Below are 57,159 nucleotides of genomic sequence, written 5' to 3' on the forward strand. Positions count from 1 at the left end.
AGGCCAGGTTCTGCATGACGTCCGCGACCAGGGTGTCGGCATCGTGCACGGCCTCGCGGGGATCGTCCACGAATCTGTTCTGGATCGTCTGCCAGCGGTCGCGGTAGGCCCGCTCGTCGTCGTCCGCCAGCAACTGCGGAACCTCGTCGCCCGGCGGGCCCGGGGCACCCTTGGCCGCCTCGGCCTCGGTGGCCGCCCCGGCATCGGCTCCGTCGCCTGCGGACGCGCCGCGCCCGCTCTGCGTCCCGGTGCTCTCACCTGGGTAGACGGGGGCTCCCGTGGAGACTTCGTCCGGCTCGGGGCCGGTGGCCGTCGGCTGGGCGAGGTCCTCGGTGGACAGACCGCCGGTGGTGCGGTCGGTGTCCTCGTTTCTCTGCATGGCGTTCCTCCATGCCGGGTCGTGGTCGGATCAGAACCGGGCGTGCTGCGCCCGGCCGCCGCCGTCGGAGAGCAACTCGTCGAACAGGGCGCGGTAGTGCACCATGGCTCCCCGCAACTGTTCGGTGGTCGCCTGCGTGCGGGTGGAGAGGGTCTCCACCTCGTGCGCGGCCCGGTAGTGCTCCAACGTGGCGCCGTGTTCCACCGAAAGGTCCTTCGTCTGCTGTTCGAACCCCTCGGTCGGATATCCGCGTTCGTGCATCAGGGAGGTCACCAGCTGGTCCGCGTCGTGCACCGCATCCTGTGGCCGGTCGACGAACTCCTCCTGGACACTGCTCCACTCCCGCGTGTAGCGGTCCCGCGAGTCGGGGGGCAGCGGTTTGATGTCCAGCGAGTCGTGTCGCCTCTCGCGCTCCCTGAGCTCACGCTCGGCGGCGAGCCGGCTGTCGGATCCTTCGACCGTTCGTTCGTATTCCGGGCCGAAGCGCTCACGGAGGTGACGGCGTCGTATCAGCAGTGAGACCGCCACGGCGGCCAGAGCGACCACCACCACGATCGGAATGATGATCGCCAGAAGCGTTCCCGTGGACATGACGCACACGCTCCTCAGGGAGTAGTGATGTGCGGTCTCCGAGTTCCCATAAGCCCCATACGTATGCTTTTTGGCTGTTGATCGTCAGGCGGCGACCAGAGCCTCGTGCGTCCAGGCGGGCTCCGAGGTGAGCGGCTGGGCCGCCTGGGCCAGGGCGCGGCGGTCCGGATGGGCGCCCGGCCGGATCACCGGTCGTATCTCCACCTCCGCGACCAGGTCCCGGCTACGGGCCACCCGCCACAGGGACGCGAGCAGGGTGTCCTCGCCGACGAAGGCCGCCGCCGTGCTCGGCCCGCCGCCGGCCTGCCGGTAGCGCAGGCCGACCGGCTGCACGGGCACGCCGGCGTCGAGCGCGGCCTGGAAGACGGCCCGGTGGAAACGGCCGTGGGCGCGTCCGCACCAGGTACTGCCCTCGGGGAACGCGGCGACGGCCGCGCCCGCCCGCAGGGCCTCGGCGATCCGGGCGACCGTCTCGGGCAGGGCGCGCAGCCGGTCCCGTTCGATGAACAGGGCCCCGCCGCGCGCGGCCAGCGCGCCCGCCACCGGCCACTGCCGGATCTCGGTCTTGGCGAGCATCCGGGCGGGACGTACGGCGGTGAGCAGCGGGATGTCCAGCCACGAGACGTGGTTGGCGACCAGGAGCATGCCGCCGGCCGGTGCGGCGGTGCCGGTGAGGCGGACCCGGACCCCGATGGCCCGTACGATCGCCCGGCACCACCGCCTGACCCACTCGGCGGGGATCCTCCCGCCGAGCGGGGACAGCGCGATCCCGGCCAGCACCAGGACCACGACTGCGGTCAGCCGCAGCACGGCCCGGGGTACGGCCGCCGCGGCCCGGACCGGCTCCACACAGGCGCCCGGGGTGCAGGGCGCGCTGGGCAGCCAGACGCTCATCAGGCCGGCACGAGGGAGAGGAAGTGCCGCAGATAGCGCGGGTTGACCCGGCGCATCGACAGCAGCACGTACATGTCGGCGACCCCGAAGTCCGGGTCGTGCGCGGGCTCCCCGCACACCCAGGCACCGAGGCGCAGGTAGCCGCGCAGCAGGGCGGGCAGCTCGGGGCGGGCGGGGCGCGGCACCGGGGCCTGCCCGGCCGGGGCCTCGGCGTTCGGGATCCAGGGCAGCAGCGGCCGTACCCGGAACTCCTCGGGTGCCAGGTGCTTGTCGCGCACCCGCTCCCAGGCGGCCGTCGCGAGGACCCCGCCGTCGGCGAGCGGCACCGAGCAGCAGCCCGCCAGCCACTCGTGCCCGCGGTCGACCATGTAGCGGGCTATCCCGGCCCAGATCAGGCTGATGACGGCGCCGTCACGGTGGTCGGGGTGCACGCAGGAGCGGCCGACCTCGACCAGTCCGGGGCGGATCGCATCGAGCGCGGCGATGTCGAACTCGCCCTCCGAGTAGAGCCGGCCGGCGACTGCGGCCCGCTCCGGCAAAAGCAGCCGGTAGGTTCCGACGACCTGCCCGGTCACGGTGTCGCGCACGAGCAGGTGATCGCAGTAGGCGTCGAAGGCGTCTACGTCGTGTCCCGGCTGCGGCGTGGCCAGCAGGGCCCCCATCTCACCGGCGAAGACGTCGTGCCGCAGCCGCTGTGCGGCCCGCACGTCGTCCTCGTCACGGGCGAGTCCGACGGTGTAGCGGGTCGGCGCGGCGGGCTGTGGGGGGCGATCGAGGGTGGAAACGCCGGTCATGGCTCTCTCCTGGTCACGGGCCGGTTCGGCGACGGCGGCGGGCTCGGTGCGTAACGGCCCGTCGCTCCTGTTTTTCCGACGCCGGTTGGCGTGCGCGTGACCTGTGCCAGGAGCGGGGATGTGAGGATGTTGAACGCCGGGGGCGCGGTCGCCCGGTCTTCGTCACGGGACCGCTGGGAGCTCGGACAGTTCGTCGCTGGCGCCGGGGGCGGGCGGGGCGGACGAGCGCGGGGCGGCCGGCCAGCGGTCCGCAGACTGTCTCGGGCAGCACGCTTCGGCGAGCCGGCAGCCATGCGGGTCGCCCGCCGGCTCGTGATGTACCTCGAACTCCCCGGCGGCCAGAGTCAGTTCACCGTGCCCAACGAAGCCGGCGCCACCTCCCGCCGCATGGACGACCTGCGTGTGTACATCGCCCGGAACATCGCGGGATCGCTCTCCGTCGCCGATCTCGCCGCCCACGCCGGCATCGGCGAACGACAGCTCGACCGGCTGTTCCGCGACGAACTCGGCACCACACCGGGTGCCTGCGTGGAATCCGCCCGCCTGGAAGCGGCGCGGAGCCGGCTGGAGACGACGGAGGACACCCTCGACCGCGTGGCGGCCCTCTGCGGCTTCCACACGATCGACACCCTCATACGCGCCTTACGCCGCCGCCTGGACAGCACCCCGGCCGAGTACCGCAACCGGTTCCGCCATTCGGAGACCGCCCGCTGAGCGAGAAGGGGACCAGCTGGGGGAAAATCAGACGGGGCCGGGAGAGCACCGTCCCGACCCCGCCCGCCCGCCGCTTCGGCGAACGTCCGTCCCCCCGGCCGTCTACCTCTTCCCCGCCTTACGAGCGGCCCTCAGCCACTCCTTGTTCATGCTCGTGATCGACATGAGCGGGATGCCCTTCGGGCAGGCGGTGGCGCACTCACCCGCCAGCGTGCACCCGCCGAAGCCCTCAGCGTCCATCTGCGCCACCATGTCCAGCACCCGTGTCTCCCGCTCGGGCGCGCCCTGGGGCAGGACATTGAGGTGGTTGACCTTGGCGGAGGTGAACAGCATCGCCGCACCGTTGGGACAGGCGGCCACGCACGCCCCGCAGCCGATGCACTCCGCGTGCTCGAACGCGAAGTCGGCGTCGGCCTTCGGCACCGGCGTGGCATGCGCCTCCGGGGCGGACCCGGTCGGCGCGGTGACGTAGCCGCCGGCCTGGATGATCCGGTCGAAGGCCGAGCGGTCCACGACCAGGTCCTTGATCACCGGGAAGGCCGCCGCCCGCCACGGCTCGATGTCGATCGTGTCGCCGTCCTCGAAGGACCGCATGTGCAACTGGCAGGTGGTGGTGCGCTCCGGCCCGTGCGCGTCGCCGTTGATCACGAGCGAGCACGCGCCGCAGATGCCCTCACGGCAGTCGTGGTCGAAGGCGACGGGGTCCTCGCCGGCGAGGATGAGCTGTTCGTTGAGGACGTCCAGCATCTCCAGGAAGGACATGTCGGACGAGATGCCGTCCACCTCGTACGTGGACATCGCTCCTTCGGCGTCGGCGTTCTTCTGCCGCCAGACGCGCAGGGTGAGCTTCATGCGTAGCTCCGCTGGGTGGGGTGGACGTACTCGAAGACCAGGTCTTCCTTGTGCAGGACGGGAGCCGCACCGGTGCCGGTGAACTCCCAGGCGGCCGCGTACGCGAACTCGTCGTCCCTGCGGGCGGCCTCGCCGTCGGGGGTCTGGGACTCCTCGCGGAAGTGACCGCCGCAGGACTCGCCGCGGTGCAGCGCGTCGAGGCACATCAGTTCGGCGAGCTCCAGGTAGTCGACGATCCGGTTGGCCTTCTCCAGCGACTGGTTGAACTCCTCGCCGGTGCCGGGCACCTTGATGCGCCGCCAGAACTCCTCGCGGATCTGCGGGATCCGCTCCAGGGCCTTGCGCAGCCCGGCGTCCGTGCGGGCCATGCCGCAGAACTCCCACATCAGCTCGCCGAGTTCGCGGTGGAAGGAGTCGGGGGTGCGGTCGCCGTCGACGGCGAGGAGCAGGGCGAGCCGGTCCTCGGTCTCGGCCAGCACCTCCTGCACGGCCGGGTGTTCCCCGGTGATCACGCCCTGGTGGGGGTTGCGTGCCAGGTAGTCGTTGATGGTGGCCGGCAGCACGAAGTAGCCGTCGGCCAGGCCCTGCATCAGCGCCGAGGCGCCGAGCCGGTTGGCGCCGTGGTCGGAGAAGTTGGCCTCGCCGATCGCGAACAGGCCGGGGACGGTGGTCTGCAGGTCGTAGTCGACCCACAGACCGCCCATCGTGTAGTGCACGGCCGGGTAGATCCGCATCGGGACCTCGTAGGGATCCTCGTCGGTGATCCGCTGGTACATGTCGAAGAGGTTGCCGTACTTGGCCTCGACGGCCTTGCGGCCCATCCGTTCGATGGCGTCGGCGAAGTCCAGGTAGACGCCCTGGCCACCGGGGCCGACGCCCCTGCCCTCGTCGCAGACGTTCTTCGCGGCGCGGGAGGCGATGTCACGCGGGACGAGATTGCCGAAGGAGGGGTAGATGCGCTCCAGGTAGTAGTCGCGCTCGTCCTCGGGGATCCGGTTCGGCGGGCGGGTGTCGCCCTGGGCCTTGGGCACCCAGATCCGGCCGTCGTTGCGCAGCGACTCGCTCATCAGCGTCAGCTTGGACTGGTGGTCGCCGGTGCGCGGGATGCAGGTGGGGTGGATCTGGGTGAAGCAGGGGTTGGCGAACAGGGCGCCGCGCCGGTGGGCCCGCCAGACGGCGGTCGCGTTGGAGTTCATGGCGTTGGTCGACAGGTAGAAGACGTTGCCGTAACCGCCGGACGCCAGGACGACGGCGTCGGCGAAGTACGTGTCGATCTTCCCGGTGATCAGGTCGCGGGCGACGATGCCACGGGCCCGGCCGTCCACGACGATCAGGTCCAGCATCTCCGTGCGCGGGTGCATCTCCACGTTGCCCGCGGCGATCTGCCTGCTGAGGGCCTGGTAGGCGCCCAGCAGCAGCTGCTGGCCCGTCTGGCCGCGGGCGTAGAAGGTGCGGGAGACCTGGACGCCGCCGAAGGAGCGGGTGTCGAGCAGGCCCCCGTACTCGCGGGCGAAGGGCACGCCCTGGGCCACGCACTGGTCGATGATCTCGACGGAGATCTGGGCGAGCCGGTGGACGTTGGACTCGCGGGCGCGGAAGTCGCCGCCCTTGACCGTGTCGTAGAACAGCCGGTGGATCGAGTCGCCGTCGTTGCGGTAGTTCTTCGCCGCGTTGATGCCGCCTTGCGCGGCGATCGAGTGGGCGCGGCGCGGGGAGTCCTGGTAGCAGAACTGGACGACGTGGTAGCCCTGTTCGGCCAGGGTGGCGCCCGCGGAGCCGCCGGCCAGGCCGGTGCCGACGACGATGATCGTGTGCTTGCGCCGGTTGGCGGGGTTGACCAGCTTGGCCTCGAAGCGGCGCTTGTCCCAGCGCTCGTGGATCGGGCCGGACGGGGCCTTGCCGTCGACGACCGGCTCGCCCGTCCCGTAGTTCACGTATTCGGTCATGTCAGCTCACCACTCCGGTCATGACGCCCACGGGTACGGCGATGAAACCGGCCGTGAGCAGCAGCGCGAGGACGTCGGCGACGGTCTTCAGAGCGCGGTCACGGGCGCGGCTGCCGACGCCGAGGGTCTGGGCGGCGCTCCAGAAGCCGTGCCGGATGTGCAGGCCGAGCGCGAGCATCGCGACGATGTAGACGACGTTGCTGTACCAGTGGGAGAAGTCGGCGACGACGTTCTGGTACGGGTGGCCCTGCTGGAAGTGGCCCGGGTGCACGGTGCCGGTGGTCAGGTCCAGGAGGTGCCAGACGATGAACAGGCCGAGGATGATCCCGCCCCAGCGCATGGTGCGGGTGGCGTAACTCGCCCGGGGCTTGCTGTGCACGTACTTGCTGGGCCGTGCCTTGATGTCGCGGCGGCTGAGCTGGTACGCGGAGGTGGCGTGGGCGACCACGGCGACGACGAGCACGATCCGGATCAGCCAGAGCGTCCACTCGTAGTGCATGAACGGTTCGCCGACGGTGCGGAGCCAGTGCGCGTAGTGGTTGAACTCGCCCGCCCCGAAGTAGATCTTCAGGTTGCCGATCATGTGGGCGACCAGGTACAGCAGCATGATCAGGCCGCTGACGGCCATCACCGTCTTCTTGCCGACGGAGGAGTCCCACATCGTGCGTGCCATGGACGGCCGTCGGTCCGTCCGCGTTGCCAGAGCCATGGAACAGTACGCTAGGCGCGGACGGACCGATCAGTCCAAGACATGGTCCGGCTCGTTTCCATAGGAAAAGGCTATCCTGGCAGGATGCAGTTGCAGCAGCTCCAGTACTTCGTCGCCGTGGCCGAGACGCGGCACTTCACCCGCGCCGCCGAACAGGTGCACGTCGCCCAGCCGTCGCTGTCGCAGCAGATCAAGGCGCTGGAGCGGGAGCTGGGCGCGGATCTGTTCCTGCGCGCGCGGGGCAACATCACGCTCACCGACGCCGGGGAGGCCCTGCTGCCGCTGGCCCGGCGGATCCTGGCCGACGCGGACACCGCCCGCCATGAGGTGCTGGAACTGGTGCAGCTGCGGCGGGGCCGCGTGCGGCTGGGAGCGACGCCGAGCCTGTGCACGGGCCTGCTGCCGGACGTACTGCGCGCCTTCCACGACCGCTATCCCGGCATCCAGCTGCTGATCGAGGAGAGCGGCTCGCACGACCTGGTGCGGGAGCTGGCCCGCGGCGCCCTCGATCTGGCTCTGGTCGTGCTGCCGCTGCCGACCCCGTCGCCCGCGCTGACCACGGTGGAGCTGTTGCACGAGGACCTGGTGGTCGTCTCCTCGCCGGACGCTCCTCGGCCGGGCGGTGGCCGGCGCACGGTCCGCATCGCGGATCTGGAGGGTGAACGGCTGGTGATGTTCCGCCACGGATACGACCTCAGGGAGCTCACCGTGGCCGCGTGTCACGCCGAGGGCTTCGAGCCCGAATTCGCGGTGGAGGGCGGCGAGATGGACGCGGTGCTGGGCTTCGTCCGGGCCGGGCTGGGCGTCGCCGTCGTCCCGCGCATGGTCGCCACCCGTTCCGGGCGCGGGCTGCGAGTCACCCCGCTCACCCGCCCCGGCCTCCACCGCACCATCGCCCTCGCCCACCGCAGCGACGTCGCCCCGCCCCGCGCGGCCCGAGAACTGCAACGCATGCTGCTCGAACGGTGAAACACCCCGGTCAGCCGAGCACAGCCGGCCTCAGCACCTCCTCACACCACTGACGGAAACCCGTGGGCGCGGTGCCCGGAGTGCTCGGCGCGGCAGCGCCGTAGAAGCCCTGGGCGCCGAGTGCGCGCACCATGTCGGTCAGGCCCTGTGCCGCCGCCTCGGAGGCGCCGTGACGCAGCAGCGCCGCCTTGTGGTCCTCGGGGCCGGTCTCCTGGAAGAGGACCGGACGCTCCAGCACCTCGGACACGATTCGTGCCATGCCCTGGGGCGTCAGCTCGTCGGGGCCGACCACCGGCACATCCGCCTGGCCGGTCCAGGAGTCGTCCAGCAGCAGCCGCGCCGCGGTGTCACCGATGTCCCGGGTGGTGCAGGTGCGCAGCACCCGGTCGCCGCGCGTCGCCATGGTGATCACGCCGCCGTCGCGGATCGAGGGGACCTGACGAAGCAGGTTCTCCATGAGGTACGGCGGGCACAGCGCCCGGTGGTGGACGCCGGTGGCCCGGATCACGTCGTCCATGGCCAGCGTCACGGAGATGTGCCCGGCGTTCTCGGCGACGCCGCGGCCGAGGGTGGAGACGCCGACGACCCGCTCGACGCCCTGGGACTCGATCGCGTCGACGAGGGGCCGGGTGAAGTCCTCGAAGTGGCCTTCGAGGCTGTCGACCACTTGCGTCGGAGGCACCAGCCAGAACACCCGGTCCACGCCCGCGCACGCCTTGGCCGCGACATCGGGGTCGGCGTGCGAACCGGGGACGGCCTCGACCCGTGCGCGCACCCGCGGGGAGAGGCGGGCGGGGTCCCGTGCGATCACGCGGACCGGGCCCGCCGCGTCCCCCGAGTCGAGGAGGGAGTCGAGGACGCGGCTGCCGATCTGGCCGGTCGGAGTGGTGAGGAGGATCATGGAATCTCCGCGGGAGAGCAGGTGAGCAGGACGTGATCGAGACTGCCTTCGGGCGCCCGGGAACTGAAGTACCGGCCGGCTCACGGTTGTTACCCTGAAGGCAATACCGAGCGAGCGGAAGGGGATGCCGTGGAGTCCCGCCCGTTGCGCTACTTCGTGGCCGTCGCCGAGGAACTCAATTTCGCGCGCGCCGCCGAGCGACTGGGCATCTCTCCGCCGCCGCTGTCCCGCGCCGTCCGCCGCCTGGAGACGGATCTCGGCGTCGTGCTCCTCGAGCGCACCACGCACAGCGTCGGCCTGACGCCGGCGGGCGAGGTGCTCCTGGAGGAGGCGAGACTCGCGCTGGACGCCCTGGAGGCCGCCGGGCGCAGGACTCAGCGCGCGGCGGGCCCCCACAGAGAACTGGTCCTCGCGATCAAGGCCGACGGCGACGCGGGACTCCTGGAGCCGATCCTGGAGCGGTACGCCTCTCAGCCCGCCGCCGTCCCGGTGACGGTCCGCCTGTGCGGGTGGCAGGAACAACCGCGGCTGCTGCGGCGCGGGGAGGCAGACGCCGCGCTCATCCACGAACCGTTCGACCGCACAGGGCTGGACAGCGAGACGCTGACGACCGAGCCGCGTGTCGCCGCCCTCGGCGCCGCCCACCCGCTCGCGGCCCGCGACCACGTCCTGCTCGCCGACCTCGGCCTGCGCCCCGGGGACCTGCACCGGTTCCTCGACGAGGTCCGGAGCGAGGGCCGTGACCTAGCCCAACTCCTCACGATCGTCGCGCTCGGCGGCCTGGTCGCCGTGTTGCCGGCCTCCGTCGCCGAACGCTATCCGCGCCCGGGCGTCGTCTACCGCGCCGTCCCCGACGCGCCGCCCGCGGTGCTCGCGATCGCCTGGCCGCAGCAGTCCCGCTCCACGGCCACCGCCGCACTCGTCCGGACGGCCGCCGCCGTGGCCACGCCCACGCGGGCGAACGACCAGGACACGGCGGCCGCACCGCTCGGCACCTCTCAGCCCGTGGCATCCACCAGGGCCAGCTCATGCAACCGCTCCGGCGGACCCGGACGGGCGTAGTACCAGCCCTGGGCAGTGTCGCAGCCCAGTATCCGCAACTGTTCCGCCTGGGCGCCGGTTTCGACGCCCTCGACGGTGACAGCGAGGTCGAGGCTGTGGGCGAGGGTGACGATCCCCTCGACGATCTTCAGGTCCACGGGGTCGGCGGGGAACTGCTGCATGCCCCGGGTGAAGGAGCGGTCCAGTTTGAGGATCCGCACGGGCAGGCGGCGCAGGTTGGCGAGGTTGGAGTAGCCGGTGCCGAAGTCGTCCAGAGCGATGTCGACGCCCATCTCGGCCAGCCGGTGGAGGGGTTTGAGCAGATCGTCGTCGGCACCGATGAGCGCGGACTCGGTGACCTCCAGGCACAGGGCGTCCGGGGCGACGCCCGCGCGCTCCAGGATCTCGACGGTGTCCTGGACCAGACCGGGGTGGCTGAGCTGGCACGGCGACAGGTTGACGTTGATGCGCAGGGGCCCGGCGCCCGTCTCCTCGCCCCTCTCGCCGTGGCGTTCTCGCCAGGCGCGCGCCTGGCGGATGGACTCCTCCAGGACCCAGCGGCCGAGCGGGACGATCAGGCCGGTGTGCTCGGCGAGCGGGATGAAGCGGTCGGGACCGAGCACGCCGTGCTGCGGGTGCAGCCAGCGGACCAGGGCCTCGGCGCCGCGCACACTGCCGTCGCCGAGATGGACGAGCGGCTGGTACTCGATGAAGAACTCGCCGCGTTCCAGGGCGGTCGGGAGGGCCGTGGTCAGGCCGTGCCGGGTGATGGCGCGGGCGTCGGCCTCGGGGTCGGCGAGTTCGGAGCGGTTGCCGCCGGCCGACTTCGCCCGGTACATGGTGATGTCGGCGCTGCGGAGCACCTCGGCGGCGGTGCGTTCCCCGGCCGGTCCCTCGACGATGCCCAGGCTGCCGCGCACCATGAGGTCACGGCCGTCGATGCTGATCGGGGTGACCAGGGCGTTCATGATGCGCTCGGCGAGTTCGTCGACCTTGCGCTCGGTGCCGCGGCCGGTGGTCAGGGCCACGAACTCGTCGCCGCCGAGCCGGGCCACCATCTCGCCGGGCGCGGTCGCGCAGGACTGCAGCCGGTCGGCGACCTCCACCAGCAGCCGGTCGCCGGCCGCGTGCCCGAGGCTGTCGTTGATGGTCTTGAAGCCGTCCAGGTCGAGGTAGCACAGTCCGAACCGCTGGCCCTCGCCCGCGCCCAAAGCCTTCTCGAGGCGCTCGAAGAACAGGGAGCGGTTGGGCAGGCCGGTGAGCGCGTCGTGCGTGGCCTCGTAGCGCAGCCGGAGGTGGAGCAGCCGGCGCTCGGTGGTGTCCTCCATGAGGGCGAGCTGGTACTGCGGATCGCCGTCGGCGTCACGCAGCAGCGAGACGGTCAGGTTCGTCCACAGGACCGTGCCGTCGGGGCGGTTGAAGGCCTTTTCGAGGTGGTAGTGCTCGCGCTCGCCGCGGACGAGCTCGTCGTAGAGCTTCCAGGTCTGCGGCGCGTCCTCGGGATGCACCCAGTCCTGGACGCGGCGGCCGCGCAGGCTGGTGTCGGAGAGCCCGAACATGCGCAGCAACGCCCCGTTGGCCTGCAGGATGTTGCCGTCGAGGTCGGCGATGCCGATTCCTACGGCCGCACCCTCGAAGACCGCGCGGAACCGGGCCTCGCTGGTGTGCAGCGCCTGCGCCACCACGCCCTGGGCCTGCAACGCCGCCTGGGCGATGGACTCCTGCTCGGCGAGCGTGCGCTCGCGCAGCGCCTCGGCGTATCCGGCCGCCATCGCGTGCTGCAGCCGGGAGGAACGCAGGCGCGGTTCGTCCTGGGGGCCGTCCTCGGCGCAGTACAGCACCAGATAGGCCTCGACGCAGTCCAGAGTCCGGCTGAGCGCCTCGGGGTCGGTGCAGTGCGCGCCGACCAGGGCGGCGCCGACCGCCTTCGCGCCGTCCGCGTCGAAGCCATGGGCCCGCAGGAGCCCACTCAACCGGCGTGCGAGCGGAAGGAGTTGTTCCTCGAACTCCGCACGGGTCAGCGACGTCGAGGTCACCGGGTAGACCGCCCGGCTCCAGATCGTCGTGAACCGGCGCAGTCTGTCCTCCGGCCCGTCCGGCTCCGCGCTCACGCCGTACGCCCCACGCCGGCGAATCCGGAGAAGGCGAACGGATCCTCCTCCTCCGGTGCCGAATCCGGCCGCCAGTCCGGCATCGGCACCAGTCCGGGTTCCACCATGTCGTACCCCTCGAAGAACCGCGCGATCTGGTCGCGCGAGCGCATGATCAGCGGGTTGCGAATGTCCTTGTATACGTCCACCGCGCCCTCGGCCCGCTCGGCAGGCACCGGGATTCCCTCGTACGAGGCATGGGTGAGGATCATCAGGCTGCCGGGCGCGAGCGTGTCGCGCAGCTCGGCCACCGCACTGTAGGGGTCGTCCGCGTCTTCCACGAAGTGCAGTATGGCAACGAGGAGGAGGGCGATCGGGCGGTTCGGGTCGATCAGCCGCTCCACCTGGGGACTGGAAAGGATTTCCTGCGGCTTGCGGAGGTCCGCCGCGACCACGTCCGCGTCGTCGTTGCCCGCCAGCACCGCCTGGCTGTGCGCGACGGCGACCGGGTCGTGGTCGACGTAGACCACGCGTGCGCCGGGTACGGCCGCCTGGGCCACCTCGTGGACGTTGCCGAAGGTGGGGATGCCGGAACCGATGTCCAGGAACTGGGTGATGCCCTCTGCGGCCGCGAACCGCACGGCGCGGCGCATGAACGCCCGGTTGGCCTGCATGATCTTCGGCAGGCCCGGCATGAACTCCATCGCCCTTCGGGCCGCCTCCCGGTCCACCTCGAAGTTGTGCGATCCGCCCAGGTAGTAGTCGTAGATCCGCGAGACGCTCGGCACCGAGATGTCGATGCTGCGTGGGGCCCAGGCGGGGCGCTCCATGTATCTCTCCCAAGGCAGGCGACAGGGACAGGCGATCCGGTGTTCGAGCTGAGGCTACTGATCGCCCGGTAAAGGAGCGACCCGAAACGGAAATTGACCGTCCGTTCCCCGCCACTGCCTGCGCAAGCGCTGTCGCCTCTGCCGGGTTTGACCGCCTTGGGGGTGAAGGCTGCGGGTGGCCGGCCGGGTGGCTCTCCGCGCAACGCCACACGGTCTCCCGCGCAAAGTCGGGCTGTTTCCCCACGCAAAGAAGTCCGCCCCCTCCGTGCGGTGCGGAGGGGGCGGACCTTCGGTGGCGCTCCGGGTCGGGCGGGGCGATCGACCCTGGGGAGGTGATCTAGTTGCCCGGCGCGCCGACCGGCTTGCCGTCGGGCGAGACGGCGTACCAGGTGCCGCCCACGCCCTGACCGTTGGTGTCCCCGGGTGCCTTGTCCCCGGAGAACGTGTAGATCGGCCAGCAGTTGACCGTCATCTGCTGCACGCCGTCGGGCCGGGTGAAGCCCATCAGGCCCTTCTTCTTGACCCCCTTGGTGTCCTCGGGCTTGACGATGCCGACGGCCGGCCACTTCTTCAGGCAGGCCCCGGTGCAGTTCGAGACGGACTTCGGCCAGGCCTTGTCCTTCAGGAAGCGGTAGACCGTCATGCCGTTCTTGTCGACGACGATGTCACCCAGCTTGGGGTCCTTGCGGACGGACAGACCGGGCAGGGAGGCCAGGGAAGCCTTCTTGCCGTTCGGGGCCAGAGCGAACCAGTTGCCGCCCACGCCCTGGCCGTTGACGTCCCCGGCCTTGGCATCCTTGGCGTAGCGGTAGGCGGGCCAGCCGCCGATGGTGAGCTGCTTGCTGCCGTCGGCCCGGGTGACCTCGCCGAGCAGCGCCTTGTCGATGCCGGCGCCGGCCGTGGCGTCGTTCGCGGGCACCGGCGGCCAGGTGGTGGCGCAGTCGCCGTCGCAGTTCGTCTTGGGCGGATTGGCGGTGTCCTTGTCGAACCGGTACAGGGTGAGGCCGGAGCCGTCGGTCAGCACATTGCCCAGGTCGGCGTTCTTGGCGACGGTCAGCTTGCCGGCGGGGGCGGCCGGGGACGGGGAGCTGGAGCTCTGGTTGCCGTCGGCACCGTAACCGTTCCCCGTTCCGGTGCCGACACCGGCGCCGCCGGTCGGGCTTCCCGCGGGGGCCGTGGCCCCGACGTTCTGGGCCGCCGATGCCGGGGTGGTGCCGTTGTCCTGACCGCACGCCGTCGTCAGCGCCAGCACCGAAGCGGCTGTGGCCACCAGTGAGGCGGTCCGCCAGGAGGTCTTCATTTCCAACTCCCCATATTCGCCTGGATGTTGCAGCGCCCTGCCGTGCCGCCGCACGGCCATGGGTACGCACCGAGGGGGCCGGAGCGTTCAACGGGGAGGGGAAGTTCTTCGGGAAAATCTTTCCGGAGCCTGTGACGGGACGGCTGACGCGCGCCGCGTACGGGTCCGTCCGGGGCCCGTCCGGGGGTACGCATCACGCCAATGGGGCTCTTCATCCCGTCAAACCATTGATCACGGCATGTCCTTCCTTCGGAGCAATCCGGGGGCACTACGGCGTACGACCGGTTTCCGCAACCCATGATCTTCGCGTGCATGGACCCGAAGTGACCCGATGCGCGCCCGCCGCACGGATGTTGGCCCTGGTGACGCTGACCTGGACGCTGGTGGGCTGTCCGGCCGGCGGCGCGTCGGCCGACGCCTGTGCGTACGCCTCCGCGGGACCGGACGGCACGGTGGCGGTGGCCTACGCCGGCGACCACCACTGGCCGCTCCCACCGCCCTGTTCGACGCCCACACCACCCACGCCGACGCCCGTTCCTTCGCCGACGCCCACCCCGGCGCCGCCCCCGCCACCGAAGCCGGCGCCGACTCCGCGCCCGGCGCCGAAGCCCATCCCGAGACCGAAGCCGGCGCCCCCGCCCGCCCCCGCTCCCCCGGCACCGCGACCGGTGCCCACGCCCACCCCGCCGCCCGTGCCGCCGCGGAGACCGGCACCCCCGCCGAAGCCGAAGTCCGCCCCGCGGCCCTCGGTGACGCCGGTGAGCTACCCGGCGTACCACCCGCACCCCGCCGCGCACCTCGCGCCCGACCGCACCACGCCCGTCACCTACGTCCTGCTCATCACGGTTCCGGCGATCGTCGCCGTCGCGGCCCTGCGACCGCGGTGACGCGCCCGCCCGCTCGATCTTCTGGAGGTATCCGTTGCCGGATTGGCTTGTTCTCGTCCTCGCGATGCTTGCGGCCTGTGCCGTGGTGGTGCTCGTCACCGTCCTGCGGCACAAGCGTGCTCCCGAGGACGAGGATCCCAACGAGACCCCGGACGTCATCGAGTACATGACGATGTGGATCGGCGTCGTGTACGCGATCGTCCTCGGTCTGGCCATCGCGGGCGTGTGGGAGGCCCGCAGCTCCGCCCAGGACTACGTGCAGTCCGAGGCACAGGCGCTGCACGAGATCTCGGAACGGGTACGGGTCTACCCGCCGGACGTCCGCGACCGGATCCGCGCCGATGTCAACGCCTATGTCACCTACGTCGTCGACCACGAGTGGAAGACGATGTCCCACGACGAGCGGGTGACGGACCGCGGTGCGCACCTGCTGCAGAAGGTCCGTCAGGACGTCACCGACTACAAGCCGAAGAACGACTTCGAGGCACAGGCCTACCAGCCGCTGCTGGACCAGATGACCGCGGCCGACCAGGCGCGCAACGCCCGTGCCGACTCCACCGGGGCCACCATGCCGCCGGTGGTGTGGTGGGGGCTGCTGACGGGGGCGCTGATCACCATCGGCATGGTGTTCGCGCTGCAGATCCGGCGCACCAAACGGGAACTGGTCCTGGCGGGGCTGTTCTCCGCGACCATCGCGTTCATGCTGTTCCTCATCTGGGACTTCGACGCCCCCTTCAGCCGGGGCATCGCGGTGACCGCGGAACCGTTCGTGAATCTGTTCCCGGGCGTCACCGGCTGACCGCCGGCCGCCTGAGCATCGCCTCGCCCCGGCCCCCATGGGGAGGACCGGGGCGAGGCACCTCCTGCCGGCGTGTGCCGTGCGCGGAGGGACGAGCCCGAAGAGCCGGATGACGTCGGGTGACGGTGCGTCAGGAGCGTTTCTCGTTCCGGCGGCGGAGCCAGAACGCACCGCCGCCGACGACCGCCGAGGCCACGAGCCCGGCACCGATGGCCATGTCGGCCGGCGTGGCACCGCTGGTGCGGCTGCCGCCGACCCCGCCCTGGACGCCGCCGAGCACGGTGAACGCGGCCGGACGGGTCAGGGTCCTGCCGTCACAGTGGATCGTGACGTCGTACCGGCCGGGACGGGCGTCGTGGTCGATCCTGGTGCTGCCGCGCGAGAGGTCGTGACGGAACGGGTCGATCCGGGTGGTGGAGAAGGCGCCGGAGGACATCGTGCCGCCGCGGCAGCCGTCCACGCTGACGCTGAGCCGGCCGCCGGCCGGGAGCACCCCGGGCGTGGTTACGATGTTCCGCAGCCCGCTGCCGCCCTGCCTGCCGTCGCCCTGCCCGCCGGAGTCGTCGTCCTGGCCACCGGAGTCGTCACCCGGGCTGTCGGATTCGTCGGAACGCCTGGCCGAGTCGTCGCCACGGGTATCGGAGTCATCGGAACGCCTGGCCGAGTCGTCGCCACGGGTATCGGAGTCATCGGAACGCCTGGCCGAGTCGTCGCCACGGGTGCCGGAGTCGTCGGAACGCCTGGCCGAGTCGTCGCCACGGGCGCCGGAGTCGCCGCTACGGCTGCCGGAATCGTCGGAGCGGGTGCCGGAGTCGCCGCTGCGGCTGCCGGAGTCGTCATCCCCGATGCCGTTCCAGTTGTCGTCGCCCTGGCCGGAGTCGTCCCCTCCGCTCTGGTCGCGGTCGCTGTTGTCGCGGCCTCGGTTCCGGTTGCCGTCGAAGTGCCCGTGGGGATCGACGTTGCCGCTGTTGCCATTGCCCGGGACGATGCCGGCGCTGCTTTCGGACGTACTGCCGCCGTTGCCCACGGCGTCCGCGACGTCCACAGGGGCGGCGAACCCCAGCACGGCGGCCGCGGCGAACGCGGCAGCCAGGGCGCGTTGGTTCTGCATGTGATCCTCCGCGGGAGGCGCCCGGGGACCCGTCCCCGGTCGATCGGCGAGAAAACACCTCCCGGAGCGACCCTCGGACGCGCGGAACACGCCCGCATGTCGAGAATGGTCCGTCCCGGTGAGGCAACACGCCGTGCGAAAAGCACACAATCGGAAATTGCCGCAGCTCACGGACCGTCAGAAAATTTCTGGCGACGGCAACTCGGATGGCGCACCCGCAGGGCCGTGGGCCACCCGTTCGCCACTCACGCCGTCGCCCCGCCGCTCGCGGGGGACTTAGCGTTTTCCCATGCGCGATGGAGGTGGTGACGGCCGCGTCGAGAGGGGATGGCCATGCCTGCGTTCGAGCTGTCCGAGCTTGCCGAGGAGGAGGAGCGGCGGAGGAAGCGCGCCCCGTGGGGCATGATCGCGCTGGTTCTGCTGACCGGCCTGGCGCTCATCCGGAACGGTTCCGGGGAGTTCGACGTCGGTCCGCCCCAGCCCGCCTCGGCGGTCGCCCCGGACAGTCACGCGGCCGCGGGCACCTTCTCCCCGGCTCCGGGGTCGCTCGGATTCTCCGCCGTCGACCGGGTCCGGATCCCGGCGATCCAGGTCAACGCCCCGGTGATGCCTGTCGGTCTGGAGGCGACCGGCTGGATCGTCGCGCCGCCGCCGGACGACCCCAACCTGGCGGGCTGGTTCACCGGCGCGGTCTCCCCCGGTGAGAGGGGGACCGCCGTCATCGTCGGGCACGTCGACAACAAACAGGGCCCCGCCGTGTTCTACGGGCTCGGTGCCCTGAGGAAGGGAAACCGCATCGAGGTCCTGCGCAAGGACGGAAAGACCGCCGTGTTCGAGACCTATGGCGTGGAGGTCTTCTCGAAGAGCGGTTTCCCCGGCGACAGGGTGTACAGCTCGAAGGGAACTCCGGAACTGCGGGTCATCACCTGCGGTGGCGGATTTTCCAAGCAGAACGGTTACGACGGCAATGTCGTCGTCTTCGCCCGCCTGGTCGCGGTGATCTGAAACACCCCGACCAGGCCGGCGAAAGTCCGGCAGACGGTCACACGCGCCGGCTCGGCACGGTCAGGTGATATCCGGAGTCGATGAGATGCGGCAGCCATTCGCGGATCGCGTGGACGGTCTGCGAACGGTCGCCGCCCGCGTCGTGGGAGAGCACCACCACACCGGGGGCTGCGCCCTTCTCGACCCGGTCGACGATGGTGCCGGTGCCGGGCGTCATCCAGTCGGTGGTGTCGACCGTCCAGGCCATCGGCTCCATGCCGAGCTCGGCTTCCAGCTGGAAGGTGGCCCGGTTCCAGGCGCCGTAGGGCGCGCGGAACCACTGCGGGCGCTCGCCGTAGGTGTCCTCGATGATGTCGCTCGTGCGCACCATCTCGGAGCGGATCTGCTTCCGGCTGAGGGTGGTCAGCAGCGGATGCGTCCAGGTGTGGTTGCCGACGACATGGCCTTCCTCGGCCATCCGGGCCACCAGTTCCCTGTTGTCCACGACGCACTCGCCGCACAGGAAGAACATCGCCCGGACGCCGTACTTGGCGAGGGTGTCCAGGATGTGCGGGGTGTAGTCCGGGTTGGGCCCGTCGTCGAAGGTCAGCATCATGTGCCGGCCGCGTCCGGAGATCTGCAGGATCGGCTCCCTACGGACCTTCAGCTTGTGCGGCGCCGCGCGCGGTGGCCCGTCACCGGTCAGTGGCTGGAGCCGGAAGGCGGAGGACTTGAGCGCCTGACGGGCCTGCGGGCCGGGGGCGGGAGCGGCCGCGGTCTGAGCGGATTCCTCGGTGCAGGCCGCCAGGAGGGATCCGGCGGAACCGGCGGTCCCCAGCGCGGCGGCCCCGGCGAAGAGCATACGGCGCCGTGTGAACAACTGATCCTTCTGCATGACTCATCAGTCGCCCCATGAGGCTCCGGCGCACCACAACGACACCGGTGCGGCGGCGGGAATGCACTCGGTCGGCCCAACACGGGGACCCGATACGGAACCTGTCACCGGCCTCTGACGGCTCCTCAGTCCGCGACGGAGCCTGGCAACGGGTGTGGGAACGAACCGAGTTGGTGGAGGAGGGATAGCGGGCTGCGGCCTGGCGCGCTCGCGGTGGCGGTGCCGGCCGTCGCGCGGTTCGTGGTCGTCTTCGGCACGGTCGCCTTCGCGGTGGAGTTGCCGCTGATCGCGCGCTGGGGGTGGCGACCTCCGGACCGACCCGGCTGCTGTCCGCGTACAGCGTGTGATTCGCCGCGCTGCCGGTGCTCACCGGCGCCCGCGGGAGGACCTTCGGTCGGCGGCCGGGTGCTGACGGGCGGGCTCGCGCTGTCGTACCTCGCGGTCGTCGCCCGTGCCACCCCGGCGGTGCTGTTGCCGTGCACCCGCTGCCGGACGCCTCCGAGACGGAGCAGACCGCCCCGGAGGCGGAGCAGACCGTCTTCTGGGTGCAGGCGGCCGCCGGGGTGCTGCTCCTGCTGCTCGTCCCACCGGCGCCGGCGCGCACGCGGACCCCCGCTCCCGGCGTCAGCGGCGGCGCACCAGGGGGAACGGCAGGGTCTCCCGGATCGTCAGACCGGTGAGGAACATCACGAGCCGGTCGACGCCGAGGCCGAGGCCGCCGGTCGGAGGCATCGCGTATTCGAGGGCCTGCAGGAAGTCCTCGTCCAGCTCCATGGCCTCCGGATCGCCGCCGGCGGCCCGCAGCGACTGCTCGGTGAGCCGTCGGCGCTGTTCGACCGGGTCGGTCAACTCCGAGTAGGCGGTCCCCAGTTCGGTTCCGAAGGCGACGAGGTCCCAGCGCTCGGCGAGCCGCGGGTCGGTGCGGTGCTGTCGGGTCAGCGGGGAGATTTCGGTCGGGAAGTCCTTGTAGAAGGTGGGGAGTTGGGTGCGTTCCTCGACGAGCCGCTCGTACATCTCCAGGACGATGTCACCGGGCCCGTCGTCGGCGGTGTACGGCACCCCGGCCCGGTCGCACAGCCGGTGCAGCCGCAGCAGTTCGGTGCCGGGACCGATCTCCTCCCCCAGCACCTCGGAGATCGCCGAGTGCACCGTCCGGACCGGCCACTGCCCGGAGATGTCGTACTCCTGCCCGTCCTTGCGGGCCACCGGGGAGCCGAAGGCGGCGGTCGCGGCGCCCTGGATCAGCTCGCGGGTGAGGTCGAGCATGACGTCGTAGTCGGCGTGGGACTGGTAGGCCTCCAGCATCGTGAACTCGGGGTTGTGCTTGTAGGAGACGCCCTCGTTGCGGAAGGTGCGGCCCAGTTCGAAGACCTTCTCCAGGCCGCCCACGCACAGCCGCTTCAGGTACAGCTCGGGGGCGATGCGCAGGTAGAGGTCCAGGTCGTAGGCGTTGATGTGGGTGGTGAAGGGGCGGGCGTTGGCGCCGCCGTGGATCTGCTGGAGCATCGGGGTCTCGACCTCCACGTACCCGCGGTCCAGCAGGCCCTGGCGCAGGGCCTGTACGGCGGCGGAACGGGCCCGGATCACGGCGCGGGCGCCGGGGTTGGTCGCGAGGTCGAGGTAGCGGCGGCGGACGCGGGCCTCGGGGTCGGTCAGGCCGCGGCGTTTGTCGGGCAGCGGGCGCAGGCATTTGCCGGTGAGCTGCCAGGAGGTGACGAAGACGGTGGGCTCGCCCTTGTCGCTGAGGCCGCTGTGGCCGGTGACCGTGATGTGGTCACCGATGTCGGTGCCGGCGGTGAAGCGGTCGAGGGCGGCGCCGGAGCCGGCGCGGGTCAGGGCGATCTGGTGGTCGCCGGACCAGTCGCGCAGCACGGCGAAGACGATGCCGCCGAAGTCGCGGACCAGCATGAGCCGGCCGGCCGCGGTGACGTCCGCGTCAGGGGGGACGTCGGCGAGGGCGTGGGTGGGGGCGGGGACGCCGACCGGGTAGGGGTCGGTGCCACCGGCGCGCAACCGTTCGAGCTTGTGGTGCCGGACGCGGACCTGGTCGGGCAGGCCCGCGTCCGGTGCGGCGGGCCCGGTCTGGTCCCCTCCGTCGAGGCCGAGCGCCGCCAGGGGCGGCAGCCCGTGCGTGGTGGCGGGGCGCTGCCCGGTCTTCGGGTGCCCTTTCCCCCAGAGTTTGCGCAACGAAGGTACGGAGACGAATCCTTCGGCGATTCCGGAGGCGAGTCCGATGCGGGCGAGGGAGGCGGTGTCGCAGTAGCAGATGAACCGCGGGTACCACTCCGGGTGGTACTTGGCGTTGGAGCGGTACAGGGCCTCCAGTTGCCACCAGCGGGAGAAGAACAGCAGCAGGCGGCGCCAGAGCCTGAGGACCGGTCCGGCGCCGATGCGGGCGCCCTCCTCGAAGACCGACCGGAAGACGGCGAAGTTCAGCGAGATCCTGCGGACGCCGAGCTTGGGGGCGGCGGCGCACAGTTCGGCGACCATGAACTCCATGACCCCGTTCGGCGCCATGCGGTCACGGCGCATCAGGTCCAGGGAGATGCCGTCGCGTCCCCAGGGCACGAAGGAGAGCAGGGCGAGCAGCCGGCCGTCCTCGCCGAGGGCCTCCACGAGCAGGCAGTCGCCGTCGGTGGGGTCGCCGAGCCGGTCCAGGGCCATGGAGAAGCCGCGTTCGGTCTCGGTGTCCCGCCAGGCGTCGGCCTTGTCGACGATCTCCTCCATCTCGTGTTCGCTGAGGGTGGCGTGGCGGCGGATGCGGCAGGTGGCACCGGTGCGGCGGACGCGGTGCACGGCCTGGCGGGTCACGCGCATGTCGCGGCCGTTCAGGTCGAAGGAGGCCACGTGCACGATCGCCTCGTCGCCGAGCTCGAGGGCGCCGAGTCCGGCGCGGGCGTAGGCGCGGGCGCCGTCCTCGGAGGCGCCCATCACGGCGGGTGCCCAGGCGTAGCGGCGGGCCACGTCCAGCCAGGCGGCGATGGCGTGCGGCCAGGCCTCGGGGTCCCCGACGGGGTCGCCGCTGGCCAGGCACACGCCGGCCTCGACCCGGTAGGTGACGGCGGCCTTGCCGCTGGGCGAGAAGACGACGGCCTTGTCCCGGCGGGTGGCGAAGTACCCGAGGGAGTCCCGGTCGCCGTAGGCCGTGACGAGGGCGCGGATGCGGGCCTCCTCGTCGCCGTGGAGGGCGGCTTCCAGGCGCTGGGAACGGAACAGGGCGGCGGCCGCGTTGAGCAGGGCGAGGGCGCCGAGCAGGCCGAGCACAAAGGTGACCTTGCGGGGCGGGTGTCCGGAGAAGGAGCTGTTGGAGACCAGTCCGCCGCACACCCGGTCGGCGGCCCAGGCCAGGTGTTCCTCAGCCGGGAGCGTGCCCGGGAACACCATCACCAGCGCCCAGCCCAGCAGGATCGCGAGGGCGAGACCGCCGGCCAGGACGGCCAGCGCTCGCCACACGGCTCCGCGCCGGGAGGCGGCGTAGAACTCCCTGCGGGCCACGATCAGCAGGATCAGCAGCAGGCCGCACAGCACCAGCGACGGCAGCGACTCGGCGTACAGGCCGAGGGCCACGCCGAGCACGTCGGTGAGGACGAGCAGGCCGAGATAGACGACGACCAGCCACCAGGCGACCTTCTTGCGGGCGGCGGTGGCGCCGGCCAGCAGGAACAGGAAGACGGCGTAGGCCAGGTTCGCGCTGATGGGCACCAGGAGCAGGTCGAGGGCGCGGGCGACCGGGCGGAGCAGGCGGCGCAGCGGCTCGATGAGCGCGAGCAGGGCGCACAGCAGGCCGAGCACGGCGAAAAGGGTCCCGAAGGCGTCGGGCACCCAGCCGAGCCGCCCGCCGGCGGGTGGGCGTATCGGGGCCGTGGGGTCCCTGCGTGCGGCGGGCTCCGCGCATGCGGTCATGGTTTCGACTGTAGGAAGGGGGCGCCGGGCTCGCCCGTCGAAGGGACTCCGGTGCGCGGTGCCGCGTCTAGCAGGAACCGGCGATTCCGATAGCCTCACTGGCGTGACGGAACAGCACTCGCACTCGGATGCCCACCAGTTCGAGCGGGGTACGGACGGGCCGAAGGTCATCGTGGTCGGCGTGGACGGCTCCGAGTCGTCGCTGCGTGCCGCGGCGTACGCGGGCGGGCTCGCCCGGCGGCAGCACGCGCTGCTTGCCGTGGTGTACGTGCAGCCGGTGCTGGCGGCCGGGGCGGCGTTCGGGGCTCCGGTGGCGGAGACGACGGACGAGATCGCCGAGGACCTGATCACGCAGATCCGGGAGGCGGCCGAGAGGGTCAAGGGGATATTCGAGGTGCGCTGGGAGTTCCACACCTTCCGCGGCGACCCGTACAACGGGCTGGTGAAGGCTGCCGACGAGCTCAAGGCTGACGCGGTGGTCGTGGGCGCCTCGGAGCAGGCCGGCCACCGGATCATCGGCTCGGTGGCGGTCCGGCTGGTGAAGGCGGGGCGCTGGCCGGTGACGGTCGTACCGTAGGGCGCCACAGCGGCAGCGGGGTGGCGACCGGCAGCACACCGGCCGCGGCATGCGCGGCGAGCGGCGGCGCGGGACCCGGCGGCGGCCGTCGGCCCACCCGGGCGTCACGACGGCGCCCTTGCCGGTCACGGAGCGGGCGGCGAGGCTGCGGACCACCCGGCCGGCGGCGACCGGCGGGAGCAGGCCGGCGCAGACGCCATCGGGACGGACGACGGCCCGACAGGCCCGCAGTCGCACACGACGCTCGCACCCGGGAGCACCGGGCGGCGACCCTACCCGGCGGCCGCCAGACGGCCCGGCCGGAGGGTCACGGGAGCGGGGCGACCCCCACGGGACTCGGCGGAAGGCAGGCCCGTACCGCCGCCCCGGGCTCAACACCATGCGGGCCGGGCGGGAGGACCGACAGCGCCAGTGAGCCGGCCATGATCAGGGCGGCGACCATGAACGCGTTCAAGGGCAGCGGAGCGGTACGGCGGCTGCCGTGCCGACCGTCGATACGGCCGCGGGGAGCGCCAAAGGAACGCTGCACGCGATCGCCGGCTCGCTTTCGGCGATCTCGGCGTCGGTGCGCCCGCACTTCCTGGCGCGGGACGCCGTCGGCAGGCGCCCGGGGCCCGTGGTGCTGCGCATGTCGACGGCCCGCCTCCCGCCCGGGCACCGGGCCGGGCCGGACCGTGCGTGGCGTCTTCCCTGTGGCGCGGGCCTGAGTCATCATGATCCGCCGTCAGCCGTTGCCGTCGGTGAAGAGGTGAGGCACATGGCCAGGCTCCGGGCCGGTGAGGGGATTCTCCGCCGCAAACCCATCGAGCACATCGAGGAGACGGAGGTCGGCGAGGGCCCACGGCTGGAGCGGTCACTGGGGATGTGGCAGCTCACCGCGATCGGGGTGGGCGGCATCATCGGCGCCGGTATCTTCACGCTGGCCGGCACGGTCGCCCACGGCACGGCCGGACCCGCGGTGCTGGTGTCGTTCCTGATCGCCGGTGTGGCGAGCGCCTGCGCGGCGCTGTCGTACGCCGAGTTCGCCGGGCTGATCCCGAAGGCCGGGTCGGCGTACACCTACGGTTACGCGGTGCTCGGCGAGTTCGCGGGCTGGTTCATCGGCTGGGACCTGCTGCTGGAGTACACCGCGATCGTGGCGGTGGTGGCGATCGGCATCTCGGGCTACTTCAGCTTCCTGGTCGAGGAGATGGGCGCGAACCTGCCGCACTGGATGCTGGGCGCGCCCGGCACGGGGCACGGTCACCGGATCGACCTGTTCGCGGCGATCCTGTGCCTGCTGATCGCCTGGCTGCTCAACATGGGCATGCGCAGCGCGGCCCGCTTCGAGACCTTCGTCGTGGTGCTGAAAGTGCTGGTGGTGCTGCTGGTGATCGGGGTGGGCGTGTTCCACATCGACACGGCCAACTACCATCCGTTCTTCCCCTACGGCATCAGCGGCGCGTTCACCGGCGCGGCGACCGTGTTCTTCGCGGTGTTCGGGTACGACGCGATGTCCACGGCGGCGGAGGAGTCGAAGGACGCCGAGCGGCACATGCCGAAGGCGATCATCTATTCACTGGTGATCTCGATGGTGCTGTACGTGGCGGCCTGCCTGGTGCTGACCGGCATGCAGAACTACAAGGACATCGACCCGGAGAGCGGTTTCTCCTCGGCGTTCAAGTCGGTGGGCCTGAGCGGGCTCGCGGACGTGATCGCGGTGGGCGCCATCATCGGCATCCTGACGGTGATGTTCACGTTCATGCTGGGCGTGACCCGGGTGTGGTTCTCCATGTCCCGGGACGGCCTGCTGCCGGCGTGGTTCGCCAAGACGCACCCGACGCGTCACGTGCCGACCCGGGTGACGTGGATCGTCGGTGCGGGCTCGGCGGCCATCGCCGGGTTCGTCCCGATCGGCTCGGCGGCCGAGCTGACCAACATCGGGATCCTGCTGGCGTTCGTGGTGGTGTGCACGGCGGTGATCGTGCTGCGCTACCGCCGTCCCGAGCTGCGGCGCACCTTCCGCACGCCGGGCATGCCGGTGGTGCCCGCACTGGGCGTGGTCTTCTCGATCTGGCTGATCACCTTCCTGCAGTGGCAGACCTGGGTGCGGTTCGCGGTGTGGTTCCTGATCGGCTGCGTGATCTACTTCGGCTACTCCTACAGGCGCTCGGCGCTCGCCGAGCGGCGGCCCGCCGAGTGACCGGGCGGTATCGGCGGCCGGTCACTCCCCCATGACCAGGCCGTCCTTGGCGGCTCCGCGGCTGAGCACCACGTCCCGGATCCGGTCGCGCAGCTCGCCGAGGTCGGCGCCCCCGTCGATGGCCCGGTTGAGGTTCACGATCCGGCCGGCGTCGACGTCGTACCACTGCGGGATGAACTCGGCCTTGGTGACCCGCCAGCGGCCGCCCGGGTGCGTGGGCGGGGCGAAGGTGAAGCGGCCGATCGTGGACTCGTTGCCGCGGTCGTCCCGGGCGCCCTGGTCGTTGTACATCTCGCCGGCGATCTGGTCGCCCATGCCGTAGAGCACCCAGGTGCCGTTGACCTTCTCGTAGGCCTGCGGGACGTGGGCGTGGGTACCGAGGACCAGGTCGACGGCGGGACGGCCGCCGGTGGTCGCGGCGGTGAGCCGCCGGGCCAGGGTGAGCTGCTGCTGGTCCGGTGCGTCCTGCCATTCGGTGCCCCAGTGCACCGACACCACGACCACGTCGGCGCCGGCCCGCCGGGCGGCGCGGGCGTCGGCGATCATCCGGTCCGGGTCGATCAGGTTGACGGCCCAGGGCTCGCCGGAGGGCAGCGCGATGCCGTTGGTGCCGAGGGTGTAGGCGAGGTGCGCGACCTTGGCGGCGCCGGCCTTCATGATCGTCACCGAGCGGGCCTCGGCCGGGGTGCGGGCGGTGCCGGCGTGCCTCAGCCCGGCCTCGTCCATGGCGGCCAGAGTGCGGTGGATCCCGTCCGCGCCGTCGTCGAGGGAGTGGTTGGAGGCGGTGGAGCAGCCGTCGTAGCCGGTCTCGGCGAGAGCGCGGGCGATCTGCCGCGGAGACTTGAAGGTCGGGTAGCCGGAATAGTCGCCCTCCACCCCGTAGACGGTCTCCATCTGACACAGCGCCAGATCGGCCTGGGAGACGACCGGCTCGGCGCCGGAGAGCATGGGCCGGAAGTCGTAGCCGATGCCGGCGGCGTCGGCGGCCGCCCGGTCGATGACGGAGGTGTGCGGCAGGACGTCACCGGAGGCCACCAGCGTGAAGCCGCGGGCCGCCGCCGGGTGCTTGGAGTCCTGTCGCTCGTGGTTCTGGCAGGCGGCCGCGGCCGCGAGGACGGCGGTGAGGACCAGGGCCACCTGTTGTCTGCGTGCGATCATCAGCTCACCCCAGGATGTCGTATTTACCGACAAGGCCGTGATGGGCATATGGGTACGAATCTGGCCCCTCGGATAAACCGGCCGAGCGTCGCCCTTAGCCCATCCGGCGTCGCACCGGACCGCTCGTCCGACCGTTCACCGACGCGATCGACCGTCCGCCGCAGGGCCGGCCCCACGCCCTGTCCCCCGGCCGTGCCCTGCGCTGCCATACGGCCATGACGGCCGGAACCCCACCCCTGCGCCCGGCGGCGGCACCGACCCACGACAGGACGGCCGCCGAGCACGAGCTGGCCGCGCTCCAGCGCGAGCACGGCGCACCGCTCTTCGCCCTGCTGCTCAGGCTCTGCGACGGGGACCGGCAGCGCGCCGAGGACCTGCTGCAGGAGACCCTGGTGCGCGCCTGGCAGCATCCCGAGGCGCTGCACGCCGAGGACTTCGACTCGGTACGGCCCTGGCTGCTGACGGTCGCCCGGCGGCTGGCGATCGACGCCCGGCGGGCCCGCCGGGCCCGACCCGCGGAGACCGGCGCCGAGCTCCCCGAGAACGCACGGGTGACCGCCGATCACGCCGAACGGGCCGTCGCGGTGCTCGACGTCCGTGAGGCTGTGAAGACACTCACGCCGGAGCACCGTGACGTGTTGGTACTCGTGTATTTCCGCGGGGCCAGTGTGGCGGAAGCGGCGCAAACCCTCGGCGTCCCGCCCGGTACCGTGAAGTCCCGCGCGTACTACGCGCTGCGCGCGCTGCGCCGGGTCCTTCCGGGTTATGCGGCCGACCTGCACTGAAACCGGAGGCCGGGTCAAACCTCGGTAAAGCGCCTTGCTGTGCCCCCCGTTGGGGCAATGGGCTGTCCTCATCCGCGTTCCGGGCGGGGGGCCGGGCCCGGGGATTCGGGCGACGCGCACGTACCGGAGGAAGGGCAGGAAGGGATGCTGCACAGAGGGCACGAGAGCACGGACGGCACCGACGGCGGTGAACTGATCGTCCCCATGGCCTGGTTGTACGCCGAGTACATCGCCGACGAGCTGCTGCGCACCGGCGATCTGATGCCGCCGACGTCCTTCGAGTTCCGGGCCGGCCGGGACGCCCTGGCGCTCACCGTCTTCCTGTCGGACACCGACGGGGAGCTGTCCGGCATCCGGGTGATCTCCCAGCTCGAGCACTGGCTCTCCCTGACCGCCTACGACCAGCCGTGGCGGGACTGGGTGCACGAGCGCATGGCCGAGCTGACCGAGGACGTCGACCGGTCCGGCATCCGCTCACCCGACCTGGCCCTGGCCACGGACGCCTGGCGGTGGCTGGAGGAGACCGAGCTGCTCGCGCCGGACCTGGACGCGGTGCCGGGCGGAGGGGCACCGGCCGGCGAGGACGAAGGGCCGAAGGTGTGGACTCCGGCCTGGCGGCTCGGGCTCCCCCTCGGGCACCTCGCGATCCATCTGTTCTGACGGTCCCGGCCGGCCGCTCCGAAGTTTTCCGGAAACGGACCAATCCGCGGGCCGCGCGGCTCCGAATCTCACCCTCGGGATTCTGTGGGTGGCTTGAGTGATTCGGCTGTCGGCTGCGTACGGATGGGTGCACGGAGTAACCCCACCCGCACCCATCGGCACGAGGATTCGGCATGAGGTCCCTGGAAAGGCATCGCGACGTCGGCGCGTACGCGCTCGGCGTGCTGGACGAGGCGGAGGCCTTCCGCTTCGAGGACCACCTCCTGGAGTGCCCCCAGTGCGCGGCACAGGTGACCGAGTTCGGGCCGGCGACACGGCAGCTGTTGCTGTACCGCCGGGCCACGCCGCGCTTTGTGCACCCCATGGCACAGCCCGGTCCCCGGCTGCTGGACCGGCTGCTCGGCGAGGTCGCGCAGCGGCACCGGGCGCGCCGCCGGCGCCTTCTGTACGGCCTCGCCGCCTCCGTCGTGCTGGCCGTGGTCGGCCCGGGGGTCGTGGCCTTCGCCGGGCATGCGGAGCCGGCCGCGCACGTCACCGCGGCGACCGACCCGAAGACCGGGGTGTGGGCCGAGGTCACCGCCGACGACGGGGACTCGGGCAGCCGGCTGGTCCTGCGGGTGAAGGACGGCACCGGTCCGCACGCCTGCCGGCTCGTCGTCGTGGGCCGTGACGGCTCCGAGCAGACCGCCGGCACCTGGATGGAACCGGGTCAAGGCGCCGGTACCTTCACCGCACTCGGGTCTTCCACGATGCACCCCGGTGAGATCGCCCGCTACGACGTGCGCACCACGGACGGGCAGCATCTGGTGTCCGTCGACGCGCCGTAGCCGCCCGAGCGGGCGCCGATCACCGGGCCGGGCGCGCAGCGCCGCAGTCACCGCGGCCGGCGCTCATTTCAGCAGCCGGGAGAGTCTGCGGTCCGCCAGCGGCCTGCCGCCCGTCTGGCACGTCGGGCAGTACTGCAGTGAGGAGTCGCTGAAGGAGACCTCGCGAATGGTGTCGCCGCACACCGGGCAGGGTTCGCCGGTGCGGCCGTGGACGCGCAGTCCGCTCTTCTTCTCCGCCTTCAGCCGCCCGGCGGCGATTCCACGGGAGCGGTCGACCGCCTCGGTGAGCGTCGAGCGCAGCGCCTCGTAGAGCCGGTGGGTCTCCTGCGGGGTGAGGGAGGCGGCGAGCTTGAACGGGGACATCTTCGCGGCGTGCAGGATCTCGTCGCTGTAGGCGTTGCCGACGCCCGCGATCAGGGACTGGTCGCGCAGGGCGCCCTTCAGCTGCCGTCTCTCGTCCGCGAGCAGGGCGGCGAGGCGGTCCTCGTCGAAGTCGGCGGCGAGCGGGTCGGGGCCGAGCCGGGCGATGCCCTCGATCTGCCGCGGGTCGCGGACGACGTACACCGCGAGGCGCTTCTGGGTGCCTGCCTCGGTGAGGTCGAAGCCCTCGCCGGTCGCCAGCGCCACCCGCAGCGCGAGCGGGCCCCTGCCCGGCTTGGGCGGGCCGTCCGGCAGCCGGTCCTTCCACTGCAGCCAGCCGGCCCGGGCCAGGTGGGTCACCAGGTGCAGCCCGCTGTCCGAGGCCAGGTCCAGGAACTTGCCGTGCCGGTGCACGGCCGTGACCTCACCGCCCTCCAAGGCGGTGACCGGAGGGTCGTACGTCTTCAGGACGCTGACGGCGACCGGCAGGACCCGCGCCACCCGGCGGCCGACCAGGTGCTCGGTGAGGAAGTCCTTCAGCGCTTCTACCTCGGGCAGTTCCGGCATACGTCCAGAGTGCCATCCGGCACCGCCAACCCCCGGTGATCGCCTTCAGCCGTTCCGGCGGAACTCGCACCACACCGCCTTGCCGCCGCCCCGCGCCTCCACGCCCCACGCGTCGGCCAGCATGTCCACGAGCATCAGGCCCCGGCCGGAGACGCCGTCCTCCCTCGCCTCGAGGCGGCGCGGCAGGGCGCTGGAGGTGTCCTCGACCTCGATCCTCAGTCTGCCGTGGCCGCCGTCGAGGGCCCGCAGGGTCACGATCGCGGAGCCCTCGGTGTGCATGAGCGCATTGGTGATCAGTTCGTCGGCGACCAGCTCGATCTCGTCGGAGTGCTCGCGGTACCCCCAGGAGCGGACCGCGGCGCGGATCAGATGCCGGGCCTGGGTGAGGGCCTTCGGGTCCCCGGGTGCCACGTGCTGCTGCAGCCGGCCTCCGGCGGGCGGGGCCTCCGGGGCTCGCCGGCGCAGCAGGAGCAGCGCCACGTCGTCGTCGCCGTCGCGTTCCTCCGCCAGCTGGATCAGCCGGTCGGCCAGGGCGGGGACGTCCCCGGGGCCGTCCGCGACCAGGACCGACAGGCGCCGCATGCCGTCGTCGACGTCGGTGCCGGGCTGCTCGACGAGCCCGTCGGTGCACAGCAGCAGCGTGTGGCCGGGGTCGAGCTCCAGGGTGGCGACGGGGTACTCCAGCCGGCCGAACTCGGCGGACAGGCCGAGCGGCAGCCCGCCCTCGACCGGCACCCGGCGGCAGGAGCCGTCGGCGTGCCGGATCAGCGGGTCGATATGGCCGGCGCGGACCGCCTGCACGACGCCGGTCGACAGGTCTGTCTCGGCGTACAGGCAGGTGGCGAAGCGGTCGGTGTCCAGTTCGTGCAGGAACACCGAGGAACGGGCCATCACGGCGGCCGGGGTGTGGCCCTCGGCGGCGTAGGCGCGCAGCACGATGCGCAGCTGACCCATGACGGCCGCGGCGTGCGTGTCGTGGCCCTGGACGTCGCCGATGACGGCGCCGACCCGGCCGCCGGGCAGCGGGATCAGGTCGTACCAGTCGCCGCCGATGTCCCGGCCGAGGGCGCCCGCGGCGGTGCCGGCGCGGTAGCGGACGGCCACGTCGGCGCCGCGGACGCTGGGGATGGTGCGGGGCAGCATGGCCTGCTGCAGGCCCTGGGCCAGGTCCTTCTCCTGTTCGTAGAACATGGCCCGCTGCATGCTCTGCGCGATGCTGCTGCCGAGCGCGACCAGGACGGCACGCTCCTCCGCGGAGAAACCGCGCCGGTCGCTGTAGAGCAGTCCCATCGCGCCGATCGGGCGGGCCTGGGCGATCAGCGGCAGATAGGCGGCCGAGGTGATGTGCAGATCGGTGAGGTGCGGCCAGAGGATCGGATAGCCCTCGGCGAACTCCTCCGGGGACTCGATGAACCGCGGCAGCAGGGTGCGCACGACCTCGCCCATCGGGTACGGCTCGTCGATCCGGGTGATCTTGGTGCCGGGGACGGAGGCGGCGGCGGGTCCCTCGGCGATGAGCCGGATGCGGCCGGCCTCCACCAGCCCCATCACCAGGCTGGCCGCGCCGAGATGGCGGATGCCGTCGGTGTTCTTGAGGGCTTCGATGACGTCCTGGACGCTGCGGGCGTGGGCGAGGGCGGCGGAGACGGTCTGGACGATGCCGGTCTGCTGGCGGAACGCCTCGTCCTGGGCGTCGCGGACGCTGCGGGCCTCGCTGTCGGCGAGTTCCTCGGTGGCGTCGCGGACTATGCCGACGACCCGGCGCGGTCGCCCGGTGCCGTCCCGGCGGATGTAACCCTGGGTGTGGGTCCAGCGCGTGGTGCCGTCGCGGCAGCGGATCCGGAAGTACGCCCCGTAGTTCTCGCTGCCGTCCTTGATGGCCCGGGCCACCACCGCGTCCAGGCGGGCCGCCTCGGGCGGGGGCACGCGGACGGCCAGGGACTCGGGGCGTCCGTCGTATTCGTCGGGCAGCAGGTCGAACACCTCGTGCGCCTGGGCGTCCATGTGGAACAGGCCCGTGTCCAGGTCCCAGTCGAAGCTGCCCATGCGGTTGAGCGCCAGGATCGGATCCGGGTGAGCGGGCCAGTCCTCCGGGAGTGAAACGGCACTCGCTCCCCGAACTGCCATGGGCCCACCTTGCCAGGATTCATCGGATTTCTCGACCTCTTCGCCCCCACGGGTTACGGGCGTGCGGGGCCGGCGGAAGAGCGTAAGTCAGCGGCCGGGGGGATCCGCCGGGACGTCGAGGAGGCCGTCGCCCTTCGTGCCGGATCCGGCGGTCCGGGAGCCCGCCGTGCCGTAGGTGACCGTTCCGCCGCCGTCCGGCAGGGCGGTGGTGTCGGGCCCGCCGGGCGGGCCGATCCCGTCCTGCAGGCCGGTGGTGTCGGGCACGCCCGGCGGGCCGATGCCGTCCGGCGGGTCCGGGAGGCCGGGCACGTCCGAGGTGAGGTCGAGGGACGGTGAGGTGCGCGGGCCGGCCGTACGGGGGACCGGGGCGGCGCTGCCGGCGGACCGGTCCGGTGACGCCGGGGTGGCGACCGTGGGCGGCGTGCCGGTGGTGCCCGTGGAGGCGCCCGGCCGGCTCGGTTGCGGACTCGGCCGGGAGCTGGACGGCGGCGCCGTGCCCGGCGTGGCGGAAACGTCTGGCGCGGCGGTGGCCCACGCGGGGGCCGGTACGACCTGGTCGGTACGCACGTCGTGGCCGATCCGGCGCTCGATCCAGGTGTGGGTCTCCACGTTGAAGATCGTGAGGCTGGTGACGGCCCGGGGAGCGGGTGTCACAGCGATCACCTGCCCCGGCCGGTAGCCGGGCCAGGCGCTGCCACGGACACCGAAGCCGCCGTGGGTCGGCGCGGGCGAGGCCAGTGGGTTGCCGCAGGCGCAGCGCACCCGGGGCACGCCCCGGTTGTCGACCAGGACCGCGGTACCGGCCTGGAGCACGGCCTGGTAGCCGACCGCCTGCCCGTCGCGGTAGCCGCGGCCGGTTACCCGGGTGTCGGCGCGCAGCACGACCGGGGCCAGGCCCCGCAGATAGCGGGCGAGACCGCTCGCCAGGACGCCGGACGCGCGGGCGAAGGCCTCGCCCCGGGCCCGGTCCGCCGCCAGATAGCCGATCTGCCGCTCGATGTCACAGCCGGCTACGCGTGCGGTCCCGCCGTACAGGCCGGGAGTCGCGCCGGACAGGACACGCATGGCACCCAGGGGGACGCCGACCAGCGCGGCGGGCAGCGCGGGCGGCGAGGGTCCGGTGGCCGGAGGCCCGGTGGGGGTGGCATCGGCCGCACCGGTGTGCGGGGGCGCGGCCGGGTCGGCGCCGCCCGTGCCGGGTGCCCTCGGCGCTCCGGCCGCGGTGACGGTGGAACCGGTGAACGGGTCGGGTCCCTGGACCGCGGCGGGCAGGAGGTAGACGTCCTCGCCCATCCGGGCCTCCTTGACGCCGGGACGGGCGCAGCCGGCGACGAGGACGGCCACCGAGAGCGCGCAGGCCGTGACGATGGATCCGAGGGGTATCCGCACCGTACACTTCCGATCACTGTGGGTGATTCCCTCCTATTGTGGGCATCGCTCCGGTTCGGCTGGCAACTCGGGAGACGACGATGACGAGGACGACACCGGCGGTTTAGCCGCGACGAAGGGCGCGCACGGCCGTGAACTGGTTCACCGCTGACGACTACTGGCTGAGCCGGCTGGTCTTCCAGCGGGCTCTGGCCGCCTTGTACCTGGTGGCGTTCCTGACGGCGGTGCTGCAGTTCCGGGCACTGCTGGGTGAGCGCGGCATGCTGCCGATCCCCCGTTTCGTGGCCCGGATCGGCTTCAAGCGGGCCCCGAGCCTGTTCCATCTGCACTACTCCGACCGCTTCTTCGCCACCTGCGCCTGGGCCGGGTGCGCGGTGTCGGCGGCGCTGTTCGCCGGCGCGGACTCCCTGCTGCCGCTGGGGGCGGGGATCGTGCTGTGGCTGGTGCCGTGGGCGCTGTATCTGTCGATCGTGAACGTCGGTCAGACGTGGTACGCCTTCGGCTGGGAGTCGCTGCTGCTGGAGACGGGCTTCCTGGCCGCGTTCCTCGGCAACGACGAGGTGGCGCCGCCGGTCGTCGTGCTGTTCCTGCTGCGCTGGATCCTGTTCCGGGTCGAGTTCGGCGCCGGGCTGATCAAGCTGCGCGGCGACGCGTGCTGGCGGAAGCTGACCTGCCTGGACTACCACCACGAGACGCAGCCCATGCCGGGACCGCTGAGCTGGTTCTTCCACCATCTGCCGAAGCCCCTGCACCGGGTGGAGGTGGCCGCCAACCACGTCACGCAACTGGTCGTACCGGTGCTGCTGTTCACACCGCAGCCGATCGCCTCGGCCGCCGCCGCGCTGATGATCGTCACCCAGCTGTGGCTGGTGCTGTCCGGCAACTTCTCCTGGCTGAACTGGATCACCATCGTGCTGGCCCTGTCGGCGCTGCGGATTCCCGGCTCGGCGCCGTCCGTGGCGGCGGCGCCGCTGTGGTACGAGGTCGTGGTGCTGGTCCTCGCCGCGCTGCTGCTCTTCCTGAGCCACCGACCGGTGACGAACATGATCTCGCGCCGCCAGATCATGAACCGCTCCTTCGACCCGCTGCACCTGGTGAACACCTACGGCGCGTTCGGCAGTGTCAGCCGGGTCCGCTACGAGGTGGTGGTCGAGGGCACGCTGGACGACGTACCGCGCGAGGACTCGGAGTGGCGGGAGTACGAGTTCCGGGGCAAGCCCGGCGACACCCGGCACTGGCCGCGCCAGTTCGCCCCGTACCATCTGCGGCTGGACTGGCTGATGTGGTTCGCGGCGCTGTCCCCGGGCTATGCCGGCGACTGGTTCGGCGGCCTGGTGGAACGCCTGCTGGAGAACGACCGCGACACCCTGCGCCTGCTGCGCCGCTCCCCCTTCCCACCGGACGACCCGCCCCGCTACGTCCGGGCCCGCCTGTTCCGGTACCGGTACACCACCTGGCGGGAACTGCGGGAGTCGGGCGCGTGCTGGGAGCGGACGTACGTGCGCGAGTACCTGCCGCCGACCCGGCTGGCGGGGGCGGTTCAGAGGTCGTAGACGCGGGTGGCGGTGGTGTCGAGGACCTGGGTGCGTTCGGCCGGCCCCAGCAACCGGACCGTCGCGTCGAGGACCTGGCCGTAGGTCGCGGCGGGGGTGCACACCGGCCAGTCGGAGCCGAACATCAGGCGGTCGGGACCGAAGGCCTCCAGGGCGGTCTCGACGTAGGGACGCAGGTCGTCGACGGTCCAGGAGACGGGGTCTGCTTCGGTGACCATGCCGGAGAGTTTGCAGTACGTGTTGGGCAGGGCGGCGAGGGCGCGGAGATCGGTGGCCCAGGGTTCGAGCCGGCCGGACGCGACGGGCGGCTTGCCCAGGTGGTCGAGCACGCAGGTGAGCCGGGGCACGGACCGGGCCGCCCGCACGCAGGCCGGCAACTGGTGAGGCCGCACGACGAGGTCGTAGACGAGCCCCGAGTCGGCCGTCGCGGTCAGGCCCCGGCGTACGTCCGGACGCAGCAGCCACTCCGGGTCCGGCTCGCCCTGCACCTGGTGCCGGATGCCCTTCAGGGCGGCGCCACCGGGCAGGCTGCGAAGCCGGGCCAGTTCGTCGGCGACGTCCGGGCGGGTCAGATCGGTCCAGCCGACGACGCCCGCGATCAGGTCGTGGGTGTCGGCCAGGGACAGGAACTCGGGGGTCTCCTCGGGCACCGTGACCGTCTGGACGAGGACGGTACGGGTGACGCCGGCCGCCCTCGCCTCGGGTTCGAGATCGCCGAGGGTGAAGTCACGCCGGAGCGGGCTGCCTTCGGGGATCCAGTCCTGGTCCCGCACCGAGAGGTCCCAGACGTGGTGGTGGGCGTCGACGGTCACGGCAGCTCCCAGACGACCGGCAGCCCGGCGTCCGCTCCGGCACGGGAGTAGTCGTGCACCACGTCGAGCAGCTCGGCCATGCGGGCCTGCCAGGCCACGTTGACCGGCAGCCGTTCCAGCTCGGCGAGCAGTCGGGCGTAGTCCTCGCACTCCAACAGGTGGAACAGGTCACTGCCGCTGCGCCAGATGGTCCAGGAGGTGGCACCGGCGGCGCGGATGGCGTCGGTGAGTTCCTGCGGGACCTCGCGGTGGGCCGCCTCGTACTCGGCGATCCGGTCGGCGCGCACCCTGGTGTGCAGGGCGACTCTCATGCGGCGCTCTCCTCTCGGGGCAGCAGGCCGGACTCCCGCAGCTCCTGCCAGAATCCGGCCGGGACGGGCACGGCGAACTGGTCGGCGCAGTCGTGGACTTCGGGCGCGGACCGGGCGCCGGCCAGGACGCACACGACCGCCGGGTGGGCGGCGGAGAAGGCCAGCGCGGCGGCGCGCAGCGTGGTGCCGTGGCGCTCGGCGACCGACTTCATGAGCAGGGCGCGGGCCACCAGCTCCTGTGGCGCACGGGCGTAGTTGTACGTCGAGTCGGGAGCCGGATCGGCCAGCAGGCCCGAGTTGAAGACGCCGCCGAGGACGACCGGGACACCGTGCTCGGCGGCCGTGGGCAGCAGCTCGCTCGCGGCGCTGCGGTCCAGCAAGGTGTAGCGGCCCGCGCACAGGACGACGTCCACATCGGTGTCGCGCACGAACCGGGTGAGCATCCGGGCCTGGTTCATGCCCGCGCCGATCGCGCCGACCACGCCTTCGGCGCGCAGCTTCTCCAGGGCCGGGTAGCCCTCGCGGAAGGCCTGTTCGGCATGGTCGTCCGGGTCGTGCAGGTAGACGACGTCGACCCGGTCCAGTCCGAGGCGGGTGAGGCTCGCCTCCAGCGTGCGCCGGATGCCGTCGGCGCTGAAGTCCCACACCCGGCGGTGGGTCGCGGGTACGGCGAAGCCGTGGGCCAGGTCGTCACCGCCTCCGTCGGCGGTCTCGAGACGGCGGCCGACCTTGGTGGAGACCGTGTAGTGAGCGCGGTCGTACTGCCGCAGGGCCGCGCCGAGCCGGCGTTCGGACAGGCCGAGGCCGTAGTGCGGGGCCGTGTCGAAGTAGCGGATGCCGCGCTGCCAGGCGGCGCGCACGGCGTCGTGGGCCTGTTCGTCGTCGAGCGGGGTGTAGAGGTTGCCGAGCGCCGCGGTCCCGAGGCCGAGCGGGGTGACCTCGACGCCGCTGCGGCCGAGCGTCCTCACCGGCCCACCGGACGGAGCCTGAGGCCCTGCATGCCGCCGTCGACGGCGAGGGCGGTGCCGGTGGTGGCGCCGGAGTGGGGGCTGGCCAAGTAGGCTATGGCGCCCGCCACTTCGGCGGCGGAGACCAGCCGGCCGGTGGGCTGGCGGGCCCGCAGGGCGGCGCGCTCGGCGGCCGGGTCCGGGGTGGCGTCCAGCAGCCGGCCGATCCAGGGGGTGTCCGCCGTGCCGGGGTTGACGCAGTTGACCCGGATGCCCTCGCGGACGTGGTCGGCGGCCATGGCGAGGGTCAGGGAGTACACGGCGCCCTTGGTGGCGCTGTACAGGGCGCGCTGGGGCAGTCCGGCGGTGGCCGCGATGGAGCAGGTGTTGACGATCGCGGCGTGGTCCGAGCGGCGCAGGTGCGGCAGGGCGGCGCGGGCGGTGCGGACCATGCCGAGCACGTTGACGTCGAAGACGTGCCGCCATTCGTCGTCGTCGTTGTCCTCGACCGTGCCCTGGGCGCCGATCCCGGCGTTGTTGACCAGCACGTCGAGGCCGCCGAGCTGTTCGGCCGCCCGCTCGACGGCCGCGCGGACCGAGGCGTCGTCGGTGACGTCGGCGCGATGGGCGAGGAGCGGTTTGCCGACGCAGGCCGGGTTCCGGTCGAGGACGGCGACCCGGGCTCCGCGGGCGGCGAGGAGGTCGGCGGTGGCCCGGCCGATGCCGGACGCGCCGCCGGTGACCAGGGCCTTCAGGCCCTCGAAGTCGCTCATGCGGCCTGTCCCTTCTGGGTGTCGGGGTCGGCGGCCCAGTAGGTGCCGCCGGGGAAGGTGTACCGCGCGATGGACTGCGGGCGGAGGGCGGCGCCGAATCCTGGCGCGGTGGGTGCCGTGTAGTGGCCGTCACGGATGACGACCGGGGTGACGAAGTGCTCGTGGAGGTGGTCGACGTACTCGATGACCCGGTCCTCGGTGGTGCCCGAGAGGGCGAGGTAGTCGAACATCGACAGATGCTGGACGAGTTCGCACAGGCCGACCCCGCCGGCGTGCGGGCACACCGGGACGCCGAACCTGGCGGCGAGCAGCAGGATGGCGAGGTTCTCGTTGACGCCGGCGACGCGGGCCGCGTCGATCTGCACGATGTCGAGGGCGCCCGCCTGGAGCAGCTGCTTGAACACGATCCGGTTGTGCACGTGTTCACCGGTGGCGACCTTCACCGGGGCCACCGCGCGGCGGATCGTGGCGTGGCCGAGGACGTCGTCGGGGCTGGTGGGCTCCTCGATCCAGTACGGGTCGAACTCGGCGAGGGCCTTGGTCCAGCGGATCGCCTCGTCCACGTTCCAGCGCTGGTTGGCGTCGACGGCGAGCCGGATGCCGGGGCCGACGACCGCGCGGGCGACCCGGCAGCGCCGGATGTCGTCGTCGAGGTCGGCCCCCACCTTCAGCTTGATCTGCGTGAAGCCGTCGGTGACGGCCTGCGCGGCGAGCCGGCCGAGCTTGTCGTCGTCGTAGCCGAGCCAGCCCGGGGAGGTGGTGTAGGCGGGGTAGCCGCGCTCCAGCAGCCTCGCCCGGCGCTCCGCGGCGCCTCCTCTCCCCCTTCTGAGCAGGTCGAGGGCCTCGTCGGGGGTGAGGGCGTCGGTGAGGTAGCGGAAGTCGATCTGGGCGACCAGCCATTCGGGCTCGGCGTCGGCGAGCAGCCGCCACAGCGGTTTGCCGGCCCGGCGGGCGGCGAGGTCCCAGACGGCGTTGACGACGGCCCCGATCGCCATGTGCATCACGCCCTTCTCGGGGCCGAGCCAGCGCAGCTGGCTGTCGCCGATCAGGTCCCGGAAGAGCGAGCCGGGGTCGGCGCACAGCCGGGCCACGTCCCGGCCGAGCACATGGTCCCGAAGCGCGTCGATCGCGGCGACCTGGACGTCGTTGCCCCGCCCGATGGTGAAGACGAACCCGTGCCCCTCGTGCCCGTCGGCGGCGTCGGTGCGCAGCACGACGTAGGCCGCCGAGTAGTCGGGGTCCGGGTTCATCGCGTCGGAGCCGTCGAGCTCACGCGAGGTGGGGAAACGGATGTCGTGGGTGTCGACCGCGGTGACGCGGGCGGGGGCCTCGGACACTGAAGTCCTTTCGTTCGTTCGGGAGCGTGACGGAACGCCGGCTCGGACGCGTCAGTCCTGGGCGCGGCCCGTCGTCACACGCGCGATCACGAGGGCGACGAGGATGATCCCGCCGTAGATGGCCTGGATCCAGAACGACGGGACCTGGGCGAGGGTCAGCAGGTTCTGTACGACGCCCAGCAGGAGGACACCGGTCAGGGCGCCGAACATGGTGCCCCTGCCGCCGTCCAGGCTGATACCGCCGATCACCGCGGCCGCGAACACGGTGAAGATCATGTTCTGACCCTGGTTGGCGCTGATCGCGCCGACGTACCCGGTCTGCAGCAGTCCGCCGACCGAGGCGAGCAGGCCCGCGACGACGTACACGCCGAGCATGACCCGGTCCACCCGGACCCCGGCCGCGCGGGCGGCGTCCGCGTTGCCGCCGATGGCGTACAGGGCGCGGCCGGTGCGGTGGTACTTCAGCACGAACCCGGCGATCGCGAAGGCGACGGCGGCGAGCCACACCGACAGCGGCACGCTGAGGAGGGTGGTGGTGGCCAGGGAGTAGAAGCTGTCGGGCATGCCGAACAGGGTCTTGCCCTTGGTGGCGCCGACCAGCAGGCCACGCAGCACGATGAGCATCGCGAGGGTCACGATGAAGGCGTTGAGCCGGAACTTCACCACGAGGACGCCGTTGAAGGCGCCGACGAGCGCGCCGGTCACGGGGACCGCGAGCAGGGCGAGCGCGGCGGGGAAGCCGGTGCCCCAGCCGGCCTGGCTCGCGGGCAGCACCAGCAGGGCGCCCACGGCCGGCGTGATGCCGACCACCGACTCCAGGGACAGGTCGAACTTGCCGGTGATGAGCACCAGGGACTCGGCCAGCACGACCATCGCCAGCGCCGCCGAGGCACCCAGAATGGAGATCAGGTTGCGTTCGGTCAGGAACGAGTCGTTGACCATCGCGCCGAGCACCATGAGCAGCAACAGCGCCGGAACCAAGGCGAGTTCGCGGGCGCGGCGGAGCAGCACGGTCCTCGCCGAGCGGGCGTCCGGGCTCTTCGGTGGCGCGAGCGGCGGGGCGGCCCGGGTGTCAGCCATGGTCAACTCCTTCGATGGAGGCGATCAGCTCGTGGTCGCGCCAGCCGGCCCTGTGCTCGGCGACGACACGGCCGTGGAAGAGGACGAGGACGCGGTCGCAGCGGCGCAGGTCGTCGAGTTCGTCGGAGACGACGAGGACGGCGGTGCCGTCCTCGCGGGCGCTGTCCATGCGGGCGAGCAGTGATTCCTTGGACTTCACGTCGACTCCGGCGGTTGGGTTGATCAGGACCAGCAGGCGGGGTCCGGAGGCGAGGGCGCGGGCCATGACGACCTTCTGCGCGTTGCCGCCGGACAGGTCGCAGACGGGCTGGTCGGGGCCCTCGGCGTGGATGTCGAGGCGGTCGATCAGCTCGGCGGCGAAGCGGCGCCTGGCGTCGGTGGCGACGAAACCGAACCGGCCGAGCCGGTCCAGCACGCTCAGCGTGGCGTTGTCGCCGATGCTCATGGCGGACACCAGGCCCTGCTCGTGCCGGTCGCGCGGGACACAGCCCACCCCGGCGCGCAGGGCGGCCCGCACGTCGCCGAACGGCAGCCGTTCGCCCTCCAGTTGTGCGCTTCCTGCGGTCGGTGTGTGCAGTCCCGCGAAGGACTCGGCCAGCTCGCTCTTGCCGCTGCCGCTGGAGCCGGCCAGTCCGACGACCTCGCCGCGGCGGACGGTGAGGTCGACGTTCTCGTACGCCGGTGAGGTGAGCCCGCGCGCCCGGAGCAGGACGGGAGCATCGTCGTCCGCTGCCCCGCGCTGTACTGCCTGTTCGGCGACGGACTCCCCCGCCATGGCCTCCACCAGCGCCGCCTTCGGCAGGTCGGCGACGGGTGCGGTGGTGATCCAGCGGGCGTCGCGCAGCACCGTGACCGTCTGGCAGACCTCGTACACCTCCTGGAGGTGGTGGGAGATGAACAGGAAGGTGACGCCGGAGTCCCGCAGGGCGCGCATGCGGGTGAAGAGCCGCTCGATCTCCCGGTTGTCGAGCTGTGCGGTGGGCTCGTCCAGCACGATGAACCGGGCCCCGAAACTCAGTGCTCGTGCGATCTCGACCATCTGGCGGTCCTCGACCCGCAGGTCGGCGGTGCGCGCCTCGGGGTCGACGCGCACGTCCCAGGTGCCGAGGAGTTCGGCGGCCTCGCGGCGCAGCCGGCGCCAGCTGATGACGCCGCGGCCGGTCGGCTGCCGGTTCAGGAACAGGTTCTCGGCGACCGTCAGCTCCGGGACGACGGTGGGCTTCTGGTAGACACAGGCGACCCTGCGGCGCCAGGCGTCCCGGTCGGCGAGCGGCGGCGCGGGCTCGCCGTCGAAGCGGACGGTGCCCGCGTCCGGGGCCTGCAGGCCGGTGAGGACGTTGACCAGGGTGGACTTGCCGGCGCCGTTGCGGCCGACCAGCGCGTGGGACTCGCCGGGCAGCACGGTGAGCCGGCCGTCGGCGAGGGCGAGGGTGGGGCCGTACCGTTTGACGATGCCCTCGGCTTCAACAAGCGGCGTACTCATCCGACCGTGTTGCCCCACAGCTTGGGGTCGTCGACGTTGGCCTTGGTGACCAGCGGCGCGGGCAGCTGGTCCTCCAGGATCCCGCTCGGCAGCCTGACGATCGTGGAGCCGTGGTCGGTCGGACCGGGCTTGAAGGTCTTCCCGGCCATCGCCGCCTTGATGTAGTACAGGCCGTACTTGGCGTAGGCGTCGGCGGGCTGGGAGACCGTGGCGTCGATCTGGCCCTTGCGGATGGCGTCGAACTCCTGCGGGATGCCGTCGTTGGAGACGATCGCGATGTGGCCCTTCTGCCCGGCCGGTTCCAGCATGTTCTTGGCCTTCAGGGTCTGCAGGGCCGGCGCGAGGTAGACGCCGCCCGCCTGGAGGTAGATGCCCTTGATGTCGGGGTTGGCGCCCAGCAGGGTGTCGAGCTTGGCTGCGGCGGTGTCGGACTCCCATTTGGCGGGGATCTCCAGCACCTTGAGCTTCGGGTACTTCTTCTTCACGCACGACCGGAAGGCCTCGGAGCGGTCGCGGCCGTTGACCGAGGCCAGGTCGCCCATGATCTGCACGACCTTGCCGCTGCCGACGTGCTGTCCGAGGTAATCGCAGGCCTTCTCGCCGTAGGCCACGTTGTCGGCGCGCACCACCATGGCGACCTTGCCCTTGTCGGGCGCGACGTCCACGGCGACGACGGGTACGCCCTTGCGCTCGGCCTGGTCGAGTCCGGCCTGGACGGCAGCGCTGTCCAGCGGGGCGACCACCAGTCCCTTGACGCCCTGGGTGAGTTCGTTGTCGATGTCGGTGATCTGCTGGGCGGGGTCGCTGTTGGAGTTGACCGTCTTCAGCACCTGAACACCCTCGGACTTGGCCATCCTGGGCACGTAGTCGTTGTACGACTGCCAGAACGGGGAGGTCAGCAGCGGCAGGATCACGCCGACCCTGCCGGTGCCGCCGCTTCCCGCGCTCGCGGTGTCCTTGGTGCTGCCGCAGGCGGCGAGCACGAGCGAGGCACCGGCGGCCAGTGCCACCGCGCCGGTGATCCGGGACCTGCTGCGCTTCCTGACAGTGCTGGCGGGCATCTCGCGGCTCCTCGTCGAGGCGGTTCGAGCAGACGCCGCATACTTATCAGACCAATAAGCGCGGTCGACACCCTCGTGCAGGGAAAATTCAGCGGTCCAAGCGGTAGTGGTCGGACCACTCTGCTGGCTAGACTGCGGCGCACCGGGGAGGGAGGAGCGGCGTGGACGAGGAAGCCCCGCAGAAGGGCACGGTGACCCAGCGCGCCATCGAGGAGATCAAGGCGATGATCGCCGAGGGCCGGCTGGAGCCGGGCCAGCGGCTGCCCACCGAGCGCGATCTGGCGGCCCGGCTGGGCATCTCCCGCAGCTCCATGCGGGAGGCGATCCGCGCCCTGACGGTGATGGGCGTCCTGGAGGCCCGGCACGGCTCCGGGATCTACGTCACCGCGCTGGAGGCCGGGGACCTGCTGGAGACCTTCGGGGTGGTCGCGGACCTGTCCCGGGGCCCGCGCCTGGTGGAGCTGCTCGAGGTGCGGCGGATCCTGGAGTCGACGGCGACCGCGCTGGCCGCCGCACGCATCACCGACAACCAACTGGCCGCTGTGGAGAAGCACTTGGCGGCCATGAACGCCGCCGACGATCCCGAGGAGATCCTCGCCCACGACCTCGCCTTCCACCGCGAGATCGCCGCCGCGGCGGGCAACGAGACCATGGCCGCCATCCTGGAGGGCCTGTCCTCCCGGACCTTCCGGGCCCGCGTCTGGCGCGGCTACCAGGAGGAGGGCGCCTTCGCCCGCACCCGCCGCGAACACGCCGCCATCCACCGCGCCCTCGCCGCCCGCGATCCGGAGGCGGCGAGAGCTGCGGCCGCGGCCCATGTGGGCGAGGTGGAGGAGTGGCTCAGGACGCAGCTGGGTCCCTGACCGGTCCTCCCCATCAGGCTCCCGCCGAGGGCAGAGGCGGTTCCGGGCGCCCGCTCTGCGCCTCGGACCAGGTGCGCAGCTCGTTCGCGCCGACCTCCTCGACCGCCGTCTGCAGTGCCTGCCGGGCCGCCGCGTCACGTTCGGACTCGGGCAGGAGCAGGTAGCGGTCGAGTGCGCGGCGCAGCGACTCCCGCGCCTGCGCGGCCAGCACCCAGCGCGAGCCGGCGCCGTACAGCTGACGCAGGCCGGTGAAGAAGACGGCGCCGCCCGCGATCAGCGCGGTCAGCCAGGCCGGAGCATGCAGGCCGGCCGCCACGACCGTCACCGACGTGGTGAGCAGAGCGCCGAGCTCGGTGCCGTGGTGCAGCCGCCTGGCCCGGTCGGAGGTCCTCGCGTAGAACGTCAGATCCCTCCGGACGAGGGCCAACAGGGGATCCGGCTCCGCGGCCCAGGAACCGTCGGGGATCCTTCTTCGCCTCATCGGCACATCATCGTGGCTCGGCCCACGCCGGGGAAAGCCCCGGCGGTGGGCAAGGGCGGCCGCGCCGGCCGGCCCCGCCCACCGGGGTTCACGCCCTGCGCAGCCTGAGGGTCGCCAGTTCGAACGGCCGCAACCGCACGGTGACGCGGTCGCCGTCCCGCTCGGGCGGAGCCCCCTCGTCCCACGGCCGCTCCAGCAGGTCCGTCACGGTGACGTCCGCGACCGCGAAACCGGCTGTGAGGGTCGCCCGGGTCCGGCCGCCATGGGCCTCGTGGAAGCGGACGACCACGTCTCCGCTGCCGTCGTCGGCGAGCTTCACCCCCGTGATCACCACGGCGTCGTTGTCGACGGTGACCAGCGGGGCGACCTCGTGCGCCCCGGTCAGGCGCCGTTCCGGCAGGTTGATGCGCCAGCCCTCGCGGACCGCGCCGGCGATCGAGACGCCCGGGACCAGGGCGTGCCGGAAGCGGTGGACACCCTGGTCGGTCTCGGGGTCGGGGAAGCGCGGGGCACGCAGGAGGGAGACGCGGACCGTGGTCGTCGTACCGCGGTCGCCGTCGGTGCGCACGGTGCGGGTCACGTCATGGCCGTACGTCGAGTCGTTGACGACGGCCACTCCCCAGCCGGGCTCCTCCAGGTGGACGAAGCGGTGGTTGCACGCCTCGAACCTGGCGGCCTCCCAGGAGGTGTTGGTGTGAGTGGGCCGGAAGACGTGTCCGAACTGGGTCTCGGACGCGTACCGTTCCGCGTGCAGGTCGAGCGGGAAGGCCAGCTTCAGGAACTTCTCCGTCTCGTGCCAGTCGACCTCCGTGTCGATCTCCAGTCGCCGCTCCCCCGGCGGCAGCGACAGCACCTGGGTGACGCGGGAGTCGCCGAAGGAGCGGACGACCCGCACGGAGATCCCGTCCTCGCCGGCGCTCACCTCGTCCGCGTCCGTCAGGTCCGTGACCGTGTTCCGGTAGAAGGAGTCCACGTCCCAGGCGTCCCACATGTTCGGGAGGTCCTGGTGGAGCTGGAGGAGGCACGCGGCCCTGCCGGGGGCGACGGTCTCACGGTCGGCGGCGATGTCGCGGGCGGAGACGACCAGGCCCCGGGCGTCGATCTCGACCCGCAGCAGACCGTTGTCCAGGACGTGTCCGCCGTCCGCCCGAGCCGCCGCACTCGTCCCCCGCGGCGGCCGGTGCGCGGCGGCGCCGCCGGCCGGCACCCCGGCACGGCTGTGCGGCGCCGCGTTGAAGACCAGGTCCCGGTCCCCTTCCCCGGCCAGTGCGCGCTGCGCCGCGCCGATGATGTCGTTCAGTTCGCCGGCGATCCGCTCGTACGTCGCCCGCGCCTCACGGTGCACCCAGGCGATCGACGAGCCGGGCAGGATGTCGTGGAACTGGTGCAGCAGGACCGTCTTCCAGATACGGTCCAACTCCTCGTAGGGGTAGGGGAATCCGGTGCGCACGGCGGCGGTGGCCGCCCACAGCTCCGCCTCGCGGAGCAGGTGCTCGCTGCGCCGGTTGCCCTGCTTGGTCCTCGCCTGGCTGGTGAGGGTGGCGCGGTGCAGTTCGAGGTACAGTTCGCCGACCCAGACCGGCGCTTCGGGGTAGTCGGCCTCGGCCTTCTGGAAGAAGGCCCGGGGTGTCTCCCAGACGACGGTCGCCGAGCCTTCGAGGTCGCGCAGCCGGGCCGCCTTGGCGACCATCTCCCGGGTCGTGCCACCGCCTCCGTCGCCCCAGCCGGTGGGCGCGAGGGAGTGCCTGGCGCGGCCCTTTTCCCTGAAGTTGCGGGCCGCGTGGGCGATCTCACTGCCCTTCATGGAACAGTTGTAGGTGTCGACGGGCGGGAAGTGGGTGAAGATCCGGGTGCCGTCGATGCCCTCCCACCAGAAGGTGTGGTGCGGGAACCTGTTCGTCTGCGACCAGGAGATCTTCTGCGTCAGCAGCCACTTGGAGCCGGCCGCCCGGATGATCTGCGGGAGCCCGGCGGCGAAGCCGAAGGTGTCGGGCAGCCAGGCCTCCTCGTTCTCGATGCCGAACTCGTCGAGGAAGAACCGCTTGCCGTGCACGAACTGCCGGGCCATCGCCTCCGAGCCGGGCATGTTGGTGTCCGACTCCACCCACATCCCGCCGGCCGGCACGAACCGTCCCTCCGCGACGGCCTTCTTCACCCGTGCCCACACCTCGGGCCGGTGCTCCTTCACCCACGCCCACTGCTGCGCCTGGGACATGGCGAACACGAACTCCGGCTCGTCCTCGATGAGCGCGGTCATGTTGGAGGTCGTACGGGCGACCTTGCGCACCGTCTCGCGCAGCGGCCACAGCCAGGCCGAGTCGATGTGCGCGTGGCCGACCGCGCTGATCCGGTGCGCCGAGGGCACGGCGGGCGCCGACAGCACCCCGGCGAGCTGCTCCCGCGCCCGCTCCGCCGTGCCGTTGACGTCCTGGAGGTCCACGGCGTCCAGGGCCCGCTCGACCGCGCGCAGGATGTCGTGGCGGCGCGCGGATTCCGCGGGCAGCTCGGTCATCAGCTCGCCGAGCACCTCCAGGTCCAGGACCAGCTGCCACACCGGCTGGTCGAAGACGGCGAGGTCCATGCGGGTGAGCGTGTACTGCGGTTCGGCGCCGGCGGTGTCCCTGTCGCCGAGCGGCGTGGGCACGAAGGGGTGGTAGCCGAGGACGACCGGGTTGGAGGCGGCCTCGATGTGCAGGACCACCTCCTCGCCGCCGGCGACCGGGGCGCCGATGCGCACCCACTGGTTACGGGGGTTGAGCCCCTTCACAGGGGTGCCGTCGCTCCGGTAGACCAGGCCCTCGCACTGGAAGCCGGGCATGTTCTCGTCGAAGCCCAGGTCGAGCTGGGCCTCGACGGTCTTTCCGGCCCAGGCCGGGGGTACGGTGCCGGTCACCCGGAACCAGCTCGTGCCCCACGGAGCGCCCCACCGGGCGCCCACCTCGATCGGCTGGGGCTCGGCGGCGAGCCCGGCCGCGACCGGCACGGGTTCGCCGGGCGCGTGCCACACCGCGACCTCGAGCGGCACGGTCTCCGGGTACACGGCCGGGCGGATGCGTTCCTCCAGGACGCGCCTGAGGCGGGCTTCCACCAGAGTGCGGTCGTCATGCATGCGGGGTGCTCCCTGCTGGGTTCCGGGTGATCACCAGGTGTGGGTGACGGTCACGGGGGCCGACGAGGTGTACAGCTCCCCTACGGCGCGCACTTCCAACCGCGCCGCGCGTTCGCCCTGCTCGGGCCGGAGGCCGGAGACGAAGTACGCCTGCTGGCGGGTGGCGCCGAGGAAGCGGCGGGTGCCGTCGGAAAGGAGGCGGTGGAGGCTGTAGTGGCGGACGGGGCCGGGGGGCGTGTGCCAGGCGAGGCGGAGATCACCGCCCGCGGCCGCGGTGACGCGGGCGCCGGCGGGGGCGGCGGGAGCCGGCAGGGTGCCGGCCGGGCGGACGGCGAGGCCGCCGAGCCGCCAGCGCACCGGCCCCTCGGTGGCGGTGAGCCGCAGCCCGAGGGCGTGCACCGTGCCGGACGTCGAGGTGAGCGGCAGCGTCGCGGTGTCCCAGCCGTTGACCGACTTCACAGCATCGCTTCGATGCCTGTGGAGCCGGTCCACCGGCAGGTACGTGTACGGCGGTGGCGTTCCCGCCCCGCCCGGTTCGGCCGTCGCCACCGCCAGTTCGACGTTCACACTGCCAGCCTCCGCCCGGTACGTCAGCTCGACAACCGTGTCGGCACCGATCGGCAGCCGCGTCGCGTAGAGATCCAGCACCACGGGCTGATCCAGAGGGCCGGCCACCAGCACACTGCTTCCGCCGCGCCACGCGTCGGCGAAGTCGAAGGAGACCGCCGGCCGCTCCCCCCGCGTCCGCACCACCCAGCGCCGGGACGGCAGCCGGTCCTGGAGCCCGAGGTGGTTCCAGGGCGTGTCCGAGGTGACGGCCCCGTCCTCGTACCAGCACAGTCCGTGCCCGGTGTTGAAGACGCTCGCGAACGGCACCGACGTCACGGTGGACCGGTCCGCCACCGACACCGCCGGCGCCCGCCACGGATCGCTCGTGTCGGGCGTCGACGGATCCAGCGACCGGCCGGTCCAGAAGCGGTCGTCGGCGGCGTGGAAGTCCGCGGGGCCCCGCTGGTCGTCGGGCAGGTGGTTGCGGGTCCACTCGGGCCGGTAGAAGCCGATCGAGATGATGTGCGGCTTCCCGGCGGGCACGATCGCGTCCCAGTCCACGGGCGTGCCGGGCCCGTTCGACTCGACGTCGACGCCGGCCCACAACGCGTAGCGGCTGCACCCGAGTTGCTCCGCCCTGGCGCCGGAGGAGGCCAGGCCGGCGCCGCTCCACCGGAAGTCGACGAACATGTCGTCGGCGGCCTGGAAGAAGGCCTGGTTCCGGCTGTCCAGCGCGCCCTGCCAGTCGACCGTGCCGTTCACGGTCATCGCGTCGTACCAGGTCACCCGCTGTCCGTTGGCCGCCGCGAGCGCCTTCAGCTCCGTCACGAAAGCGAGCACGGCCTGGCCGAGCGCGGTGTTCCCGCCGCCGGTCTCGGCGTCCAGGAACCAGCCGTCGAAACCGTGGGCCGCCGCCACGGCGACGAGCTGCGCGGCGAGCGGATGGCGCCCGGCGGCGTCCTTCTGCACGAGGTCGCGGGTCCACTGCAGCCGGCCGCCGTAGGCCACCGGTGGCAGGAAGACGTTCCCGAGGACCGGGACGCCGTGCCGGTGGGCCGCGTCGACGACGGGTGCGTTGGGCGCGAGGATCAGACCCTCGCCGGCCGAGCCGCCCCAGAAGACCAGCTCGTCGAGGTACGCCCAGTGGGTGAGGGCGTAGTAGTCGGCCATGGCCGAGCCCTGCGCGGGGTTGCTCGACGTGGGGCCGAAGGAGACCAGGGCCTGGACGCGGGCCTGACCGGCGCGGGCGGTGGTGTTCGCCGGGGTCGGGGTGAACCGGGGGGCGAGCGGCACGGACGCGGTGTTGAAGGCGAGGTCGGGGTCGTCGGCGGCGCGCCAGGACTTCAGGCTGCGCCAGGTGATCCCGGGACCGGGACTGCCGGAGGGCAGCGAGTCCGGGTACCAGTAGGAGGCGTACGGCGGCGTCGCGGCGGTGGCGTGCGGGGCCGCCGCGGCCGCGGCCGTGGGGAGCTGCGGGCTGAGGGCGGCCGCGGTGGCGGCGATCAGGACGGTGCGTCTGCGGGGGTTCACGAGCGGGTGCCTCCGTGTGGGGTGGGGAGTACCTGATCGGGTGTGACGACCTCGGTGATGCCGCGCGCGGCGAGGTGGTCCCTGTCGCCGGCGCGGGTGTCGAGGACGGTGGTGGGGCGGACGCCGTCGGCGACCAGCCGGAAGAACGCGTCGAAGACCGGTCCGCCGGGCGCGCAGCGGGAGCGGCGGCCCGGATCGTCGGGTACGACGAGGGCCGTGGTGCGTACGGCGGGGCGCGCGTGCGGCCGGCGGGCGGCCTCGGCCAGCACCCGGGCGACGTCCTTGGGCGTGCGTTCGTTGGTCAGCAGGCCGAGGCCGTATTCGAGTGCGGGGAAGTCGGCGAGGTCACGGGAGACGTCGTAGGAGCACCACCAGGTGATGCCCCACAGGTCGGCGCAGTCCAGGGCGTGGGCGACGGTCGCCTCGGCGAAGGCGGCCGCGTGCTCGGCGGGCACGAGGGGCGCGGGCGCGCCGACCTCCTGCAGCCACACCGGCCGGTGCGGTTCCCGTGCCCAGGCCTTGCTGAGCTCGACCAGATAGGCGGCGTGGTGCTCGGCCGGCACGGACGTGCGGCCGTGGCGCTGGGCGGTGCCGTTGAACACCCAGGAGTGCACGGCGGTGAGGTCGCCGAGCCGGGCGGAGTGGCCGGGGGTGAAGGGCTGGTCGTCCTGGTACCAGGCGGCGTCGTAGGAGGCGTGCAGATGGGGCCGGTCCGGGGCGCCCTCGGCGCAGGCGGCCAGCATCCGGACGAGCCACCGTTCGGCCTCCTCGGAGGTGATGCGGTCCGGGTCGGGATGCGGTCCGGCGGCGAACTGGTTGACCTCGTTGCCGACGGTCATGCCGAGGAAGCCCGGCCGGTCGGCGAGGGCGGCGGCGAGGGTGCGCAGATAGGCGGCCTGTCCCTCCACGACGTCCGGGTCGGTGAAGAGGTTGCGCCGGTGCCAGGTGCGGGTCCAGGCGGGCAGGAAGTCGAAGCTGCTCAGGTGGCCCTGCAGCCCGTCGACGTTGACGTCCAGGCCGCGTTCGGCGGCCGCGTCGGCCAGGGCCACGAGCTGCTCGACGGCGCGCGGGCGGATCAGGGCCCGGTTGGGCTGGAAGTAGGGCCACAGCGGGAAGACGCGGATGTGGTCGAGACCGAGCGCGGCGATCGCGTCGAGGTCGGCCCGCACGGAGTCGAGGTCGAAGTCGAGCCAGTGGTGGAACCACCCTTCAGTGGGGGTGTAGTTGACGCCGAAGCGTACGGCTGGGGGCATGGGGTGTCCTTGGGGCGTACACGGTGTTCAGCCCTTGACGGCGCCCTCGCCGACGCCGCGGAAGAAGTACCGCTGGAGGCAGGCGAAGAGGGCGATGAGCGGGGCCACCGCGATCACGGTGCCGGCGGCGACGAGGCGTTCGTCGTCGGCGAAGGTGCCGTGCAGGTAGTTGAGGCCGATGGTGAGGGTGAACCTGGACGGGTCGCTGAGCACGATCAGCGGCCACAGGAAGTCGTCCCAGGCGCCCATGAAGGCGAAGATCGCGACGACGGCGAGGGTCCCCTTGACCGACGGCAGGGCTACGCGCAGGAACCGCTGCCAGACGTCGGCGCCGTCGACGTAGGCGGCTTCCTCGATCTCGTACGGCAGGTTGCGGAAGGCGTTGCGCATCAGCAGCACGTTCATCGCGCCGACCGCGCCGGGCAGCACGACACCGATGAGCGTGTTGTTCAGGCCGAGTTCGCGCATGGTGGTGAACTGGGCGATGACGATGGCCTCGACCGGCACGAGCATCGCGAGCACGAACACCAGCGTGGTCACGCGCCGGCCGCAAAAGCGCAGCCGGGCCAGGGCGTATCCGGCGAGCGCCGAGCCGACGCAGTTGGTGACGACGTTGGCGGTGGCGACCTTCAGGGAGTTCAGGGCGTAGTCCCACACGGGGATGGTGTCGGCGACCCGCGTGTAGTTGTGCAGGGTGGGGTGGGCGGGCAGGAGGCTCGGCGGCGAGCTGTAGATGTCCTCGGTGGGGCCCTTGAGCGAGGTCGACAGCTGCCAGAGGAAGGGGCCGACGCTCAGCGCGAGGACGCCGAGGAGCAGCAGATAGCGCCAGGTCAGTTCACCGACGCGGACACGGCGGCCGTGTTCGTCGGTGACGCGCGGCTCCCGCTGCCGGGTGACGGACGGCTCGGGCCGTACCTCCTCCAGGACGCTCACTGCTCCTCCCGGCGGTCGGCCCGCAGCACCAGCAGCATGAGCGCGACGGTGACGGCGAACACCACGACCGAGAGCGCCGAGGCGTAGCCCACCCGGCCGGTCAGGCCGGTGCCGGTGCGCTGCACGAGCATGACGAGCGTGGTGTCCTCGCCGGCCGGTCCGCCGTCGGGGCCGGCCATCAGGTACACCTCGGAGAACACCTTGAAGGCGGCGACCGAGGAGAGCGCGGCGACGAGGACCATGGTGGAGCGCACGGCGGGGACGGTGACGCAGAGGAAGCGGCGCACCGGGCCCGCGCCGTCCACGGCGGCGGCCTCGTGCAGCTCCCGGGGCACGTCCGCCAGCGCCGCGAGATAGATGATCATGTAGTAGCCGAGGCCCTTCCAGACCGTGACGGCCATGGCGCTCAGCAGGAGCAGCCACTGGTCACTGAGAAAGCCGATCCGGCCGATCCCGATCGTCTCCAGCAGCGAGTTGACCAGGCCGCGTTCGTCCAGCAGCCACACCCAGATCAGCCCGACCACCACGATCGAGGCGACGACCGGGGTGTAGAAGGCGGAGCGGAAGAAGGTGATGCCGGGGATGTTCTTCTGCACCAGCAGTGCGAGCAGCAGCGGCAGGACGACCAGGGCGGGCACGACCCCGGCGATGTACAGGGTGCTGTTGCGCAGGCCGGTCCAGAACATGTCGTCGTGCAGCAGCTCGCGGAAGTTGGCGAGGCCCACGAAGTGGCCCGGGAGCAGGGTGCGGCGGTCGGTGAAGGAGTTCACCAGGGTGGAGACGAACGGGTACAGCACGAAGGCGCCGGTGACGAGCAGCCCGGGCGCGGCGAACAGCCAGGGGCTGGTGGGCAGCTGACGCCGGATCCCGATCGGGGGCCGGCGGCGGATCCCGCTCGGCGGCCGGTGCCGTGTCCCGGCGTGGGCGGTGGGAGCGGCCATGGCCGGTCAGCCCTGCCGCAGAAGCCGGTTGGCGGCGCTGACAGCGTTGTCAAGAGCCTGCCCGGGGCTCTCCTTGCCCTGCAGCGCCTTGGCGACCTCGTTCTGCAGCGCGGTCTTCATCTGGTCGCTGAACAGTACGGGCGTGTAGTTGACCGCGTTCTTCAGGGACTTGGCGGCGGCGATGCGCACCCGGGTCTCGTCGGTGCCGTCCTCCTTGGTGAAGTACGGGTCGTTCAGGGAGCCTGCGGTGCTCGGGAAGATGGCGACCTTCTTCGCGAAGGACATCTGGTTCTGTGCGTCCGTGACGAAGTGCGCGAACGCGACCGCGGCCGGGGTGTGCTCGGTGCGGGAGTTGACCATCACGCCCATCACGTACATGTTGACGTGCCCGGTGCTGGTGATCTGGTCGGTGATGCCGATGTTCTTGTACAGGCTCGGCGCGTTCTTCTTGAAGTTGTCCAGGTCGAGGGCGCTGCCGGGGTTCATGGCGACGGCACCGGTGAGGAACTTCTTGCCGGAGGACTCCGGGGTCGCGGTCAGCGCCTGCGGGTCGAGCGCCTTGGCGTCGTACAACTCCTTGTACTTGGCGAGGAGTTCGACCCCCTTGGCGTTGTTGAAGGCGAAAGCGGTGCCCTGCTTGTTCATCAGGGGGACCCCGTAGCGCCCGAAGTCCTCGATGGAGGGCACGTTGGCGAGGGTGGCGACCTTGCCGCCGCTCCTCCGGGCCATCTGCAAGGCGTCGAAGAAGAGCTCGTCGTACGTCTTGGGCGGCCGGTCGGGGTCGAGTCCGGCCTTGGTGAACAGGGCCTTGTTGTAGAAGAGCGGGCCGGTGTTCAGGTACCAGGGGAAGGCGTAGGTGCCGCTCGTTCCCGGCACCTGATGGCTGGCCCAGGCACCGTCCAGGTACTCGGACCTGTACTTCGCGGCGGCCTTGCCGAGGTCCATGGCCAGCCCGGCCTTGGCGAGGGGGGCGACCAGGTCCGGGGAGACGTTGACGACGTCGGCCAGGGTGCCGCCGGCGGCATCCGCGCTGAGTTTGTCGGCGTAGTGCTCGGCGGGCTGGTCGACCCACTTCACGTGCGTGCCGGGGTACTTCTTCTCGAAGTCGGCTATGAGGCCCTCGAAGTACGACGTGAAGTTGGCGCGCAGATTCCAGGTCTGGAAGGTGATGTCGCCCTCGATCTTTCCGGAGGCGTCGGTCGGGCCGCCGTCGCCACCGCCCGACCCGCAGGCGCTCAGCGGCAGGGCGAGGGCGACGACAGCGGCGGCGAGGGCTCTGCGGGAGATGGGCATGGGGACACGACTCCCTTGCTGCGTGGGGTGGTTGGGGGCGCCAGAGACCTTGCCCGCGCCGTTCGGAGAAAGTCAATGCGTTCTTCCGAACTAAAGAAATAGGCAGTTCATTAGTGCAGGTCGGAGCGGCCCGCACGGGAACTTGCCGAGTTCTGCTAATGCGCTTTAGGGTCTTGACACTCAAGCGCATTAGCACGCACCGTCAGGAGGGGGAGAAACGTGCCGACCAAACGGTCCCCCGCACGCCGGCCCACGATGAAGGACATCGCCCGGCGCGCCGGGGTCTCCGAGAGTGCCGTCTCCTTCGCGCTCAACGGCCGCCCCGGCGTCTCCGAGGCCACGCGGGCACGGGTCCGCCGGGTCGCCGAGCAGCTCGGCTGGCGCCCCAGCACGGCCGCCCGCGCCCTGTCCGGCGAGGGCGCGGCCACGGTCGGCTTCGTCCTCGCGCGCCCCGCGCACACCCTCGGCGTCGACTCCTTCTTCCTCCAGCTGGTCTCGGGCATCCAGGAGGTGCTGGCCGAGCGGCACCTCGGGCTGCTGTTCCAGGTGGCGGAGGACGTGCCCGAGGAGTGCGCGGTCTACCGCCGCTGGTGGGCGGAGCACCGGGTGGACGGCGTCCTGGTGGCCGACCCGCGCGCCGACGACCCGCGCCCCGGCCTGCTGGACGAACTCGGGCTGCCCGCCGTGGTGATCGGCGGCGCGCCCGACGTGGGGCACCCCGGCCTGTCCACGGTGTGGGCCGACGACGCGGGCGCGATGGCCTCCGTGGTGGACGAGCTGACGGCGCTCGGCCACCGCCGGATCGTGCACATCGCCGGACTGCCCGACCTGGCGCACACCCGGCGCCGCGTCGCCACGCTGCGCGCGGAGGCGGAGCGGCGCGCTCTCACCGAGGTCCGCTCGGTCACCACCGACTACTCCGACGCCCAGGGCGCCGCCGTCACCCGCCGCGTCCTCGGCGACTCCCCCGGCCCCACGGCGCTCATCTACGACAACGACGTGATGGCCGTGGCCGGCGTGGCCGCCGCCGCCGAACTCGGCTTCCGTGTCCCGCAGGACGTCTCGGTGGTCTCCTGGGAGGACTCGGCACTGTGCCGCATGGTCACGCCGAGGCTGTCCGCCCTCTCCCGCGACAGCTCGGAGTTCGGCCGGACGGCGGCGCGGGAACTGCTGGCCCTGCTCGACGGGAACGCGGCCCGCTCGGTCGGGGTGCCGGTGCCGCGGCTGACGGGTCGGGGCAGCACGGGTACGGCGGCGACGGCACCGGCCGGGCCGCCCTGAGCGCGGGCGTCCCCGGGAGCACCCCTCCGCCTACGATGACGGGGCGCCCGCAGGCCCGACGGGGGGGATCTCGCGATGGAGTGGCTGCGCAGGAACGAGAGCGGACACACCCCGGTGTGGCCAAGTCACCCGAGCCGCCCACGCCCCCGACCAGGTCCGCGCTGCCCGCACTGACCCCGTCCTGTACCGCGCGGCCGGCGACGGCCCCAGGTGGTTCGCCTCCCCGCGCACCCCGAGCCGGTCGTCCTCACGCTCGCCCATCAGGCGCCCGCCCACCTCGTGGTGGACGCGCTGGACGGCCGTCTGAGCTCGCTTTGCCAACTCGTCCACACCGACGGGCCGTTCGCCGGCCGCTTCCTCGTCGGCACGCCCGGCACCCGGGTGCACGCGCTGCGCGTCCAGGCGGACGGACCCTGGACCGCCGAATCCGCCCCGCTCGCGGCGGCGTACCGCGGCACGGCCGAGGAACACCGGCCCGCGTCCGACCTACTGCACTACACCGGCGGCCCCGCCACGGCCGTCCTCCGCCACTGCGGGAGCCGTCCGGGGAGAACATGTCGACGAGGAAGTAGTCCGGCCGCTGTAACCGCGCGCGGCCCGTCCCCGCCTCTCGACGTACCGTGCCCGACCGGGCACAGTTCTCCCTGCGCCGTGATGCGTACCAGCGGGTAGCGACGACCGAGCGAGGAGTGCCGGTGGGTGAGTGGGCCGGGCGGAGTGCCGCCGAGATTGCCGCAGCCGTACGCGAGAAGCGGGTGACGCCCCGGGAGGTCGTGGCCGAGCACCTGGCCCGGATCGAACGGCTCGACGGCCGGATCGGGGCGTTCCGCAAGGTGCGGGCCCAGGCGGCGCTCGCCGAGGCCGACGAGGTGGCGGCCCGTGCCGATCTGGCCGAGCTGCCGCTCGCGGGCGTACCCGTGGCCGTGAAGGACAATCTGGCGGTGCGCGGCGAGTCCCGTCGTGACGGCTCCACCGCCACTCCCGACACCCCGGCCGCCGAGGATCACGAGACGGTGGCCCGGCTGCGGACGGCCGGCGCGGTGGTCGTCGGTCTGACGAACGTGCCCGAGCTCTGTGTCTTCGGCACCACGGAGGGCGCCTTCGGCACCGCCCGCAATCCGTGGGACACCTCGCGGACGGCGGGCGGTTCCTCCGGCGGGAGCGCGGCTGCGGTCGCCGCGGGGATGGTGCCGGTCGCCCTCGGCAACGACGGGATGGGGTCGCTGCGCATCCCGGCCGCGAACTGTGGCCTGGTCACCCTGAAGCCGGGGCACGGAGTGGTCCCGGCAGGCATCGGCAACGGCGACTGGTTCGGCATGGCGGAGAACGGTCCGCTGGCCACGTCGCTGGAGGACCTGCGGCTGATGCTGGGCGTCCTGGCCGGTACCGATGTTTCCCCCGCGCAGGAGCCCACGCCGCGGCGGATCGCCGCGGCCGTGCGCAGTCCGCTCGCCGGGGTCACCGTGAGCAGGCCGTATACGATCGCGGTCCGGGAGGCGGCCGGGGTGCTGGCGCGGGCCGGGCACAGCGTGCGGCGGGCCGAGCCGCCGTATCCCCTCTCGCTGGGCGTGACCGCGCTGCGGCACTGGACGGCCGGGACCGCGGTGGACGCCGAGGGCCTGGACCCGGCGCGGCTGGCCCGGCGGACCCGGGTGCACGCGACGGTGGGCTGGCGGTTCGTCCGGTCGGTGAGCACCGGGGACGGCCGTGAGCGGCTGCGCGCCCGGCTGACGCCGTTCTTCACGGAGTACGACGTCCTGCTGACCCCCGCCCTGGCCCGTCGCTCCCCCGCGGCCGGCCCGTGGCACGAACGCGGCTGGCTGCGCAACGTCCTCGCCAACACCGCGTACTCCCCGTTCACCCCGCCCTGGAACCTGACCGGCTGGCCGGCCATGGCGATCCCGTTCGGCACCCTTCCCTCGGGCGCGCCCTGTGCCGTGCAGCTCGTCGGCCGCCCGGGTACCGAGGCCGTCCTGCTGGAGCTGGCGGAGGAACTGGAGAGACTGCGTCCGTGGCGGCGGACGGCACCGGTGGCCGGCCCCTGAGCCCGCCTACGCGAGCGACCGGTACATGATGTGCAGCCCCACCCTGCCGTGCCGGGGGTGGTCGTAGGCCTCCGGGACCGTGCCGAGGACGGTGAAGCCGAGGGAGGTCCACAGGCCGACTGCGGGATTGGTCTCGACGACGGCGTTGAACACCATCGCGCGGTAGCCGTGCGCCCTGGCCTCGGCCAGGACACGTTCGGCGAGGGCCCGGCCGATGCCCTCGCCGGCGCGGTCGGGATCGACCATGAAGCCGGCGTTGGCGACGCGGGCGGCGGGGCCGCCGTAGTTGCGGGTGAGGTAGGC

General features: G+C 72.1%; 48 protein-coding genes and 1 pseudogene (2 of these 49 running past the window's edge). 15 read left to right on the plus strand and 34 right to left on the minus strand.

Features of this window, described 5'->3' with window-relative positions:
* The 4 genes from ABZ919_RS00240 to ABZ919_RS00255 form a co-directional block, all read right to left on the minus strand.
* Positions 1–379 carry the 5' portion of a hypothetical protein gene (locus tag ABZ919_RS00240; protein WP_361240427.1) on the minus strand. 128 nt of this gene lie to the left of the window's left edge, so only the first 379 of its 507 coding nucleotides appear in the window; its start codon is at positions 377–379; the stop codon falls past the left edge of the window.
* 30 nt (positions 380–409) lie between these two features.
* On the minus strand, positions 410–970 hold the full coding sequence (locus ABZ919_RS00245; protein WP_361240430.1) for a hypothetical protein: 561 nt from the start codon (positions 968–970) through the stop codon (positions 410–412).
* A gap of 84 nt (positions 971–1,054) precedes the next feature.
* Complete coding sequence (locus ABZ919_RS00250; RefSeq protein WP_361240433.1) at positions 1,055–1,864, minus strand: lysophospholipid acyltransferase family protein; 810 nt, start codon at positions 1,862–1,864, stop codon at positions 1,055–1,057.
* Positions 1,864–2,658: a GNAT family N-acyltransferase gene (locus ABZ919_RS00255; protein WP_361240436.1), complete on the minus strand. Its 795-nt coding sequence runs from the start codon at positions 2,656–2,658 to the stop codon at positions 1,864–1,866. The genes ABZ919_RS00250 and ABZ919_RS00255 overlap by 1 nt, the downstream gene beginning before the upstream one ends.
* A gap of 273 nt (positions 2,659–2,931) precedes the next feature.
* Between ABZ919_RS00255 and ABZ919_RS00260 the strand changes: the two are divergent.
* Positions 2,932–3,372: pseudogene (locus ABZ919_RS00260) on the plus strand (helix-turn-helix domain-containing protein); the annotation flags it as partial.
* Positions 3,373–3,474: 102 nt separating this feature from the next.
* Here ABZ919_RS00260 and ABZ919_RS00265 read toward each other — a convergent pair.
* From ABZ919_RS00265 to ABZ919_RS00275, 3 genes are read right to left on the minus strand one after another with little or no spacing between them, the layout of a single operon-like run.
* The gene (locus ABZ919_RS00265; protein WP_361240438.1) at positions 3,475–4,224 is read right to left on the minus strand and encodes a succinate dehydrogenase/fumarate reductase iron-sulfur subunit; all 750 of its coding nucleotides are present in this window, start codon (positions 4,222–4,224) and stop codon (positions 3,475–3,477) included.
* A complete protein-coding gene (locus ABZ919_RS00270) occupies positions 4,221–6,170 on the minus strand; it encodes a fumarate reductase/succinate dehydrogenase flavoprotein subunit (protein WP_361240441.1) in 1,950 nt (649 codons plus the stop codon). The genes ABZ919_RS00265 and ABZ919_RS00270 overlap by 4 nt, the downstream gene beginning before the upstream one ends.
* Before the next feature lies 1 nt (position 6,171).
* Positions 6,172–6,843, minus strand: coding sequence for a succinate dehydrogenase (locus tag ABZ919_RS00275; RefSeq protein WP_361240444.1), 672 nt, complete (start codon positions 6,841–6,843; stop codon positions 6,172–6,174).
* 120 nt (positions 6,844–6,963) lie between these two features.
* Between ABZ919_RS00275 and ABZ919_RS00280 the strand changes: the two genes are divergently transcribed.
* The gene (locus ABZ919_RS00280; protein ID WP_361240447.1) at positions 6,964–7,848 is read left to right on the plus strand and encodes a LysR substrate-binding domain-containing protein; all 885 of its coding nucleotides are present in this window, start codon (positions 6,964–6,966) and stop codon (positions 7,846–7,848) included.
* Positions 7,849–7,858: 10 nt separating this feature from the next.
* On the opposite strand, the gene ABZ919_RS00285 is transcribed toward ABZ919_RS00280, so the two are convergent.
* Entirely contained in the window at positions 7,859–8,749 is an 891-nt protein-coding gene (locus ABZ919_RS00285; RefSeq protein WP_361240450.1) for an NAD(P)H-binding protein, read from the minus strand.
* A 129-nt stretch (positions 8,750–8,878) separates the two neighbouring features.
* Between ABZ919_RS00285 and ABZ919_RS00290 the strand changes: the two genes are divergently transcribed.
* Positions 8,879–9,811 (plus strand): LysR family transcriptional regulator, encoded by a 933-nt coding sequence (locus ABZ919_RS00290; protein ID WP_361240453.1) that lies wholly within the window; start codon positions 8,879–8,881, stop codon positions 9,809–9,811.
* Here ABZ919_RS00290 and ABZ919_RS00295 read toward each other — a convergent pair.
* From ABZ919_RS00295 to ABZ919_RS00305, 3 genes are all read right to left on the minus strand, one after another.
* Positions 9,748–11,901 (minus strand): EAL domain-containing protein, encoded by a 2,154-nt coding sequence (locus ABZ919_RS00295; RefSeq protein ID WP_361240456.1) that lies wholly within the window; start codon positions 11,899–11,901, stop codon positions 9,748–9,750. The genes ABZ919_RS00290 and ABZ919_RS00295 overlap by 64 nt on opposite strands.
* A complete protein-coding gene (locus ABZ919_RS00300; protein WP_361240459.1) occupies positions 11,898–12,710 on the minus strand; it encodes an SAM-dependent methyltransferase in 813 nt (270 codons plus the stop codon). The genes ABZ919_RS00295 and ABZ919_RS00300 overlap by 4 nt, the downstream gene beginning before the upstream one ends.
* A gap of 337 nt (positions 12,711–13,047) precedes the next feature.
* The gene (locus ABZ919_RS00305) at positions 13,048–14,010 is read right to left on the minus strand and encodes an SCO0930 family lipoprotein (RefSeq protein WP_361240462.1); all 963 of its coding nucleotides are present in this window, start codon (positions 14,008–14,010) and stop codon (positions 13,048–13,050) included.
* A 758-nt stretch (positions 14,011–14,768) separates the two neighbouring features.
* On the opposite strand from ABZ919_RS00305, the gene ABZ919_RS00310 reads away from it, so the two are divergent.
* Both ABZ919_RS00310 and ABZ919_RS00315 read left to right on the plus strand, forming a co-directional pair.
* Complete coding sequence (locus ABZ919_RS00310) at positions 14,769–14,897, plus strand: hypothetical protein (RefSeq protein ID WP_361240465.1); 129 nt, start codon at positions 14,769–14,771, stop codon at positions 14,895–14,897.
* 34 nt (positions 14,898–14,931) lie between these two features.
* The gene (locus ABZ919_RS00315) at positions 14,932–15,696 is read left to right on the plus strand and encodes a DUF4239 domain-containing protein (RefSeq protein ID WP_361240468.1); all 765 of its coding nucleotides are present in this window, start codon (positions 14,932–14,934) and stop codon (positions 15,694–15,696) included.
* 130 nt (positions 15,697–15,826) lie between these two features.
* On the opposite strand, the gene ABZ919_RS00320 is transcribed toward ABZ919_RS00315, so the two are convergent.
* Positions 15,827–16,807, minus strand: a complete 981-nt coding sequence (locus ABZ919_RS00320) for a hypothetical protein (RefSeq protein WP_361240470.1) — start codon at positions 16,805–16,807, stop codon at positions 15,827–15,829.
* A gap of 333 nt (positions 16,808–17,140) precedes the next feature.
* Between ABZ919_RS00320 and ABZ919_RS00325 the strand changes: the two genes are divergently transcribed.
* A complete protein-coding gene (locus ABZ919_RS00325; protein WP_361240473.1) occupies positions 17,141–17,812 on the plus strand; it encodes a class F sortase in 672 nt (223 codons plus the stop codon).
* Between the two features lie 37 nt (positions 17,813–17,849).
* On the opposite strand, the gene ABZ919_RS00330 is transcribed toward ABZ919_RS00325, so the two are convergent.
* Positions 17,850–18,686, minus strand: coding sequence for a polysaccharide deacetylase family protein (locus ABZ919_RS00330; RefSeq protein ID WP_361240476.1), 837 nt, complete (start codon positions 18,684–18,686; stop codon positions 17,850–17,852).
* A 624-nt stretch (positions 18,687–19,310) separates the two neighbouring features.
* A complete protein-coding gene (gene lysX / locus ABZ919_RS00335) occupies positions 19,311–22,589 on the minus strand; it encodes a bifunctional lysylphosphatidylglycerol synthetase/lysine--tRNA ligase LysX (RefSeq protein ID WP_361240479.1) in 3,279 nt (1,092 codons plus the stop codon).
* 103 nt (positions 22,590–22,692) lie between these two features.
* On the opposite strand from lysX, the gene ABZ919_RS00340 reads away from it, so the two are divergent.
* Positions 22,693–23,166 carry a universal stress protein gene (locus tag ABZ919_RS00340; protein ID WP_361240482.1) on the plus strand — a complete coding sequence of 158 codons (474 nt, stop codon included), beginning with the start codon at positions 22,693–22,695 and terminating at the stop codon, positions 23,164–23,166.
* Positions 23,167–23,923: 757 nt separating this feature from the next.
* Positions 23,924–25,348 carry an amino acid permease gene (locus ABZ919_RS00345; protein ID WP_361240485.1) on the plus strand — a complete coding sequence of 475 codons (1,425 nt, stop codon included), beginning with the start codon at positions 23,924–23,926 and terminating at the stop codon, positions 25,346–25,348.
* A 21-nt stretch (positions 25,349–25,369) separates the two neighbouring features.
* Here ABZ919_RS00345 and ABZ919_RS00350 read toward each other — a convergent pair whose 3' ends face one another.
* Positions 25,370–26,506 carry a CapA family protein gene (locus ABZ919_RS00350; protein ID WP_361240488.1) on the minus strand — a complete coding sequence of 379 codons (1,137 nt, stop codon included), beginning with the start codon at positions 26,504–26,506 and terminating at the stop codon, positions 25,370–25,372.
* A gap of 215 nt (positions 26,507–26,721) precedes the next feature.
* On the opposite strand from ABZ919_RS00350, the gene ABZ919_RS00355 reads away from it, so the two are divergent.
* The 3 genes from ABZ919_RS00355 (at position 26,722) to ABZ919_RS00365 (ending at position 28,778) form a co-directional block, all read left to right on the plus strand.
* Positions 26,722–27,291: a sigma-70 family RNA polymerase sigma factor gene (locus ABZ919_RS00355; protein ID WP_361240491.1), complete on the plus strand. Its 570-nt coding sequence runs from the start codon at positions 26,722–26,724 to the stop codon at positions 27,289–27,291.
* Between the two features lie 144 nt (positions 27,292–27,435).
* Positions 27,436–27,951, plus strand: a complete 516-nt coding sequence (locus ABZ919_RS00360; protein WP_361240494.1) for a hypothetical protein — start codon at positions 27,436–27,438, stop codon at positions 27,949–27,951.
* Between the two features lie 173 nt (positions 27,952–28,124).
* Positions 28,125–28,778 (plus strand): zf-HC2 domain-containing protein, encoded by a 654-nt coding sequence (locus ABZ919_RS00365; RefSeq protein ID WP_361240497.1) that lies wholly within the window; start codon positions 28,125–28,127, stop codon positions 28,776–28,778.
* A gap of 63 nt (positions 28,779–28,841) precedes the next feature.
* Here ABZ919_RS00365 and ABZ919_RS00370 read toward each other — a convergent pair whose 3' ends face one another.
* The 3 genes from ABZ919_RS00370 to ABZ919_RS00380 all read right to left on the minus strand — a co-directional run bounded on the left by ABZ919_RS00370 (position 28,842) and on the right by ABZ919_RS00380 (position 33,221).
* Positions 28,842–29,705, minus strand: a complete 864-nt coding sequence (locus ABZ919_RS00370) for a DNA-formamidopyrimidine glycosylase family protein (protein WP_361240500.1) — start codon at positions 29,703–29,705, stop codon at positions 28,842–28,844.
* A gap of 45 nt (positions 29,706–29,750) precedes the next feature.
* On the minus strand, positions 29,751–31,832 hold the full coding sequence (locus tag ABZ919_RS00375; protein WP_361240503.1) for a SpoIIE family protein phosphatase: 2,082 nt from the start codon (positions 31,830–31,832) through the stop codon (positions 29,751–29,753).
* An 87-nt stretch (positions 31,833–31,919) separates the two neighbouring features.
* Entirely contained in the window at positions 31,920–33,221 is a 1,302-nt protein-coding gene (locus ABZ919_RS00380; RefSeq protein WP_361240506.1) for a DUF6777 domain-containing protein, read from the minus strand.
* Positions 33,222–33,352: 131 nt separating this feature from the next.
* Here ABZ919_RS00380 and ABZ919_RS00385 point away from each other — a divergent pair, with 131 nt between their 5' ends.
* A complete protein-coding gene (locus ABZ919_RS00385; protein WP_361240509.1) occupies positions 33,353–34,774 on the plus strand; it encodes a lipase maturation factor family protein in 1,422 nt (473 codons plus the stop codon).
* Here the strand turns inward: ABZ919_RS00385 and ABZ919_RS00390 are convergent.
* Genes ABZ919_RS00390 through ABZ919_RS00425 form a run of 8 tightly spaced genes read right to left on the minus strand, consistent with a single transcriptional unit; the run spans position 34,762 to position 42,578 of the window.
* Positions 34,762–35,586 carry an amidohydrolase family protein gene (locus ABZ919_RS00390; protein ID WP_361240512.1) on the minus strand — a complete coding sequence of 275 codons (825 nt, stop codon included), beginning with the start codon at positions 35,584–35,586 and terminating at the stop codon, positions 34,762–34,764. The genes ABZ919_RS00385 and ABZ919_RS00390 overlap by 13 nt on opposite strands.
* Positions 35,583–35,897 (minus strand): L-rhamnose mutarotase, encoded by a 315-nt coding sequence (locus ABZ919_RS00395; RefSeq protein WP_361240515.1) that lies wholly within the window; start codon positions 35,895–35,897, stop codon positions 35,583–35,585. The genes ABZ919_RS00390 and ABZ919_RS00395 overlap by 4 nt, the downstream gene beginning before the upstream one ends.
* The gene (locus tag ABZ919_RS00400; protein WP_361240518.1) at positions 35,894–36,865 is read right to left on the minus strand and encodes an aldo/keto reductase; all 972 of its coding nucleotides are present in this window, start codon (positions 36,863–36,865) and stop codon (positions 35,894–35,896) included. The genes ABZ919_RS00395 and ABZ919_RS00400 overlap by 4 nt, the downstream gene beginning before the upstream one ends.
* Positions 36,862–37,617: an SDR family oxidoreductase gene (locus ABZ919_RS00405; RefSeq protein WP_361240521.1), complete on the minus strand. Its 756-nt coding sequence runs from the start codon at positions 37,615–37,617 to the stop codon at positions 36,862–36,864. Before ABZ919_RS00405 ends, ABZ919_RS00400 begins: the two co-directional genes overlap by 4 nt.
* Positions 37,614–38,954 (minus strand): L-fuconate dehydratase, encoded by a 1,341-nt coding sequence (locus ABZ919_RS00410; protein ID WP_361240524.1) that lies wholly within the window; start codon positions 38,952–38,954, stop codon positions 37,614–37,616. The genes ABZ919_RS00405 and ABZ919_RS00410 overlap by 4 nt, the downstream gene beginning before the upstream one ends.
* A 51-nt stretch (positions 38,955–39,005) precedes the next feature.
* Positions 39,006–40,034, minus strand: a complete 1,029-nt coding sequence (locus tag ABZ919_RS00415) for an ABC transporter permease (RefSeq protein WP_361240527.1) — start codon at positions 40,032–40,034, stop codon at positions 39,006–39,008.
* Positions 40,027–41,517, minus strand: coding sequence for a sugar ABC transporter ATP-binding protein (locus tag ABZ919_RS00420; RefSeq protein ID WP_361240530.1), 1,491 nt, complete (start codon positions 41,515–41,517; stop codon positions 40,027–40,029). The genes ABZ919_RS00415 and ABZ919_RS00420 overlap by 8 nt, the downstream gene beginning before the upstream one ends.
* A complete protein-coding gene (locus tag ABZ919_RS00425) occupies positions 41,514–42,578 on the minus strand; it encodes a sugar ABC transporter substrate-binding protein (RefSeq protein WP_361240532.1) in 1,065 nt (354 codons plus the stop codon). The genes ABZ919_RS00420 and ABZ919_RS00425 overlap by 4 nt, the downstream gene beginning before the upstream one ends.
* Positions 42,579–42,739: 161 nt before the next feature.
* Here ABZ919_RS00425 and ABZ919_RS00430 point away from each other — a divergent pair, with 161 nt between their 5' ends.
* A complete protein-coding gene (locus ABZ919_RS00430) occupies positions 42,740–43,441 on the plus strand; it encodes an FCD domain-containing protein (protein WP_361240535.1) in 702 nt (233 codons plus the stop codon).
* A gap of 13 nt (positions 43,442–43,454) precedes the next feature.
* Here the strand turns inward: ABZ919_RS00430 and ABZ919_RS00435 are convergent, their stop codons facing one another.
* The 7 genes from ABZ919_RS00435 to ABZ919_RS00465 form a co-directional block, all read right to left on the minus strand.
* Entirely contained in the window at positions 43,455–43,922 is a 468-nt protein-coding gene (locus tag ABZ919_RS00435; RefSeq protein ID WP_361240538.1) for a DUF4231 domain-containing protein, read from the minus strand.
* 88 nt (positions 43,923–44,010) lie between these two features.
* Positions 44,011–47,031 carry a glycoside hydrolase family 38 C-terminal domain-containing protein gene (locus tag ABZ919_RS00440; protein WP_361240541.1) on the minus strand — a complete coding sequence of 1,007 codons (3,021 nt, stop codon included), beginning with the start codon at positions 47,029–47,031 and terminating at the stop codon, positions 44,011–44,013.
* 30 nt (positions 47,032–47,061) lie between these two features.
* A complete protein-coding gene (locus ABZ919_RS00445) occupies positions 47,062–49,110 on the minus strand; it encodes an endo-beta-N-acetylglucosaminidase (protein WP_361240544.1) in 2,049 nt (682 codons plus the stop codon).
* The gene (locus tag ABZ919_RS00450) at positions 49,107–50,363 is read right to left on the minus strand and encodes a glycosyl hydrolase (protein ID WP_361240547.1); all 1,257 of its coding nucleotides are present in this window, start codon (positions 50,361–50,363) and stop codon (positions 49,107–49,109) included. Before ABZ919_RS00450 ends, ABZ919_RS00445 begins: the two co-directional genes overlap by 4 nt.
* A 27-nt stretch (positions 50,364–50,390) precedes the next feature.
* Positions 50,391–51,296 carry a carbohydrate ABC transporter permease gene (locus tag ABZ919_RS00455; RefSeq protein ID WP_361240550.1) on the minus strand — a complete coding sequence of 302 codons (906 nt, stop codon included), beginning with the start codon at positions 51,294–51,296 and terminating at the stop codon, positions 50,391–50,393.
* Positions 51,293–52,237, minus strand: a complete 945-nt coding sequence (locus tag ABZ919_RS00460) for a sugar ABC transporter permease (RefSeq protein ID WP_361240553.1) — start codon at positions 52,235–52,237, stop codon at positions 51,293–51,295. Before ABZ919_RS00460 ends, ABZ919_RS00455 begins: the two co-directional genes overlap by 4 nt.
* A gap of 6 nt (positions 52,238–52,243) precedes the next feature.
* Positions 52,244–53,530 carry an extracellular solute-binding protein gene (locus tag ABZ919_RS00465; protein ID WP_361240556.1) on the minus strand — a complete coding sequence of 429 codons (1,287 nt, stop codon included), beginning with the start codon at positions 53,528–53,530 and terminating at the stop codon, positions 52,244–52,246.
* 219 nt (positions 53,531–53,749) lie between these two features.
* On the opposite strand from ABZ919_RS00465, the gene ABZ919_RS00470 reads away from it, so the two are divergent.
* On the plus strand, positions 53,750–54,811 hold the full coding sequence (locus tag ABZ919_RS00470; protein WP_361240559.1) for a LacI family DNA-binding transcriptional regulator: 1,062 nt from the start codon (positions 53,750–53,752) through the stop codon (positions 54,809–54,811).
* A gap of 695 nt (positions 54,812–55,506) precedes the next feature.
* Positions 55,507–56,856 (plus strand): amidase family protein, encoded by a 1,350-nt coding sequence (locus tag ABZ919_RS00475; RefSeq protein ID WP_361240562.1) that lies wholly within the window; start codon positions 55,507–55,509, stop codon positions 56,854–56,856.
* A 6-nt stretch (positions 56,857–56,862) separates the two neighbouring features.
* Here ABZ919_RS00475 and ABZ919_RS00480 read toward each other — a convergent pair whose 3' ends face one another.
* Positions 56,863–57,159, minus strand: the 3' portion of a protein-coding gene (locus ABZ919_RS00480; protein WP_361240567.1) for a GNAT family N-acetyltransferase. It continues 189 nt past the right edge of the window; the window shows 297 of its 486 coding nt (coding positions 190–486); the start codon falls outside the window, past its right edge — the gene reads right to left on this strand; the stop codon is at positions 56,863–56,865.

Source organism: Streptomyces sp. NPDC046759 (genome assembly GCF_040645475.1).
Lineage (GTDB): Bacteria > Actinomycetota > Actinomycetes > Streptomycetales > Streptomycetaceae > Streptomyces.

Coding starts and splice junctions, on each gene's coding strand:
- ABZ919_RS00465 (WP_361240556.1), bottom strand. CDS start 53,530: ATGCCCATCTCCCGCAGAGCCCTCGCCGCCGCTGTCGTCGCCCTCGCC.
- ABZ919_RS00300 (WP_361240459.1), bottom strand. CDS start 12,710: ATGGAGCGCCCCGCCTGGGCCCCACGCAGCATCGACATCTCGGTGCCG.
- ABZ919_RS00255 (WP_361240436.1), bottom strand. CDS start 2,658: ATGACCGGCGTTTCCACCCTCGATCGCCCCCCACAGCCCGCCGCGCCG.
- ABZ919_RS00440 (WP_361240541.1), bottom strand. CDS start 47,031: ATGCATGACGACCGCACTCTGGTGGAAGCCCGCCTCAGGCGCGTCCTG.
- ABZ919_RS00250 (WP_361240433.1), bottom strand. CDS start 1,864: ATGAGCGTCTGGCTGCCCAGCGCGCCCTGCACCCCGGGCGCCTGTGTG.
- ABZ919_RS00460 (WP_361240553.1), bottom strand. CDS start 52,237: ATGGCCGCTCCCACCGCCCACGCCGGGACACGGCACCGGCCGCCGAGC.
- ABZ919_RS00270 (WP_361240441.1), bottom strand. CDS start 6,170: ATGACCGAATACGTGAACTACGGGACGGGCGAGCCGGTCGTCGACGGC.
- ABZ919_RS00415 (WP_361240527.1), bottom strand. CDS start 40,034: ATGGCTGACACCCGGGCCGCCCCGCCGCTCGCGCCACCGAAGAGCCCG.
- ABZ919_RS00450 (WP_361240547.1), bottom strand. CDS start 50,363: ATGCCCCCAGCCGTACGCTTCGGCGTCAACTACACCCCCACTGAAGGG.
- ABZ919_RS00395 (WP_361240515.1), bottom strand. CDS start 35,897: ATGAGAGTCGCCCTGCACACCAGGGTGCGCGCCGACCGGATCGCCGAG.
- ABZ919_RS00375 (WP_361240503.1), bottom strand. CDS start 31,832: ATGGCAGTTCGGGGAGCGAGTGCCGTTTCACTCCCGGAGGACTGGCCC.
- ABZ919_RS00285 (WP_361240450.1), bottom strand. CDS start 8,749: ATGATCCTCCTCACCACTCCGACCGGCCAGATCGGCAGCCGCGTCCTC.
- ABZ919_RS00265 (WP_361240438.1), bottom strand. CDS start 4,224: ATGAAGCTCACCCTGCGCGTCTGGCGGCAGAAGAACGCCGACGCCGAA.
- ABZ919_RS00435 (WP_361240538.1), bottom strand. CDS start 43,922: ATGAGGCGAAGAAGGATCCCCGACGGTTCCTGGGCCGCGGAGCCGGAT.
- lysX (WP_361240479.1), bottom strand. CDS start 22,589: ATGACCGCATGCGCGGAGCCCGCCGCACGCAGGGACCCCACGGCCCCG.
- ABZ919_RS00280 (WP_361240447.1), top strand. CDS start 6,964: ATGCAGTTGCAGCAGCTCCAGTACTTCGTCGCCGTGGCCGAGACGCGG.
- ABZ919_RS00245 (WP_361240430.1), bottom strand. CDS start 970: ATGTCCACGGGAACGCTTCTGGCGATCATCATTCCGATCGTGGTGGTG.
- ABZ919_RS00305 (WP_361240462.1), bottom strand. CDS start 14,010: ATGAAGACCTCCTGGCGGACCGCCTCACTGGTGGCCACAGCCGCTTCG.
- ABZ919_RS00365 (WP_361240497.1), top strand. CDS start 28,125: ATGAGGTCCCTGGAAAGGCATCGCGACGTCGGCGCGTACGCGCTCGGC.
- ABZ919_RS00405 (WP_361240521.1), bottom strand. CDS start 37,617: ATGAGCGACTTCGAGGGCCTGAAGGCCCTGGTCACCGGCGGCGCGTCC.
- ABZ919_RS00360 (WP_361240494.1), top strand. CDS start 27,436: ATGCTGCACAGAGGGCACGAGAGCACGGACGGCACCGACGGCGGTGAA.
- ABZ919_RS00325 (WP_361240473.1), top strand. CDS start 17,141: ATGCCTGCGTTCGAGCTGTCCGAGCTTGCCGAGGAGGAGGAGCGGCGG.
- ABZ919_RS00355 (WP_361240491.1), top strand. CDS start 26,722: ATGACGGCCGGAACCCCACCCCTGCGCCCGGCGGCGGCACCGACCCAC.
- ABZ919_RS00320 (WP_361240470.1), bottom strand. CDS start 16,807: ATGCAGAACCAACGCGCCCTGGCTGCCGCGTTCGCCGCGGCCGCCGTG.
- ABZ919_RS00425 (WP_361240532.1), bottom strand. CDS start 42,578: ATGCCCGCCAGCACTGTCAGGAAGCGCAGCAGGTCCCGGATCACCGGC.
- ABZ919_RS00275 (WP_361240444.1), bottom strand. CDS start 6,843: ATGGCACGCACGATGTGGGACTCCTCCGTCGGCAAGAAGACGGTGATG.
- ABZ919_RS00350 (WP_361240488.1), bottom strand. CDS start 26,506: ATGATCGCACGCAGACAACAGGTGGCCCTGGTCCTCACCGCCGTCCTC.
- ABZ919_RS00420 (WP_361240530.1), bottom strand. CDS start 41,517: ATGAGTACGCCGCTTGTTGAAGCCGAGGGCATCGTCAAACGGTACGGC.
- ABZ919_RS00330 (WP_361240476.1), bottom strand. CDS start 18,686: ATGCAGAAGGATCAGTTGTTCACACGGCGCCGTATGCTCTTCGCCGGG.
- ABZ919_RS00370 (WP_361240500.1), bottom strand. CDS start 29,705: ATGCCGGAACTGCCCGAGGTAGAAGCGCTGAAGGACTTCCTCACCGAG.
- ABZ919_RS00345 (WP_361240485.1), top strand. CDS start 23,924: ATGGCCAGGCTCCGGGCCGGTGAGGGGATTCTCCGCCGCAAACCCATC.